Source organism: Kitasatospora sp. NPDC034035 (genome assembly GCF_055575755.1).
Window position 1 is genome coordinate 140,133 of sequence record NZ_JBVISA010000018.1, and the last position, 56,477, is coordinate 196,609.

General features: G+C 74.2%; 49 protein-coding genes and 3 pseudogenes (2 of these 52 cut by a window edge). 28 read left to right on the plus strand and 24 right to left on the minus strand.

The window, feature by feature from the left end; genetic code table 11:
* Window positions 1–416: the 5' portion of an alpha/beta fold hydrolase gene (locus ACZ52J_RS25045; RefSeq protein ID WP_465621858.1), read on the minus strand. 361 nt of this gene lie to the left of the window's left edge; 416 of the gene's 777 nt are visible here — the first part of the coding sequence; it begins with the start codon at window positions 414–416; its stop codon lies off the left edge, out of view.
* A gap of 61 nt (window positions 417–477) precedes the next feature.
* On the opposite strand from ACZ52J_RS25045, the gene ACZ52J_RS25050 reads away from it, so the two are divergent.
* Window positions 478–897, plus strand: coding sequence for a MarR family winged helix-turn-helix transcriptional regulator (locus ACZ52J_RS25050; RefSeq protein ID WP_465621860.1), 420 nt, complete (start codon window positions 478–480; stop codon window positions 895–897).
* A 142-nt stretch (window positions 898–1,039) separates the two neighbouring features.
* On the opposite strand, the pseudogene ACZ52J_RS25055 reads toward ACZ52J_RS25050, so the two are convergent.
* The 3 genes and pseudogenes from ACZ52J_RS25055 to ACZ52J_RS25065 form a co-directional block, all read right to left on the minus strand.
* Window positions 1,040–1,354: pseudogene (locus ACZ52J_RS25055) on the minus strand (transposase); the annotation flags it as partial.
* A 141-nt stretch (window positions 1,355–1,495) separates the two neighbouring features.
* Window positions 1,496–2,032 (minus strand): hypothetical protein, encoded by a 537-nt coding sequence (locus ACZ52J_RS25060; protein ID WP_465621862.1) that lies wholly within the window; start codon window positions 2,030–2,032, stop codon window positions 1,496–1,498.
* Window positions 2,033–2,671: 639 nt separating this feature from the next.
* On the minus strand, window positions 2,672–3,604 hold the full coding sequence (locus ACZ52J_RS25065; protein ID WP_465621864.1) for a LysR family transcriptional regulator: 933 nt from the start codon (window positions 3,602–3,604) through the stop codon (window positions 2,672–2,674).
* Between the two features lie 117 nt (window positions 3,605–3,721).
* Between ACZ52J_RS25065 and ACZ52J_RS25070 the strand changes: the two genes are divergently transcribed.
* From ACZ52J_RS25070 to ACZ52J_RS25080, 3 genes are read left to right on the plus strand one after another with little or no spacing between them, the layout of a single operon-like run.
* Window positions 3,722–4,567: an alpha/beta hydrolase gene (locus ACZ52J_RS25070; protein WP_465621866.1), complete on the plus strand. Its 846-nt coding sequence runs from the start codon at window positions 3,722–3,724 to the stop codon at window positions 4,565–4,567.
* Window positions 4,568–4,581: 14 nt separating this feature from the next.
* Window positions 4,582–4,905: a hypothetical protein gene (locus ACZ52J_RS25075; RefSeq protein ID WP_465621868.1), complete on the plus strand. Its 324-nt coding sequence runs from the start codon at window positions 4,582–4,584 to the stop codon at window positions 4,903–4,905.
* Complete coding sequence (locus ACZ52J_RS25080) at window positions 4,902–5,045, plus strand: hypothetical protein (RefSeq protein ID WP_465621869.1); 144 nt, start codon at window positions 4,902–4,904, stop codon at window positions 5,043–5,045. The genes ACZ52J_RS25075 and ACZ52J_RS25080 overlap by 4 nt, the downstream gene beginning before the upstream one ends.
* A gap of 158 nt (window positions 5,046–5,203) precedes the next feature.
* Here ACZ52J_RS25080 and ACZ52J_RS25085 read toward each other — a convergent pair whose 3' ends face one another.
* From ACZ52J_RS25085 to ACZ52J_RS25120, 8 genes and pseudogenes are all read right to left on the minus strand, one after another.
* Window positions 5,204–5,602 carry a hypothetical protein gene (locus ACZ52J_RS25085; protein ID WP_360500333.1) on the minus strand — a complete coding sequence of 133 codons (399 nt, stop codon included), beginning with the start codon at window positions 5,600–5,602 and terminating at the stop codon, window positions 5,204–5,206.
* A gap of 107 nt (window positions 5,603–5,709) precedes the next feature.
* On the minus strand, window positions 5,710–6,300 hold the full coding sequence (locus ACZ52J_RS25090) for a DUF6817 domain-containing protein (RefSeq protein WP_465621940.1): 591 nt from the start codon (window positions 6,298–6,300) through the stop codon (window positions 5,710–5,712).
* Window positions 6,301–6,378: 78 nt separating this feature from the next.
* Window positions 6,379–7,278, minus strand: a pseudogene (locus ACZ52J_RS25095) (ketopantoate reductase family protein); the annotation flags it as partial.
* 37 nt (window positions 7,279–7,315) lie between these two features.
* Window positions 7,316–8,149 carry a hypothetical protein gene (locus ACZ52J_RS25100; protein WP_465621870.1) on the minus strand — a complete coding sequence of 278 codons (834 nt, stop codon included), beginning with the start codon at window positions 8,147–8,149 and terminating at the stop codon, window positions 7,316–7,318.
* A complete protein-coding gene (locus ACZ52J_RS25105; RefSeq protein WP_465621872.1) occupies window positions 8,146–8,661 on the minus strand; it encodes a hypothetical protein in 516 nt (171 codons plus the stop codon). The genes ACZ52J_RS25100 and ACZ52J_RS25105 overlap by 4 nt, the downstream gene beginning before the upstream one ends.
* 369 nt (window positions 8,662–9,030) lie before the next feature.
* Window positions 9,031–9,561 carry a CbrC family protein gene (locus tag ACZ52J_RS25110; RefSeq protein ID WP_465621873.1) on the minus strand — a complete coding sequence of 177 codons (531 nt, stop codon included), beginning with the start codon at window positions 9,559–9,561 and terminating at the stop codon, window positions 9,031–9,033.
* 193 nt (window positions 9,562–9,754) lie between these two features.
* Window positions 9,755–10,915 carry a right-handed parallel beta-helix repeat-containing protein gene (locus ACZ52J_RS25115; RefSeq protein WP_465621875.1) on the minus strand — a complete coding sequence of 387 codons (1,161 nt, stop codon included), beginning with the start codon at window positions 10,913–10,915 and terminating at the stop codon, window positions 9,755–9,757.
* Between the two features lie 481 nt (window positions 10,916–11,396).
* Complete coding sequence (locus ACZ52J_RS25120; RefSeq protein ID WP_465621876.1) at window positions 11,397–11,798, minus strand: hypothetical protein; 402 nt, start codon at window positions 11,796–11,798, stop codon at window positions 11,397–11,399.
* Between the two features lie 254 nt (window positions 11,799–12,052).
* Here ACZ52J_RS25120 and ACZ52J_RS25125 point away from each other — a divergent pair, with 254 nt between their 5' ends.
* From ACZ52J_RS25125 to ACZ52J_RS25135, 3 genes are all read left to right on the plus strand, one after another.
* Window positions 12,053–12,817, plus strand: a complete 765-nt coding sequence (locus ACZ52J_RS25125; protein ID WP_465621942.1) for an ABC transporter ATP-binding protein — start codon at window positions 12,053–12,055, stop codon at window positions 12,815–12,817.
* A gap of 5 nt (window positions 12,818–12,822) precedes the next feature.
* Entirely contained in the window at window positions 12,823–14,214 is a 1,392-nt protein-coding gene (locus tag ACZ52J_RS25130) for an ABC transporter permease (RefSeq protein WP_465621878.1), read from the plus strand.
* A 231-nt stretch (window positions 14,215–14,445) separates the two neighbouring features.
* Complete coding sequence (locus ACZ52J_RS25135; RefSeq protein ID WP_465621880.1) at window positions 14,446–15,669, plus strand: sensor histidine kinase; 1,224 nt, start codon at window positions 14,446–14,448, stop codon at window positions 15,667–15,669.
* A 305-nt stretch (window positions 15,670–15,974) separates the two neighbouring features.
* On the opposite strand, the gene ACZ52J_RS25140 is transcribed toward ACZ52J_RS25135, so the two are convergent.
* The gene (locus ACZ52J_RS25140; RefSeq protein ID WP_465621881.1) at window positions 15,975–16,643 is read right to left on the minus strand and encodes a response regulator; all 669 of its coding nucleotides are present in this window, start codon (window positions 16,641–16,643) and stop codon (window positions 15,975–15,977) included.
* 210 nt (window positions 16,644–16,853) lie between these two features.
* On the opposite strand from ACZ52J_RS25140, the gene ACZ52J_RS25145 reads away from it, so the two are divergent.
* Both ACZ52J_RS25145 and ACZ52J_RS25150 read left to right on the plus strand, forming a co-directional pair.
* Window positions 16,854–17,279, plus strand: coding sequence for a MarR family winged helix-turn-helix transcriptional regulator (locus ACZ52J_RS25145; protein WP_465621944.1), 426 nt, complete (start codon window positions 16,854–16,856; stop codon window positions 17,277–17,279).
* On the plus strand, window positions 17,276–18,778 hold the full coding sequence (locus ACZ52J_RS25150) for an MFS transporter (protein WP_465621883.1): 1,503 nt from the start codon (window positions 17,276–17,278) through the stop codon (window positions 18,776–18,778). Before ACZ52J_RS25145 ends, ACZ52J_RS25150 begins: the two co-directional genes overlap by 4 nt.
* 13 nt (window positions 18,779–18,791) lie before the next feature.
* Here the strand turns inward: ACZ52J_RS25150 and ACZ52J_RS25155 are convergent, their stop codons facing one another.
* Both ACZ52J_RS25155 and ACZ52J_RS25160 read right to left on the minus strand, forming a co-directional pair.
* Window positions 18,792–19,322, minus strand: a complete 531-nt coding sequence (locus tag ACZ52J_RS25155; RefSeq protein WP_465621884.1) for a DUF5959 family protein — start codon at window positions 19,320–19,322, stop codon at window positions 18,792–18,794.
* A 317-nt stretch (window positions 19,323–19,639) separates the two neighbouring features.
* The gene (locus tag ACZ52J_RS25160) at window positions 19,640–20,638 is read right to left on the minus strand and encodes a ScbA/BarX family gamma-butyrolactone biosynthesis protein (RefSeq protein ID WP_465621886.1); all 999 of its coding nucleotides are present in this window, start codon (window positions 20,636–20,638) and stop codon (window positions 19,640–19,642) included.
* 458 nt (window positions 20,639–21,096) lie between these two features.
* Here ACZ52J_RS25160 and ACZ52J_RS25165 point away from each other — a divergent pair, with 458 nt between their 5' ends.
* Entirely contained in the window at window positions 21,097–21,828 is a 732-nt protein-coding gene (locus ACZ52J_RS25165; protein WP_465621888.1) for a ScbR family autoregulator-binding transcription factor, read from the plus strand.
* A gap of 359 nt (window positions 21,829–22,187) precedes the next feature.
* Entirely contained in the window at window positions 22,188–23,042 is an 855-nt protein-coding gene (locus ACZ52J_RS25170; protein ID WP_465621946.1) for an AfsR/SARP family transcriptional regulator, read from the plus strand.
* Window positions 23,043–23,170: 128 nt separating this feature from the next.
* On the opposite strand, the gene ACZ52J_RS25175 is transcribed toward ACZ52J_RS25170, so the two are convergent.
* Both ACZ52J_RS25175 and ACZ52J_RS25180 read right to left on the minus strand, forming a co-directional pair.
* Complete coding sequence (locus ACZ52J_RS25175) at window positions 23,171–23,650, minus strand: SgcJ/EcaC family oxidoreductase (protein ID WP_465621890.1); 480 nt, start codon at window positions 23,648–23,650, stop codon at window positions 23,171–23,173.
* Window positions 23,651–23,684: 34 nt separating this feature from the next.
* Window positions 23,685–24,410: a TioE family transcriptional regulator gene (locus ACZ52J_RS25180; protein ID WP_465621892.1), complete on the minus strand. Its 726-nt coding sequence runs from the start codon at window positions 24,408–24,410 to the stop codon at window positions 23,685–23,687.
* Window positions 24,411–24,521: 111 nt separating this feature from the next.
* On the opposite strand from ACZ52J_RS25180, the gene ACZ52J_RS25185 reads away from it, so the two are divergent.
* On the plus strand, window positions 24,522–25,775 hold the full coding sequence (locus ACZ52J_RS25185) for an erythromycin esterase family protein (RefSeq protein ID WP_465621894.1): 1,254 nt from the start codon (window positions 24,522–24,524) through the stop codon (window positions 25,773–25,775).
* Window positions 25,776–25,807: 32 nt separating this feature from the next.
* On the opposite strand, the pseudogene ACZ52J_RS25190 reads toward ACZ52J_RS25185, so the two are convergent.
* Window positions 25,808–26,827: pseudogene (locus ACZ52J_RS25190) on the minus strand (LysR family transcriptional regulator); the annotation flags it as partial.
* 71 nt (window positions 26,828–26,898) lie between these two features.
* Here ACZ52J_RS25190 and ACZ52J_RS25195 point away from each other — a divergent pair.
* The 15 genes from ACZ52J_RS25195 (at window position 26,899) to ACZ52J_RS25265 (ending at window position 49,348) form a co-directional block, all read left to right on the plus strand.
* Window positions 26,899–27,630: a maleylpyruvate isomerase family mycothiol-dependent enzyme gene (locus ACZ52J_RS25195; protein WP_465621896.1), complete on the plus strand. Its 732-nt coding sequence runs from the start codon at window positions 26,899–26,901 to the stop codon at window positions 27,628–27,630.
* A 54-nt stretch (window positions 27,631–27,684) separates the two neighbouring features.
* Window positions 27,685–28,815, plus strand: coding sequence for a PP2C family protein-serine/threonine phosphatase (locus ACZ52J_RS25200; RefSeq protein ID WP_465621897.1), 1,131 nt, complete (start codon window positions 27,685–27,687; stop codon window positions 28,813–28,815).
* Between the two features lie 496 nt (window positions 28,816–29,311).
* Window positions 29,312–30,685, plus strand: coding sequence for an MFS transporter (locus ACZ52J_RS25205; RefSeq protein WP_465621899.1), 1,374 nt, complete (start codon window positions 29,312–29,314; stop codon window positions 30,683–30,685).
* Window positions 30,686–30,733: 48 nt separating this feature from the next.
* Window positions 30,734–32,041 (plus strand): non-ribosomal peptide synthetase, encoded by a 1,308-nt coding sequence (locus ACZ52J_RS25210; protein WP_465621900.1) that lies wholly within the window; start codon window positions 30,734–30,736, stop codon window positions 32,039–32,041.
* A 355-nt stretch (window positions 32,042–32,396) separates the two neighbouring features.
* On the plus strand, window positions 32,397–35,531 hold the full coding sequence (locus ACZ52J_RS25215) for a non-ribosomal peptide synthetase (RefSeq protein ID WP_465621902.1): 3,135 nt from the start codon (window positions 32,397–32,399) through the stop codon (window positions 35,529–35,531).
* A 14-nt stretch (window positions 35,532–35,545) separates the two neighbouring features.
* On the plus strand, window positions 35,546–36,721 hold the full coding sequence (locus ACZ52J_RS25220) for an acyl-CoA dehydrogenase family protein (protein WP_360500388.1): 1,176 nt from the start codon (window positions 35,546–35,548) through the stop codon (window positions 36,719–36,721).
* 27 nt (window positions 36,722–36,748) lie between these two features.
* Window positions 36,749–38,584, plus strand: coding sequence for an amino acid adenylation domain-containing protein (locus ACZ52J_RS25225; RefSeq protein WP_465621904.1), 1,836 nt, complete (start codon window positions 36,749–36,751; stop codon window positions 38,582–38,584).
* A gap of 67 nt (window positions 38,585–38,651) precedes the next feature.
* A complete protein-coding gene (locus tag ACZ52J_RS25230) occupies window positions 38,652–40,508 on the plus strand; it encodes an amino acid adenylation domain-containing protein (RefSeq protein ID WP_465621906.1) in 1,857 nt (618 codons plus the stop codon).
* Window positions 40,505–43,381, plus strand: a complete 2,877-nt coding sequence (locus ACZ52J_RS25235) for a condensation domain-containing protein (RefSeq protein ID WP_465621908.1) — start codon at window positions 40,505–40,507, stop codon at window positions 43,379–43,381. The genes ACZ52J_RS25230 and ACZ52J_RS25235 overlap by 4 nt, the downstream gene beginning before the upstream one ends.
* Before the next feature lie 158 nt (window positions 43,382–43,539).
* A complete protein-coding gene (locus ACZ52J_RS25240) occupies window positions 43,540–44,136 on the plus strand; it encodes a TetR/AcrR family transcriptional regulator (RefSeq protein WP_465621910.1) in 597 nt (198 codons plus the stop codon).
* A gap of 428 nt (window positions 44,137–44,564) precedes the next feature.
* Window positions 44,565–45,479 (plus strand): DUF4129 domain-containing protein, encoded by a 915-nt coding sequence (locus ACZ52J_RS25245; RefSeq protein WP_465621912.1) that lies wholly within the window; start codon window positions 44,565–44,567, stop codon window positions 45,477–45,479.
* Window positions 45,476–46,051 carry a hypothetical protein gene (locus tag ACZ52J_RS25250; protein WP_465621914.1) on the plus strand — a complete coding sequence of 192 codons (576 nt, stop codon included), beginning with the start codon at window positions 45,476–45,478 and terminating at the stop codon, window positions 46,049–46,051. The genes ACZ52J_RS25245 and ACZ52J_RS25250 overlap by 4 nt, the downstream gene beginning before the upstream one ends.
* A 77-nt stretch (window positions 46,052–46,128) precedes the next feature.
* Window positions 46,129–47,166 carry an AAA family ATPase gene (locus tag ACZ52J_RS25255; protein WP_465621916.1) on the plus strand — a complete coding sequence of 346 codons (1,038 nt, stop codon included), beginning with the start codon at window positions 46,129–46,131 and terminating at the stop codon, window positions 47,164–47,166.
* Entirely contained in the window at window positions 47,163–48,599 is a 1,437-nt protein-coding gene (locus tag ACZ52J_RS25260; protein ID WP_465621918.1) for a DUF58 domain-containing protein, read from the plus strand. Before ACZ52J_RS25255 ends, ACZ52J_RS25260 begins: the two co-directional genes overlap by 4 nt.
* A complete protein-coding gene (locus tag ACZ52J_RS25265; protein ID WP_465621920.1) occupies window positions 48,596–49,348 on the plus strand; it encodes a hypothetical protein in 753 nt (250 codons plus the stop codon). Before ACZ52J_RS25260 ends, ACZ52J_RS25265 begins: the two co-directional genes overlap by 4 nt.
* 51 nt (window positions 49,349–49,399) lie before the next feature.
* On the opposite strand, the gene ACZ52J_RS25270 is transcribed toward ACZ52J_RS25265, so the two are convergent.
* The 3 genes from ACZ52J_RS25270 to ACZ52J_RS25280 all read right to left on the minus strand — a co-directional run bounded on the left by ACZ52J_RS25270 (window position 49,400) and on the right by ACZ52J_RS25280 (window position 51,474).
* Window positions 49,400–49,753, minus strand: coding sequence for a nuclear transport factor 2 family protein (locus tag ACZ52J_RS25270; RefSeq protein WP_465621922.1), 354 nt, complete (start codon window positions 49,751–49,753; stop codon window positions 49,400–49,402).
* Window positions 49,754–49,880: 127 nt separating this feature from the next.
* On the minus strand, window positions 49,881–50,417 hold the full coding sequence (locus ACZ52J_RS25275) for an AAA family ATPase (RefSeq protein WP_465621924.1): 537 nt from the start codon (window positions 50,415–50,417) through the stop codon (window positions 49,881–49,883).
* A gap of 133 nt (window positions 50,418–50,550) precedes the next feature.
* Window positions 50,551–51,474: an NADP-dependent oxidoreductase gene (locus ACZ52J_RS25280; protein ID WP_360500416.1), complete on the minus strand. Its 924-nt coding sequence runs from the start codon at window positions 51,472–51,474 to the stop codon at window positions 50,551–50,553.
* A 127-nt stretch (window positions 51,475–51,601) separates the two neighbouring features.
* Here ACZ52J_RS25280 and ACZ52J_RS25285 point away from each other — a divergent pair, with 127 nt between their 5' ends.
* Entirely contained in the window at window positions 51,602–52,750 is a 1,149-nt protein-coding gene (locus ACZ52J_RS25285; protein WP_465621926.1) for a GlxA family transcriptional regulator, read from the plus strand.
* 22 nt (window positions 52,751–52,772) lie between these two features.
* On the opposite strand, the gene ACZ52J_RS25290 is transcribed toward ACZ52J_RS25285, so the two are convergent.
* The 3 genes from ACZ52J_RS25290 to ACZ52J_RS25300 form a co-directional block, all read right to left on the minus strand.
* The gene (locus tag ACZ52J_RS25290; RefSeq protein ID WP_465621948.1) at window positions 52,773–54,014 is read right to left on the minus strand and encodes a vWA domain-containing protein; all 1,242 of its coding nucleotides are present in this window, start codon (window positions 54,012–54,014) and stop codon (window positions 52,773–52,775) included.
* A 26-nt stretch (window positions 54,015–54,040) separates the two neighbouring features.
* Entirely contained in the window at window positions 54,041–55,282 is a 1,242-nt protein-coding gene (locus tag ACZ52J_RS25295) for an AAA family ATPase (protein ID WP_465621928.1), read from the minus strand.
* A 134-nt stretch (window positions 55,283–55,416) separates the two neighbouring features.
* Window positions 55,417–56,477: the 3' portion of a hypothetical protein gene (locus ACZ52J_RS25300; protein WP_465621930.1), read on the minus strand. The gene runs 292 nt beyond the window's last position; only the last 1,061 of its 1,353 coding nucleotides appear in the window; its start codon lies beyond the right edge, outside the window — the gene reads right to left on this strand; it ends in the stop codon at window positions 55,417–55,419.

Here is a 56,477-nt window from a genome sequence, read left to right on the forward strand (position 1 = left end):
GAGAGCTCGGCGAGCCCGCGGGCGTCGAGGGCGAAGACGTCGGTGATCGGCTCCGCCTCGACGTCGACGCCGACGGCGTCGATCAGGACGAGGCCGGTGATGACTCCCGCGCTGTCGCGGACGGCCATCTCGGCGGCGATCCAGCCGCCGAGAGAGGAGCCGACGACGAGGACGTCCTTGAGGTGGTGGTCGTGGAGGTGATGCAGGTAGGCGAGGGCGAGGTCGTCGATGCCGGTGAGCCAGGCGGGGCGCTGTGTGCCGTCCCAGCCGGGGTGGACGGGGGTGATGGTGTGCGCGCTCCTGGAGAGGTGCTCGGCGAGGCCGGCGACCGTGGCGGGGCCTCCGCCGCCGTGGAGAAGGAGGACGGGCCGGCCGGCGCCCGTCTCGGACAGGGTGAGGGACAGGTCGGGGTGCATGGCTCCACAGTAACTAAATATCTTTATATAAGCTAGCTTGGTTGTGCCGTAGGATCACTCCATGCATGGTGAGCTGCAGGAACTCGGCAGAGCGGTCAAGCAGACCCAGTACCGACAGCATCGGGCGCTCGACAGTGCCCTCGCGGCCGTCGGCACGACGCTGGCGCAGTGGGACGCCCTGCGCGCGATCAGCCGTTCACCCGGGGCCTCGGCGCGTGCGCTGGCCGTCGCGACCTTCCAGAGCGAACAGGCCTTCGGGGCGCTCGTCGGCCGCCTGGCCGCCCAGGGCCTCGTGGAGCGCCGCCCCGGGCACGGCCGCCGCATCGAGCACCACCTCACGCCCGCCGGTGAGCAGGTTCTGACGGCCGGCCATACGGTCGCCGACGAGGTGCTCGCCGACTGCTTCGCCCCCCTGTCCGAGGTGGACCGAGCCGCCCTGCTCGACCTGCTGAGGCGGCTCGCCGCCGGAGCGGGCGGATAAAAGCGGGTGGTGAGGTTTGGTAGTTGGCGGATCTCGATCTGCCAACGAGTGGGGAAACGGTGCGTAGGCCGCGTGGGAGGCGTGCTGGAATCGCACGACCGCCGACTCGGAGATCCTGACGCGGAGGGGGCTGACGGGGACGGCAAGCGGGGATCGGCAGGGCGGCACGTGTGCGTCGCAGCCGGGTCGGCTCGAGCCGGCCCCGGTCCAGCGCGGCGTACATCGCGCCGTGCCCGCGCCGGTGCTCGGCCGCCAGCGACAGGCCCACAAGCGTCTTGACCGGCCCCTCCGTGCACAACAGCGCGTCGGTGAGCTCGAAGAGCACATCCGCTCGCTTGTACAGACTCTTGGAGAACTCGACCCGAAAGCGGCACAGAGTGCCCAACGCGTCCCCTACGGGCGCGTCGGCGGGAAGACTCATGGGCAGCGGCCGTTCTCGCACTTCGTGACTCGACATCTCGAAGCGTGGAGAACGGCCGCCTCCGCTGTCCCGGAAAGAACCGCAGATCAGCAGGTCGGGTGACCAGCGAGGTTCAACGACAAGCTCAGCTCAGACGCCTCGCGTAACCGACGCATCCTCGGAGCTCTGGTTCCAACTTCAGGGGCCGACCCGGTCGTAGCGCAGTGACGTGCGACCGGCGGCGTCGGAGTAGATCTGGGCAACGGACGCTGTCCCGACTGCGTCGCTTCGGATGCCCTGCAGCCGGATCGTGGTCGGCCTGTTCACGTGGATCAGCTCGCTGATCGGTGCGGTCGCGTTACCGCCGGCCTGGGCGTTGCCGGGGTTCAGGTCGATGACCTGGTAGACGAGCCGCTCGCTGTCCGCGACGGCGGTGTTCGATGTGGCATCCCACAGCCGAGCGGTGATGTACGTGTTGACCGGGGGAACGCCTGCGAGACGGCCACGGACGTTCGCGTCGAGCTCGTAGGTCCCGGCCCGGGGCAGGGTGACCTCCAGCGGGGCGTCGGTCCACACACCGGGCGGCAGGTTGACCACCGTGTTGAGGTGGGCGATTCCTCGGACCGCCGTGGGCGCCGCGGGGGCCGCGGTGACGGTGGTCTGGGTTGCGACGGTCGTGGCGCCCACGAGCACGGCGACGGTTACGGCGGTAAGTCCGGTGCGCAGCGATGACATGATGCCTCCGAGACGGATGCCAGCGGAATGTGCCATCGCCAATGTAGGGACGCTCGCAAGGCGGGTGTATCACCCGGCAGGGTGATGCCCGCTTGCAAGTCGACGGTCGCGAGCGGGCGTGCGCCGGGAGCTCCCGGAGCGCTCGGCCATCGCCGTCTCGCGAGGCATCGGGCCTGGTCGAGGTCGCGGGCCCGCGGTCGGCGACGGCCTCGGCGGTGGCGCGGGTGGTCAGCTTCCACAGCCGGCGGGCGGGCGCGCCGGGCCGTCCCGCCCGTTCGACGCCGGCGTTGCCGACGGCGGGCCGGTCCAGGACCACGGTGACCGGACAGGTGTCGGCGGTCGCGGTGCGCACCCGCTCGGTATGCCCCACGACGACAGCACCCAACTCCTGGCACTGCTGGACGCGGTCGCACCGATCCGGGGACTTCGCGGACGCCCTCGGCGCAAGCCCCGACGCCTGGATGCCCCGTCAGGTCTGCGCTCGGCCTCTTCGGTGACTGCGGCGAGCGGTGACAGGTACCGGGCCTGCGGGTCGACGCAACGTTCTGAGACTCGCTCGGGTACGCCGTGTGCCTCCCGCCGAAGCAGACCCGTGCCGGAAGGCCGGACACGCCCACGCGAAGGGATGACCGGCTCGAATCAAGTGTGGTGCCGGAGCCGGTCGTTGAGCGCGGCACCGACGTCGGGGCAGTTCTTCCGGATGATGTCGAGGAAGGCGCGCAGCACTGGGGAGTGATCGCGGCCCGCGAAGGACAGGACGAGATCGGGCAGGGGCGTGCGCGGGGTCACTTCACAGAACCGCACTCCCGGACGCGGGACCGCCCTCATGCGGGACGGCCCCAGGCCGACGCCCACGCCCGAGGCGGCGAGGCCGATGATCGTGTGCACGTCCCTCGCGACGGTCGCGCCGGCGAGAGCCGATGAGTCCGTGCCCAGCAGGGTGCGCAGTCCGGCGACTACGGCGGGCTCGTCCTCGCCGGCCGACACGATCAGTGGCTGTCGCTGCAACTGGTCGGCCGTTACCGATTGTTGACCCGCGTACGGGTGCACCGTACTTACCACAGCGATCACGTGGTCGCGTCCGATCGGGACGGACACGAGATGCTCGGCTCCGGCGCCCCGTGGCGGGCCGAGGGTGAGGGCCACGTCCAGCTCCCCGGCGACGAGAGCCGAGCTGCTGCGGCTGGTCGCCATCTCGTGCAGTTCCAGTCTCACGTCGGGCCGTTCACGGCCGAACCGGCTCAGGACGCCCGGCAGCGGGTCGAGCAGTGCCGAGGCGATGAAGCCGAGGCGCAGACGTCCCGTCTCGCCGCGCGCGGCCCGGCCCGCATCGACCGTGGCCGCCGCGATCTCGTCGAGCGCCCGGCGTGCCCGCGCGAGGAACGCCTCACCGGCGGCGGTCGGGAACACCCCCTGACGTGTGCGGTCGAACAGCCGGGCCCCGACCTCGCGCTCCAGGTCGGCGATCTGCTTGGACAACGGCGGCTGCGCGATGCCCAGCTCGCCGGCCGCCCGGCCGAAGTGTTCGTGCTCGGCGAGAGCAACCGCGTACCGCAGGTGTCGCGCTTCCATGGCTCGCCCTCCATCCCATCGATCCCATCGGCTGCCGACAAGACCTCAAAGATATTGCCATGCCACTTACCAGATCTATGACTGGATGGCGCGGTGGGTCCTGTCTGGAATGGAGCCATGAAGAACGTATCTCTGACCGGCACCGTCTTCGTTTTCGTGCACGGCGCCTGGCACAGCTCCGGACAGTGGGCAGCGACGCAGCGCGCGCTGGCCGGACTGGGCGCTGCGAGCGTGGCCGTCGACCTGCCGGGGCACGGCTTCGACGCACCCCTGCCAACCGGATACCTGCTGCCCGGCCAGCCGGGCCTGCTGACCGAGAAGTCACGGCTCGCCCCCCTGACGATGGACGACTGCGCCGAGGCAGTACTGAGCGTCCTGCGCCAGGTGCGTCACCATCGCACTGTCGTGCTCGTCGCGCACAGCGCGGGCGGCGGTCCCGCGTCCCTGGCCGCGGAGTGGGCACCCGAGCTGGTGGACCGGATCGTCTACCTGTCCGCGTTCGTCCCGGGCGGGCGGCCGCGGTTCTTCGACTACCTGGGCTCACCCGAGAACGCCCCCGCGCTGGGCCGGAACCTGAACCTCGGCGACCCCGAGGCCCTGGGCGCCGTACGGATCAATCCGCTCTCACCGGATCCCGCCTACCTCGACGAACTGCGGGAAACCCACTACCACGACACCCCGCTGGACCGCTTTGACCGGTGGCGGTCCGCGCTGAGCCCTGATCTGCCCCTGGCGATCCCGACGGATCCGGTCACCCTGACCGCGGCACGGTGGGGACGAATTCCACGAACTTTCCTGCGCTGCGCCGAGGACCGGGCGCTGGCACCGGCCGCGCAGGACCTGATGATCGCGGAAGCCGACCGGGCCTTCCCCGGTAACCCGTTCACTGTGCATACCCTGCCCGGCAGCCACAGCCCGTTCGCAGCCCGGCCGGGCGAGCTCGCCGCGGTCCTCGCCTCGTGAGCCGGTATCGGCCCGTGAAGGGTTTCCCGTTCCTGAGCGCGGGCCGGCTCGCGGCCGGTGCCGGCGGGCGGCTCGTACTGCCGGTCGTGCTGTGCGCGACATCCGTGCAGTTGCTCAACGTCACCATCGCGCAGATCGCCGCCCCGGCGATCCGGGCCGACCCGGGTGCCGTGCAGCTGATGCTGGCCGGGTACACCCTGACCTCCGCCTCCGCGGCCGGTTCTGTGTCCGGGCTGTTGCCCACGGCTCAGCAGCTGGGCGGGTCGATAGGGTGGATGCGGCGGGGCTCGTCTACCTCGCACCCGCCGGCCCGGGCGCCGCGTTTCGGCACGCCATGATCTACGAGGCCGCCGTCTTCACCGTCACCGCGCTGATCAGCCTTCGGATGCGCGATCGGAACCGACCGGCCGCGCCACTGGCAGATGCGGCTATCTCGCCGCACGACATCCCCTGGGCGGCGGCGAAAAGAGCCTGGTAGGCAGTGTGCAGGAACATGCGGGTCAGGGCGGCGCCGAGGCAGAAGTGCGGGCCGGTGGCGACCGGTGGCGGTGGGTGCTCCGTGGTGCTCCCGGCCCGGTCGGTGCCCGGGCCGGGAGCGGCAGATCCTGGTAGCGACCGCGGTGTGGCGGGGGCTGGTCAGGCTGTGGCGCAGGCCTTGGTCACGTCACCGGCGGCGCTGGTGATCGCGCCGAAGTCGGGCTGCTGGTTGTGGGAGACCTTGTCGAGGGCATCGTCGACAGCCTTGGAGAGCTTGTCGGTGGCGGTGTCGAGCTTGCCCCCACCGTCCTGATGGATCTTCTTGGTATCGTCGACGATCTTCTTCAAAGCGTTGGTGGTGTGCTTGCGGCGCTCCTCGTCGGTGATCTGGCCGACGTTGACCGCTGAGTCCGCGAGGTCCTGGACATCGCCGGTGAGGCTGATCGCACGCTTCCCACAGTCGATGGCCTGGTCGGCGTTCTTGCACGCGGTGAACAACGGGGCCGCGACGAGCACCGCGAGTGCGGTGGCGGCCAGGCGGTACGGCTTTCTTGTCATGTCAGAATCCCTCCCGCCTGCACAACGCCGTTTTGCCGTACGGCGGTTCCGGCAGCGTGGATGAAGGGTTGGCAAAGCCTTTGCCCGTTACCGAATATGGCAATCAGTCAGTTTGCCTGGTCCGGACCGGGCGTTCCCGGTCCGAGGAGGTCGGTGCAGGCCTGCCAGGCGGCGGGCGGCAGGAGGTCGCGGGTGCGGGCGAAGAGCCCGTACAGGGCTGGTCCGTAGCGGGCGGCCAGGTCCGCGTTGTGAGCCAGGACGTCGAGTTCGTTGGCGACCGTGATGGCGAGGAAGGCCCGCAGGTCCTCCTCCGGCGGGGTGTGGTCGGCCCCGGTGAACCGGTCGCGGAACACCACCGGTTCGTCGACCCCCAGGCGCGGGTAGACGGCCGCCCGGTCGCAGCTGGCGTAGAGGTGGACGAGTGCTTCGCCGCGGTGGCCGATGAGGTCGACCAGGGTGTCCCGTCGGTCGAGCCCCAGCAGGGCCTGGTCGAATCCGTCGGTTCCGTACGCGGCGTGGCAGAGCCCGGCGGCCCGGACGGCATGGTCGCAGCCCCAGTTCGCCAACAGGCCTGCCACTCGGAGGAGATGGGACAGCAGCGTGCCGCCCGGGTGGGGGATCCGGTCGGTGCCGTGGGCGCGGAGGAAGGTTTCGACGCGGTCCCACGCGAGCGCGCTTCGGTGGTCGGAAGGCGTCACCTCGCGCGTCCTACTCGTTTCCGCCAGATTCTGATCGTTGGGGCCCCGCGCGGGTCCGCGCCCCGGCGGCCGTCCCCGCCCGGCGGCCTCTGACAGCTCGCCGACCAGTCGGGCGAGGGTCGGGACGGCCACCCCGTGCGTGCCGGCGGCCCGCAGGACGGCGCTGCCGATGGCGCCGAGCTCGGTCGGGCGGCCGGCCTCCACGTCGCGCTGCATCGAGGACTTCATCGCCCCGGGGACCCGATCGACCGCCGCGAGCAGGGCCTGCGCGTCGGCGGGCGCGCCGACCGCCCGGGCGACGGCGGTGATCTCGTCCAGCGCGGCGAGGAGTTCGGGCCGGTGCTCGGTGCGCACGGTGCCGACGTCGCTCGCATGGCGGGTGGTGAGCAGCGCCAACGGGGCGAGGAAGGAGAACTTGCTCCACAGCATCGCCGTCTCGTCCTCGCACAGCGTCACGGCCAGGCCGGAGTGCCGCAGTCGATCGGCGAACTCCCCGACGGGGGAGTTGGGTTCGCTGGGAGCGGCGAGTTCGACGGCGGCGAACGGGCTGGTGTGCTCGATCCGACCGGGCGCGGTGCGGGTGGCCTCGACCCGGATCGTGCCGGCCACGACCCGGGCGGCCGGGTAGCGCCGGCGTAGGACCGCCATGTGGTCCAGGCCGTTGAGCAACGGCACCACGATCCCGGTGCCGAGCACCTCGGGCGGCAGCCGGTCGAGGGCGGCCGCCAGGGCCGTCTCCTTGACGGTCACGAAGACGGCGTCGACCGGTTCGCGCAGCTCGGTGGCGGCCTCGACCGCGGCGGTGAAGTCGCCGAACTGCCCGCTGTGGACGTGTAGTCCGTCCCGGCCGAGGATGGTGGCGGTCTCCTCGCCCGCCAGGCAGACGACGCGGTGCCCGTCGCGGGCGAGCAGTCCGCCGATCAGTCCGCCGACGCCGCCCGGTCCGAGGATCGCGACGGTCAGGGGGGTGGTGGTCATGCTGACTCCTGTGGGTGAGAAGCGGGTTGGGGGGCGGTTACGGGATGTCCCAGAAGAAGCGGCCCTCCAGACCGTCCGGGCTGAGGAAGCCGAAGCCGTCGCCGTAACCGAAGTCGAGGAAGTACGGATCGCCCTCGTCCGGGGCGTCCGAGAGGGCGAAGAAGTACCGCCAGGGCGCGGGGACCTCGGCTTGGCCGCTCGGAAAGGACGGGAGACCGCCGACGTGGTCGTGCACGTGACCGCCGTCCGGGAACCGGACCTCGGGGCCCTCGCCGCGCAAGTACCGCTGGAAGACGGCCCGTTCGTCCATCGACCGGTCGAGGTCCTCAGGCAGCGGCCGCAGATCGAGGTGGAACTCGACCGGTGTCTCGTCGCCGTCCGGGTCGCGGCGCCACAGCGTACGGCCGCGGGTGTCGGGCGGGCCGATGACGGCGAAGGGCGGGATCCGCCCGCCCGGCTGGACGAGCAGCAGGGCGTCGCCCGCCTCCGGGTCGATGCCACCCGTGATCTCCCCCTCCTCCAGGAAGAGGTAGGCGAGTCGCAGCTCCTCGCCGGGGACGGCGAACTGGCCGATGAACAACAGTGGTTCACCGGTCGTCGGCGAGAGCGGCCAGGCGGGTTCGGCCAGCCAGCAGGGCTCGCCGCCGAGCTTGGGGACGGGAGCGGTGATCGGCCGCTCGGGCTCCCGCAGGACGAACTGCAGGCGGGGGAGGAAAGCGGCGTCGTGCGGACCGGTTGCGGTGCCGGTGGGCTGCGGGGTCGGCGAGGGCGACGAGGATGCCGGGGTCGGCGAGGGCGACGAGGATGCCGGGGTCGGCGAGGGCGACGAGGATGCCGGGGTCGGCGAGGGCGACGAGATTCGTGGGGTCATGGGGTGGCCTCGGCGGCTTCGTAGAAGGAGACGACGTCGAAGCTGAACGGCCCTTCGTGGCGCGGCTTCCGCCCCGGCGCGGCCGACCGGCCCGGCGCGTGGTGGCGGTAGAGGTGGAGCGGGTAGTGGTGGAGGGTGCCGCGGGTGGGATCGGGCACCGGCAACCCCTCGGCGCGCAACGCCTCGACCAGTTCGTGGGCCGGCCAGCCGAGCAGGTCGATCCCCCGGTAGCCGACCGGGCAGGCGGGCCGGTCGTCGCTCGGGTTCCGGCCGACGGTCACGCTGCAGAGGCGGTCGCGGTCGTCCGAGCAGAGGGTGACGCCCACCCCGGGCAGCTGGAAGGCCAGCGCCCAACGGCAGCCGCAGACGAAGGTGTTCCGCACGCCGTCGGGCAGCAGCTCGCCGTGCGGGGCCAGCAACGTGCGCACCGCCGCCTCGGTGAGGCCGAAGCGCACCTCGGGCAGCGGCGCGGGCAGGCGGACGCCGTGGCCGGGCAGCAGGTCGATGGTCACCCGATCATGGTCTCTTGCGAGGCGGGCGGAGGGGAGGCCGGGGCGGAAAATGGTGAGCCCGCGCCGCGACCGCTGTGGCGACCGGTTCCAGCGGCAGGCGAACCTCGCGAAGAACGACCGGGCCCACGCGTCAGGGTCAGCCCACTCCCGGGTAGTAGCCCCGTGGGTGTTCCGACAGCTGGGAGAGGGTCAGTTGACCCCCGCCCCGGCAGATCGGGCACACCTGTTCCCTGTGGCATTTCGATGCAGCCGGTCCGTCCGTGGGGCTCGCTGGGTACCCACCCGCGGCCGCCGCATCCGGAGCGCCACCCGGGGCCCTCGCACTCGTAGCGGAGTACGTGAGCTTGCTCTTCAACCTCTCGCCCGGGCCTACGTGGCGTCCGCGTATGCAAGGTGGGTGCCGCAGACCCGGCAACGGAAGAGGTAAGCGGTTGGCTGGCCGTTCCTGGTCAAGGCCCTGAGGTACTGCTCGGCCTGCGCCGAGGACCAAGGCCCGTGGCTGAGTTCCTGCCGAAGCGCTGCCCACGCTTCGGGGTGGTCCACAAGTTCGGTGGCCCCGGCGCTCCCGAGGAAGGCAGCACCGTCGCCGCAATGGATCAGCCAGCGTTCCTGCTGCCACCCGCTGAATCCTGGCGTGCGTTGTGTGATCGCGAAGAGCCGGTCCAGCGGCACGTCGTCGACGACGTCTGTGAACTGGGCCTCGAAGCGTTCGGCTGCGCTGCCGTCCGCGATGCACCACGGACACAACCGACCCCGAAGGTTCTCCGCTGCGTAGACCGGGCCGGCGTAGATGTAGCCACGGACCCGACGGCAGCAGATGCACTCTGCGCCGGACTGGACGATGGCGCCGGTGGCCATCGGGTCGGGGTGATACGGGAATTCTGGAAGCGGCTCTGTCACGGCGAGCGACCGTATCACCGCAGCGACGGCTGCTCAGCTGGACGACGCCGCGTACACCCACCAGCTCTCCGAGGTGGCGAGCTTGTTCGGTTCGGCGGGTTTCTCCCACGGGCGGCGGAGGTCGGTGGCCGGGGGCCGGGCGAGACGGACGGGGGCCCGCCCCCTGAGGCCCCCGCTGCGGCTCGCCCCCCGTCTACACCCTGCCGCAGGGCACCGGCTCGTTGTACGGGCCCGACGCCGTCGTACGGTTGCCGCACACGGTGACCGTTGACGAGTAGTTCTGCACGACAGCTTCCGCGCCGATGAACGTGTTGTGGATCACCTCGCCGCTCGGCACGCCGACCAGTTCGACCCCGGCGGCGAAACCGCAGCCGCCGGCTTGGATGGTGGTGGTGTTCCCGGAGACATCGGCCCGGGAGACGTTTCCGAGCGCGATCGTGGTGCCGAACGATCTCAGGGAGTTCCCCGTGACCTGTGCCGGGCCGTATTCGTTGCTCGGTGGAGCGATGTAGACCGGGGGATAACAGGTGACGGGGTCACTGGTCTGGACATTGTCGCGGAGGATGAACGGACCGGGTTTCACCCCGTAGTCGCTCGCCGCAGCCAGCAGCCCGAGGTAGACATCGCGGTAGGTGTTCCGGACGAGCGTCACGTCCCCGGTCCACACCGCGCCCTCGATCTCCACGTCGGTCATCCAGTAGCCGACGTTGCTCACGTCGTTGTGCTCGATCACGTAGTTGTGGCAGTTGTCGCACGAGAACGCGTGCCGGCCGGTCGTGTGGACTGTTGAGTCGCGGACGGTGACATCGCGCGGCGCCACGGCTCCGTTGCCCTGGCCGTCCCACGTTCCACCGGAGAAGAGCTCCACGGCGTCGCCCCAGGTGTTCTCGATGTGCAGCCGTTCGAGCAGAACGCCGTCGGCACCCCCGATCTTGACTCCGGCGTCGTGCTCCCGCGCCGAGTTGTAGCAGGAGGGCTGGCCGACCACCGCGCAGTGCTCGGAGAAATTCGTACCCTGCAAAGTCAGATCCCGGACAACGAAGCCGCCCCCGCGGTCGAACCAGAGCCGCGCGCGGTTGGTGCTCACGGGCGCGTCGACGGTGGCCTTGATGGTCGCGCCGCCGCCCTCGATGGTGATGTTCCTCCGCTGGGTGAAGGTGATCGAGCCGTTGGTCAGGTAACAGCCGTTGCGGGCCAGGCGGATGGTCGCCCCGTCGGGAACCCCGCCCAGCCAGGTGTTGAACGCATCGGTGACGTCCTGCGAGCAGTCGGAGGCCACGGGTGGCGTGACCGGCGCTGCCCGGGCCGTGCCCGTCGCCGAGACACTGGCCAGCAGAGCGAGCAGGAAGGCCATAGCGGTGACACGTCTCTTCACTTTCGTCTCCCAGGATGATCGACAATCCGTAAGAGCATCATCACGCTACGCAACTGCTCGGGCGCGTCGAGGACGCCCGTTCGCACCGCCCGAACTCCCGGCGTTCCTCTCCTCCTCGCATCGCCGAGAGGGGACACCCCGGATCCCGGCAGTCCCTTGTCAGGTCAGGCTCACAAGCAGGAACCAACCGGGTGTGACGGGAGACGGCCTCGGTAGCGGTGACCCTCGCGGGACGTTCGCCGCGGAACACGGCCGAGTAGTGGTAGCGCAGCGGCTCGTGCCAGTCGGCGACCGACGGCTCGTCGAGGAACAGCAGGCTGAGGTCGGCGCCGAGGCTCAAAGCGGTGATCAGCTCGACCAGTTGCCCACGCAGGGACCGACCCGGCCGGTCCGGTTCGTCACGTACTTCCGACGTCCCACCCACGGTGACGATCCGCCGTTCTCCGGGGGCGCGCGGAGGTCAGGGGGATGCCACGTGGGCGGCGGCGAGGAGGGCGGGAAGGGTGCCCCGGAAGGGGTGCATCAGGGCGCCGACCTCGTGCCAGAAGCCGGGGGCGGGCGGGTACGAGGCCATATGGCGGGCCAGGTGGGCGCGGGCGGCGGTGTGGAAGGCGGCGAGACCGCCGCCCGGCTCCTGGGCGTCGGCGGAGAAGGAGGAGGTCTGGCCGGCGTGGCAGGCGACGGCGGCGGCCGGGCGGGTATGGGCCACCGCTTGTTCGGCGGTGATCAGGCCGTCGACGAGTTCGGCGAGCGCGAGCGCGGGCGCGCGGTGGGCGCGGGGCAGCAGCGCGACCAGACAGCCGACGCTGAAGCGCCGCGCCAGGGTCGCGATCTTCCTGGCGTGTTCGCTCTCGGCCGTCATGACGGGGCCGCTGACAGACGGGGTGGGGGCGCGGGGTTGTCGGGTGGCCGGGCGACGGCACGCGGCCGTAGCAGCCGCCGTGCGCGTCGTGGGTGACGACCGGTGGAATGTCGGGTCGCGTCGGTGGCCGTTCGAGTCGACTGGTCGAAGGAGTCGGCACCACCTGCGGGGTTCGGTTTTCCGAACCCCGGATTCGGGGGCCAGCACAATCGATCTCCCGGCCCCGGACGCCCACGATGGAGGGCATGAACGGGATGACGACAGCCGCAGCCCCGGCGGCGCATGACGGGGTGACGGGCGCGGCCCTGAGTGGGGACGGGCTGCACCGGGAGTACGGGCGCGGCACGGCGGCGGTCCGGGCGCTGCGCGGAGTGTCCGTGGCCTTCACGCCAGGGACCTTCACGGCGGTGATGGGGCCCTCGGGCTCGGGCAAGACGACCCTGCTGCACTGCCTGGCCGGGATGGACCGGCCGACCCGCGGCACCGTCCGGTGGGGCGACACGGAGGTGTCCGGGCTGCCCGAGCGGCGGTTGGCGGAGCTGCGCCGCACCCGGATCGGGTTCGTGTTCCAGGCCTTCAACCTGATGCCGGCGATGACCGTCGTCCAGAACGTCGAGCTGCCCGGGCGGCTGGCCGGACAGCCGCCGGAGCGGGCCCGGGTACGGGAGGCACTGGCCCGGGTCGGGCTCGCCGGGCGCGAACGACACCGGCCCGGCCAGTTGTCGGGCGGCCAGCAGCAGCGGGTGGCGATCGCCCGGGCGCTGGTCGCCCGGCCGGAGGTGCTGTTCGCCGACGAGCCGACGGGCGCGCTCGACCGGGCGACCGGGCACGACATCCTCGACCTGCTGCGCACGGGCGTCGACACCGACGGCCAGACCTGTGTGATGGTCACCCACGACCCGGTGGCCGCCGGTTATGCGGACCGGGTGCTGCTGCTCGCGGACGGGCTGCTGGTGGACGAACTGGTCAAGCCGACCGCCGCGCAGGTCGGCGAGCGGCTGAGCCGGTTGGGCGGGTGAGCGCGATGAGCAGTCCTGTCCTGGCCCTGTCCGGCGGGCAGATCCGGCGGCGGCCCGCGGCCTTCGCCGGGCTGGGGGCGGCACTGTTCCTGGCGATGGCGGCGGTGACGCTGTTCGGCTCGCTGGTCGCCGCGCAGGTGACGGCCCCGGCGGGGGTGGCACGGGCACCGGTGGCCGGGCCGGGAGTGATGGTGATCGCCGCGGCGTTCGGCGAGATCGCCGTCCTGGTCGCGCTGTTCGTCGTGGCCAACGCGCTCGGCTTCACCCTCCGTCAGCAGCACCGTGACCTGGCCCTGCTGCGCACCGTCGCGGCGACACCCCGCCAGGTGCGGCGGGTGATCCGTGCCCAGGTCCTGGGCACCGTCCTGCTGGCGGCCGTCCCGGGCTGCGCGGTGGGCCTCCTCGCCGCCCGCGCCTTCCTCACCGCCCTGCAGCGGCGCGGGATGGCCGCGCCCGGTCTGCACATACCCGGGTCACCGGTGCCGATGCTGGTCGCGCTCGGCGTGGCGCTGCTGGTCGGGATGGCGGCCACCGCCGTCGCGGCCCGGCGGATCACCCGGCCCGCGCCGGCCGTCGCCCTGACGGAGGGGACGGGCGGCCCGCGGGGGACGGGCGTGCTGCGGCTGCTCGCCGGGGCAGCCGTGCTGGCGGGCGGTGCGCTGCTGCTGAGGCTGGCCGCGACCAGGCCGCCCGGGGAGCTGGACAAGGCGGGGCAGGCCTCGCTGCTCGGTTCGCTGGTGCTGTTGGTCGCGGTCGCCCTGCTGGGGCCGTTGGCGGCGCGGGCGCTGGCCGCCGTGCTCGGCGTCCCGGTCCGGGCGCTCGTCCCGCGGGCCGGCTGGCTGGCCGATGCCAACCTGCGCGGCTACGCGGCCCGGCTCTCCTCGGCCGTGGTCCCGGTCGCGCTGCTGGTCGGGCTCTCCGGCACGATGCTGATCATGACCAGCACCGCCGAACGCGTGGCCCGGGCCACCGGCGCCGCGACCAGCGTCACCAAAGCGAGCGACGTCTGGCTGCGCCAGGCGGAACTCGGCCTGCTGGTCTGCTTCGCGGCGGTCTCCACGGTCAACACCCTGGTCGCGCTGACCGCCGACCGGCGCCGCGAGTTCGCGCTGCTGCGCCTGGTGGGGGCGACGCGACGGCAACTGCTGCGGATGCTCTCCGTGGAGGCGCTGCTGACCACGGCGGTCGGCGTGCTGCTGGGCGCGGCGGTCGCGGCCGCGGCCTCGGGGGCGTTCAGCTGGGCGGTGCGGGGATCGGTGGTGCCGGTGGTGCCGGGCGCGGGGTGCGCCTGGGTGGTGCTGGGCGCGGCGGTCCTGACGGTGCCCGGGATCGTGGGCACGGGGCTGTGGGCGATCGGGGGATCGGCGGTGGAGTCGGTGGGCGGGGAACGGGGGTGAGGTGACGGGTTCGGGCGTGGGGGTGGGTGTGGAGGGGGAAGTGGGGGTGCGGGCGTGGGCGGCGAGGCGAGCGGGTCGGCGGCCGTGCTGGGCGGTGGAGCCGGGGGAAGACAGGGTGATGCGGTGGTGCCTGCGGTACCTGGTGAATGCTGGGGGCCGATCGGCGGGTGAGTGGTGAGGTGGACGGCGGTGCGACGGAAGGCGATGCGGTGGACAGCGGTGACGCGGACGATGGCTGAGCGGCGGCGATTCCTGGCGGTGCGCGGTGACGAGGCGGCGTTCGCCGTCCTCGGACTGCCGCTCGGGGTGCTCGGCGGCGTCTACGCGGTCGCCGTCCTCTACGCCGGGGCACTGCTCTCGCTCACCGTGCTGGGCCTGCCCTTCGTGGTGGCCGCCCTGCTCGGGGCACGGCGGATCGGCCGGCTGCACCGGTGGCTGGTCCGGCGGCTGCTCGACGAAGCGGTGCCCGAGCCGCTGCCGCTGCCCCGCCCGTCCGGGGTGCTCGCCCGGGGCCGGGCGGTGCTGACCGACCCGGTCGCCTGGCGGGTGCTGCTCTACCTCTTCCTACGGCTGCCGGTGGGGGTGCTCGGCTTCCTGGCCGCGATCGGGCTGCCGCTCGGAAGCGTCTGGCTGATGGGCTTCCCGCTCTGGGTACGGCTGCTGGAGCCGGGCCCCAGGCCGGTCGGCTGGTGGGACGTGGGCGCGATACCGGCCGGCCTCGCGCTGCTGGCCGCCGTACCCGCCGTCCTGCGGGCGTTGAGCCGGGCCAACCGGGCGCTCGCCCGCATGCTGCTCGGGCCGGTCCGTTCGCAGCAGCGGGTGCGCGAGCTGGAGAGCGCCCGGGCCACCCTGCTGGCCGAGAACAGCGGCCGACTCCGGCGCCTCGAACGCGACCTGCACGACGGCACCCAGGCGCAACTGGTCGCGCTCGCCATCACTCTCTCACTGGCCGACGACGCCCTCGCCGACCCGGCCGAGCCCGACCTCGGGCGGCTGCGCACCCTGGTCGACCGGGCCCGCGGGCAGACCGACGACACCATCACCGGCCTGCGTCGACTGACCAGGGGCATCCACCCGGTGGCACTGGACGGCGGGCTCGCCGAGGCACTGCCCGGGCTCACCGCCGCCTCGCCGGTGCCGGTCACGGTCCGGCTGGACCTGCGGGAGCGGCCGGAGGAGGTGATAGAACGGGCCGTCTACTTCTGCGCGGCCGAACTGCTGACGAACATGGCCAAGCACAGCGACGCGCGGTCGGCGGAGCTGACCGCGAGCGCGGCCGACGGGACGGTCCGGCTGACCGTACGCGACGACGGGCGCGGCGGCGCCGCGATCGGCACGGGCACCGGACTGGCGGGCCTGGCCGAGCGACTCGCGGCGGTGGACGGGGTGCTGCGGGTGGACAGCCCGCCGGGCGGACCGACGGTGGTCAGCGCCGAGCTGCCCGGCAGGCTCTGACGGGGGCAGGGGCGGCCATGAGAGCGGCTCATGGCCGGGGCATGAGCACCGTTCATGAGTGCTTCGATGAGCGACGCTCATGCGCCTGGCCCATGAGTGACGCTCATGACCGCGCCTATGAGTAACGCTCATGAGGCCAGTCCATGAGCATCGCTCATGACCGCGCGATGAGCGACGCTCATGAGACTGCCCCATGAGTAACGCTCATGCGCTGGCTATGAGAGGGCTTCTTGAGGCCGGGCTCATGAGCGCTGCTCATGACCTGCCCCATGAGTAACGCTCATGAGCGGCCCGATAGGCCCGGCTCAGGATGTGCCGCTCTCCGCGAGGTAGGCGAGCACGGCCTTGACCCGCCGGTTGTCGGCGTCGGTCGCCGGCAGCTCGAACTTGGTGAACACCGCGGCCACGTGCTTCTCCACCGCCCGCTCCGACACCACGAGCTGCGTGGCGATCGAGCGGTTGGAGTGGCCCTGCGCCATCAGTTCCAGCACCTCCCGCTCGCGCGGGGTGAGCGCGTCCACCCGGCTGCGCCGCCGGCCGCGGATCAGCTCGTTGACGATCTCCGGGTCGAGCGCGGTGCCGCCTGCGGCGACCCGGTGCAAGGCGTCCACGAACTGGGAGGTGCGGGCCACCCGTTCCTTGAGCAGGTAGCCGATACCGGCGGCGCCGTCGGCCAGCAGCCGGGCCGCCCAGGTGGTTTCGACGTGCTGGGAGAAGACCAGGATCCCGACCTCGGGCATCGCGGCCCGGATCTCGACGGCCGCCCGGATTCCTTCGTCGGTGTGGGTCGGCGGCATCCGGATGTCCACCACGGCCACGTCGGGCCGGTGCTCGGTGACGGCGGCGACCAGTTCGGACGCCGTACCGGCGGTGGCGACCACCGCGCAGCCGCGCGCGGTGAGGAGTTCGACCATCCCGTCCCGGAGGATCACCGAGTCCTCGGCGAGGACGACGCGGAGCTGATTGTCGATCATGCCGCCATTATCCCGGGCATACGAGGGAGGTCGTCCCGCACCCGCAGAAATCTTCAGCCAAGACTGGACAGTCCAGACTGATGAAATTACCGTGGAACCGTGACCGAGAAGCGAACCGTCCGTACTGCCGCCGCCCTCGCCGACTCCGCTTGCCCCGCTGGCTCGGCTTCCCCCGCTGACTCCGCTTGCCCCGCTGACTCGGCTTCCCCCATCGACTCCGCGGCTCTGGCCGCCCGCGAGTTGCGCGCCGTTTTCAGTCGGCTGCGCCGCACGCTCCGGGAGGCCAGCGGGACCAGCGACCTCACCCCCTCCCAGTCCGCCGTGCTCAGCCGGCTGATCAACGACGGCCTGACCTCCGCGAGTGAGCTGGCCGTCGCCGAGCGGGTCCGGCCGCAGTCCATGGCCGCCACCCTTGCCGGGCTCGAACAACACGGCCTGATCGGGCGTCGGCCCGACCCCGAGGACGGGCGCCGCCAGCTGATCAGCCTCACCGAGACCGGTCTGGGCCGGATCGCGGACAGCCGTCAGGCACGCGAGGAGTGGCTGGCCAGGGCAATGGAGGAGCAGTACACCGAGGCCGAACGCGCCACCGTGCTGGCCGCCTTGACCCTGCTCGACCGGCTGAACCGTCGATGACCGGCCCGGCCGCCCGGTTGGCCCGCCTCCGGGCCAACCGTCGGCAGTCCGCTCCGGACGGCGGGTTCGATCGACGGCTGCTCGTACCGATGGTGCTCGGCTCGGTGCTCAACCCGATCAACTCCTCGATGACCGCGGTGGCCCTGGTGCCGGTGGGGGCTGCCTTCGGCGCGCCGCCCGCCGAGACCGCCTGGCTGGTTACCGGGCTCTACCTCGCCACCGCCGTCGGCCAGCCGGTGATCGGACGGCTGGTGGACACCTACGGCCCGCGCCGCCTCTATCTCGCCGGGACGGCACTGGTCGGCACGGCCGGCCTGCTCGGCGCGCTCGCCCCGTCGCTCGGGCTGCTGATCGTCGCGCGGGTGCTGCTCGGGCTGGGCACCTCGGCGGCGTACCCCGCCGCGATGCACCTCACCCGCGGTGAGGCCGAGCGGACCGGGCGGTCCAGCCCCACCGGGGTGCTGACCGTGCTCGCCGTCGCCAACCAGACCGTCGCCGTGGTCGGCCCGACCCTCGGTGGCCTGCTGATCGGCGCGGGCGGCTGGCGGACGGTCTTCGTCGTCAACGTGCCGCTCTCGCTTGCCTGTCTGGTCCTCGGTGCGGCCCGCCTGCCCGTTGCCGCCGCGCGCCGCGACCGGCAGTACCGGCCTGACCGAATCGGCCGAACCGACCGGGTCGACCGAATCTGCCAAGCCGACCGAATCGGCCGAACGGACCAGCCCGACCAGCCCGACCGCCTCGACCACGCCGGAATCGCGCTCTTCGCCGTCCTGCTCCTCTCGCTGATGCTGTTCCTGATGAAGCCGAGCCCGGCGCTCTGGTACCTGCCGGTGCTGGCCCTGCTGGCCGCCGCCGGCTTCGCCGTCCGCGAGACGCGGGCCCGCACCCCCTTCATCGACTTGCGGGCGCTCGCCCGTAACCGGCCGCTGATCGCCACGTATGTGCGCCAACTCCTCGGCTGCACCGCCATCTACGCCTTCCTTTACGGCTACACCCAGTGGCTGGAGGAGGGGCGCGGCCTGTCCGCCGCCGGCGCGGGGCTGATCCTGCTGCCGCTCTCGCTCACCGCCCTCGCGGTCTCCGGCCTCACCGGTCGCAGTTCGGCCGTTCGCGGCAAGCTCCTGATCGGCTCCGCGTGCCAGATCGCCGCTGGGGCGGCCCTGCTGTGGGTGCGCGCGGACAGCCCGGCCGTTCTGCTGAGCGCGGTCGGTGTGGTGGCGGGCATCCCGCAGGGCCTGATCGGGATCGGCACCCAGACCGCTCTCTACCACCAGGCCGATCCGGCCGCCATCGCCTCCGCGGCCGGGCTGCTGCGCACCTTCATGTACGTCGGCGCGATGGCCGCCTCCGCCGCGAACGCCGCCTTCTTCCGTCGCGGTGCCACTACGGAAGGGCTGCACGGCCTCGCGCTGTTCATGCTCGGCGGCGCGGCCCTGCTCTTCCTCCTGACCCTGCCCGACCGTTCCCTCGGACGGATCGCGAGCCGGATCCGGAAGTGACATTGACGATCCATCAGTTCTCGGTGCGCGGCGTTCCGCGCCAGGCGTGGACGCCGGGGGAGACCTCGACCACCTCGGGCGGATAGGCGGCCCGGACGAGTTCGAGCAGTGCGCGCTGCTCGTCCAGCCAGTCGGGGGCGGGGGAGAGGACGACCCGGAGTGTGACGCCCGAGTTCTCGGTGTCCGAGACGGTCAGCCAGAGCCCGCCGGGCCGCCCGGGTTCGATCCGCAGCTCCGGGCCGTGCTCCTCGTCCAGCCAGCGGACCGCGAACCCCTGGCCGAGCCGCTCCAAGGCCCTTTCCCATTCCTGCAGATGGCGATCGGTCACCAGGGTGACGAAGTGTCCGCGCACCGAGTCCGCGGTGACGGTGATCTCGCAGTCCAGCCAGTCGTGCCCGAGCAGGGAGCCCGGCGCGTGCCGCCCGAGCACCCGTACCCGGACGTTCCGGCCGCCGGTCCGCCCGTTGCATCCGGGGGCTTCGTCGGTGCCGGGACGGTCCGTCAGTCTGATCAACTCGTACTGGTGCGAAGCGACTTCACTCACTGCGTGCTCCCGGTGGCAGCGGATTCAAGGGCTGACATCCTCGCGCAGGTGTTCGCTCCGGTGCCAGACCGAGGGGTGGTGCGTTCCCGCCAGGTTCAGCCCTCGCAGCATTCAGCCTTCGCAGCATTCAGCCCTGGCAACGTTCAGTCCTGGCAACGTTCAGCCCTCGCAACGTTCAGCCGTCGCACCATTCTCCCTCGGTGGCGGTCCGCTCCCCTCGGAGAGGCCGACGGCCCGCCTGACCGTGAGGTCGGGCAGGCCGTTCGGGTGGTGCCGCCGTGCCGGGCTGCCCGGTCCGTACGGCGGTGGGCGTCGGGTCAGCGGTGGTCCGGGTGACCGGTGAGGACGGTGGTGAAGATCGGCTCGCCGTGCTGGTGGCCGGTGACGGTGGTGGTGAGGGCGTCCGGGTCCTCGCCGGGGGTGTGCCGGGCGGTGATGGTGGTGGGCGCGTCGTGCTCGGCGTACCGGTGGAAGGTGGTGGCGGCGGCGGTCGGGGTGACGGCGACCGGGCTGGTCAGCGCATTGGTCGCCTGGCGAGCCGCCTCGATCAGCACCATGCCGGGGATGTGGTCGTTGGCGTGGTCGAAGAGGATCGGGTGCCAGAAGTCGGGGGTGAGGTGCCAGGTGCCCGGTGCGTCGGCCGGGGTGAGGACGACATCGCACGGGCGGAGCCGGCCGACCCGAGCCGGCGGCAGCGGCTCTGCGGTCACGCCGGGCGCCGGCAGCGCGTCGACGTCGTGGCGTCCTCGGCGGAGCCGCTGGTAGGTCGAGTTCGAGACGGTGGTGAAGCGGGAGTGCCCGGTGGCGGCCAGGTGTGGACCGCGCCGGACGACCGTGCTGAGCGTGAAGTCGACGGTGTTGCGGGTGCGGCGCGGCTGGGCGACGAGCTTCGCCTCGATGGTGAGGTCGGTGGGCTTGGGGCCGATCAGCAGCCGGCGCGGCCGGGTGGCGTAGTCGAGGTTCCACATCATGAACTTGTGGTCGAGCGGGACATCGAACCGGGTGTGCGCGAGATAGAGCCCGACTTGGCGGATCGTTTCAGCAGCTTGGATCGGGTCGTGCCGGGTACCGTCCGGGGTGCTGAAGAAGGTGTGCGCCCGGGGCCATTGCGCGGAGACCGCGAAGGTGGTCTCGTCCAGCTGCTCGCTGCCGGTGAGGAACACCTCGGCGTGGCAGGCCCGGTGGACGTACTCCTTGGCGACGGTACTGGTCAGGCGGGATGCCGGGCCGGTTGCCGGGCCCGGGCCGGGGAGGGCCCCGGTGGCCTCGGCGGTGGTGAGGGCGTCGGCAGGCGTGCGGAAGGCAAGCAGAGTCATGGGGAGCGCTCCGAAAGGCCGTAACGGGCGGGGTGGGCTGCTCAGGGCTCGTAAGATACGTACCTACCGGTTTGCTTTTCAAGGAGCCAGAACGAAGGTTCGTCGGCGGCCGAGCGGGGCGTTCGGATACGCCCCAAAGGGGTCTGAGCCCTTCCGCAGCCTGTGCCGGATTGGTGAAGGCCGGTTGACCTGCGGTGATTTCATGACTCAGACTTGACGAGTTCATTATCACGAGGGGGGTTTCCGTGAGGGTGACGGCCACAAGTAGGAGCTGCTGCTCCGGTTCTAGGGCTCCAGCGAAGACTCGGGCACTTGGTCGACTCATACCGTCCGCGCGGGTTCCAGCGCCAAGAGGCGGGCCCCTATGTGACCTGGGACGCAGGGATCGCCGCAGGATTCGCGGGTAAGATACGGGGTGTTTGGTTTTATTTGCCGAGCGTTTCGGGTGGGTGGTTGCGGTGGTGCGGCAGGAACGGGCGGTCCGAACGCGTCGGCTGATCCTGGAGGCGGCGGCGTCGGTCTTCGACGAGTGCGGGTACGAGGGGGCGACGATCGGTGAGGTCGTCGCCCGCGCGGGAGTGACCCGCGGCGCGGTGTACTTCCACTTCGCGTCCAAGCGGGAGCTCGCCCAGGGGGTCGTGGAGGAGCAGTTCGGCCGGGACGAACTTCCCGAACGGCAGTGCAAGCTCCAGGAGTTCGTGGACCTCGGGATGGTCGTCGCCCATCTCATGCCCCGTGACCCGCTGTTGAGCGCGGGCGCGCGGCTCTCCCTCGGCCAGGACGTGTTCGGCGACTTCAGCGGCGGCGCCGCCCCCGGGTGGATCCAGCGGGCCGAGAGCGTGCTGATGATGGCCGGCGAGCGCGGCGAGCTGCTGCCGCAGGTGGTGCCCGCCGAGACGGCGTGGCTGGTGACCGGGGCCTGGACGGGGGTGCAGATCCAGTCCCAGAAGATGTCCGGCCGGGCCGACCTGGAACGCCGGATCGCCGTCCTGTACCAGCACTTGATGCCGAGCATCGCCGTGCCCGGGGTGCTCGCCACGCTCGACCTCGGGGCGGACCGGGGTGGTCGGGTGGTGGCCGAACTTGAGGCGGCCCGGGCCGCGGAGGCCGGCGAAGGCGGGGCCGGCGAGGACGAGGTCGCCGAGGCTGAGGTCGCCGAGGCGGGCGTGGGCGGGATCGGCTCGGTCTGACGCCGGCGGCCCCGCTTCCTCGCCGGTCGGCCGGCCGATGGGTCGGTCGGTCGGGCGATCAGTCGGACGATCGATCGGGCCGGTCCGACGCCGGCCGGTGTCGTCTGCCCTCCCCATTTCGGGCGGCCGGTCCTGACGCCGGCTGGTCCGCTGTCCTGCTCCCCAGGGGCGATTGCTCCGCCTAAAAACAAACAGCGCGTTCGGTTTTGTATTGACAAACCGTCCGTCCTGTTTTTGGATAGGTGTCGGGTGCTCAGCCGATCCCTCCGCGCAACCTCGCGGGGGCCTCGAGCAGCGGAGCACCCGCCCGGCCGGTGGCCGTCGGGGTCGCCGACCCGTCTGGATTTGGGGTGGACGTCGTGGAAATCCGGGTGCTGGGGTCCTTGGGGGTCCAACTGTGCGGGGTGTCGGTGGTGCCGACCGCCCCGAAGCCGCGGCAGGTACTCGCCCTGCTCGCCTTACGGGCCGACCAGGTCGTTCCGGCCGGCGTCCTCGCCGACGAACTGTGGTGTGGCCGGCCGCCGCGCAGTGCGCGGACCACCGTGCAGACCTACGTCCTCCAACTGCGCGACCTGATCGACCGCGCGCTAGCCCAGGGCGACGGTGGTCCGGGGGCGTCCTGCGCCAAGGACGTCCTGGTCACCTCGGCCGGCGGCTACATGCTGAACAGCGGAGGCGGCCTCGTCGACCTCCAGGAGTTCGACCGCCTCGCCGGGCACGGCTACCGCGCCATGGATGCCGGTGACTTCCCGCTCGCCGCCCGCCAGTTGGGCGAGGCGCTCGCGCTGTGGCGCGGACCGGCCTTCGCCGACGTCCCGGTCGGCGGTCAACTCGCCGTCGAGGCCAAGCGGTTGGAGGAGACCAGGCTCTGTGCGTTGGACCAGCGGATCGAGGCGGACCTGCGGTTGGGCCGCCACCGCGTCCTGCTCGCCGAACTCACCGTCCTGGTCGACCGCTACCGCACTCACGAGAGCCTGCACGGCCAGTACATGATCGCCCTGCACCGTTCCGGGCGCCGCGGCGAGGCCCTCGAGGCCTACCAGCGCCTGCGGAACACCCTGGTACGGGAGTTGGGCATGGAGCCGTCCACCGTGCTGCGCCGCCTCCAGCGCTCCATCCTGCTCGCCGGCCCCGAGCGGCCCGACCAGGACCAGCCGGCCGCGCCCGCCGACGGAGCCGCCGCCCGCCCCGCCCGCCTCAGCCGGGTCGGCTGACCCGGGCGGCCTGAGTCGCAGGTTCGCGGCAGGGCGAACGGCGGCAGGACGAACGGCGGCAGGACGAACGGCGGCGGGGAGAACAGCGGCAGGGCGAACGGCGGCGCGGTGGTCGGCCGTTGACCGAACTAGGCGGCCTTCACCTCGGTGTTCTGGCCGACCTGCAGCAGCCACCGTCCGTCGTCCTGCTTGGTCATGACGTAGAGCGGGGAGCCTTCGGAGCCACCGTCCGCCCGGCCCTCCGCCCCGCCCGCCGCCGGCTGGTAGACCTGTCGCACCTTGACGGCCGCCACGTCGGGGCGAAGGAAGCGGATGTGCGCCACCTCGTAGGTGACGTCGCCGCTCCAGTTCGCGGCGGGCAGGACGGCGCGGGTGAACTCGGCGATCGCGTCGAGGCCGAGGAGGACCTTGCCGTGGGCGGTGGTCCAGAGGGCCTCGGGGTGGAACAGTGCGAGGAAGCCCTCGGCGTCCTTGGCACGCTGGGTGCGTTCGACGGTGGCGACGATCCGCTCGATGGCCTCGACGTCCGCGGCGCGGGCGTCGGTGCTGGTGTCGGTGTCGGGGCTGAGAGTGTTGCTGACTGGGCTGTCTGCTGCCTGGGTGTTCATGCGGATCACTCTTGTCCCTCAAGTCCACTTGAGGTCAAGCCGCTTGGTGGAGTGGAGCCAGGGCGAGGTACTCGCCGAGACGGGCGGCGGCAGTGAGCATGGCGAGGCCCCTGGCGGTGAGGTGTCGCTGCCAGCCGTCGAGGGCCGCGGCCAGTTCGTCGGTGCCGCCCGCCGTGCGGATCTGCCGGACCACGGTGGCGATGTGGTCCAGCCGGTACCCGCCCCGCCGCAGCAGGTGGGCGAGTTCGGCGTCGCGGACGTCGGCCGGGCCGTAGACGCGGTGGCCGGTGGCGCGGTCGCGGGCCGGGGTGAGGATGTCGGCGGCCTCCCAGGCACGCACGGTCGCGGGAGTGACGCCGAGCCGGTGCGCGACGTCGCCGACGCTGAGGGGGCCGGACGGCATCGGACGCTCGGGCGCCGTTGACTGTGTGGCGGGTGCGGCCGTGAGGTGGCCGACGGCGTCCCGGACGGCGGCGAGGGTCTCCCGGTCGCGCAGCAGTCGGGCGTGGCCGCGGTCGAGGGCGGTCAGGGCCTCGTCGAGGCGGTCGGCGTGGAGGGTGGTCATGACCAGGCCGGCGGTCGCGTGCCCGTACGCCGGGACGAGGGCGAGGAAGGCGCGCAGGGCGGCCGCGTGCAGCTCGGTGTAGATCCGGTAGCCGGTGGGGGTGCGGGCGGCGGGCGGGAGGCAGCCGTCGCGTTCGTAGTTGCGGACCGCCTGGGTCGAGATGCCGTGCTCGCGGGCGAGGTCGGAGGGGCGCATGGTCGTCTTCCGTTCGAGCGCGTTTGAGGCTTCGCGTCCAGTTCTCGCTGCAGTCGACGGGCTGGCTGGGGCAAAGTCTCAACCGTTCTTTCAAGGATACGCTTGAGGTTCATGAGCCAGGACATTCACGACTTCGTCACCCCGTCGTGCGAGCTGCTGGGGCTCGGCGAGCCGACGCACCAGGAGCCTGCATTCGGCTGGGTCCGCAACGAACTGTTCGCCCGGCTGGTCGACCGGGGCTTCCGGTCGATCGCCCTCGAAACCGACCGGGTGGCCGCGCTCGCCGTGGACGACTACGTCCGGGAGGGCGTGGGCACGTTGGACGCGGCGCTGAGCGAGGGCTTCTCGCACGGCTTCGGGGAGCACGACGCCAACCGCCGACTCATCGCCTGGATGCGCGAGTTCAACCGGAACCGACCGCCGGGGGAGCAGCTGTCCTTCCACGGCTTCGACGCCCCGACCGAGACGTACAGCGCCCCCAGTCCGCGCCGCTACCTCGAGCACGCCCGCGACTACCTGCGACTCGACCTCGACATCGCCGGTCCGGCCGGGGAGGACGAGCGCTGGAGCCGAGCCGAGGCGGTGCTGGACCCGGCGCAGTCGCCCGGTGCCACCGCCGAGGCCGGGCGGCTGCGCTGCCTTGCCGACGACCTGCTGCTCCGACTCCACGCGCGGGCGCCGGAGTTGATCGGCGCGACCTCCCGGGCCGAATGGCTCAGGGCCAGGACGCGGCTGACCGCGGGCATCGGACTGCTGCGCTACCACGCGCAGTCGGCGGTCCGGGGCCTGACCCCGAGCGACCGGTTGAGCGGTCTGCTCGGGGTGCGGGACGCGCTCATGGCGCAGAACCTCCTCGACATCCGCGACCTCGAGGCGCAGCGCGGCCCGACCCTGGTCTTCTCGCACAACCAGCACCTGCAGCGGAACCCCAGCGCCTGGGCACTGGGGGAGCTGGACTGCGGATGGAACAGCGCGGGTCGCATCGTCGGCGCGCTGCTGGGCGAGCGGTACGCCTTCGTCGCCGGGAGCCTGGGGCGCAGCGAAGCGATCCGGCTGGGCGAGCCGGCGCCGGACACGTACGAGGCGTTCCTGCAACGGCCGGATGTGCTCTGGCAGTTGACGGAGGCGGTGCTGCCCGCGGGCCGGACCCGCACCGACACCACACCGCGGCAAGGCTACTTCCCGCTCAATCGGGAGGTGCTCGACGGCGCGGCCGCGCTCCTGCACATCGGCGACGGCGCGGCGGCAGCCGCAGCATCGGCGGCGCGGGACACACGGGCACGGGCGGCGCCGGACGGACCGGCGGCGTCGGGCACGCCCGCGGCGTCGGACGCGTCGGTGGCACCGGCGTCGCCGCGGGGCTGAGGAACCGCCGGGCCCGGGTAGGCCGTCCGCAGGTGGGACAGCAGGGCGGCGGTCGGCGGCTCGGTCGGCCGTCCGCTCGGCCAGGCCAGCGCGATCCGTACCAGCGGGACGGGATCGGCCAGCGGGCGGACCCGCAGCCCGGGTGCCGGGCCCGGGTTCGGCAGGATGGCCACGCCCAGCCCGTGCGCGGCGAGTTCGGCCAACTGTGGTGGCGCGGCGGCCTCGACGCCGACGGTCGGGCGCGCCCCGGCCTCGGCCAGGGCGCGCTCCAGCGCGGTGCGCATGCCGGTGCCGCGCGGGGTGCTCACCAGGGCGTGCCCGGCCAGCGCGGCGACCGGGAGCGCGTCGTCCCGGCTGGTGCGGTTCCGAGCGGTGGCATCGCGGATGCCTTCGCAGATGGGTTCGTCCCGGGCGGTTCCCTGCGGGGCGCCACCGAGCGGGGAGGCGCTGCTCAGGGCGGTGGCGAGCGGGTGGTGCTCGGGGCAGGCCGCGACCAGCGGGACCTCCAGCACGGTGTGCAGGTCGAGTCCGGCCAGTGTCGTCCAGCCGTCGTCGTCCTCGCGTCCGCTCGCGGCGGCGGGCAGGCCGATCACGGCGAGGTCCAGCCGCCCGTCGCGCAGCGCGGCGAGCATGCCCGCGGTGGTGTCCTCGGCCAGCGAGAAGTCGATGCAGGGGTGCTCCTGGCGGAACGCGGCGAGCGTGGTGGCGAGTCCGGGGAACGTGCCCAGCTCGGACGGCGGGGTGAACGCCGCTCCGGCGACCATGCCCAACCGGACGTGGCCGCGCCGTTGGCCGCCGAACTCCTGCGCCGTCCGCCGGGCCGCCGCGGCGGAGGCGAGTGCCGCCCGCGCGTGCGGCAGTACGGCCTCGCCGACCGGCGTGAGGCGCACGGTGCGACCCGAGCGGTCGAGCAGCCGGTGCCCGAGTTCGCGCTCCAACTGCCGGATCTGGGAACTGACCCCGGGCTGGGTCAGGTGCAGCAGCTGCGCGGCGCGGGTGAAGCTTCCGTGCTGGGCGACGGTGACGAAGTACCGGAGCTGCCGCAGTTCCATAACTGCTGATCATAGGCGGCAGAACTCCCTGCTCTTGGACGGGTGAACGGTTCCGGCCGCAGGCTGGACGCATGGAAACCGTGTCGAAGGACCAGGGCGCCGGGCAGCTCGACTGGATCCGCGAGCAGATCGCGGCCGAACGCCGCGAACTCGCCGAGGTGTTCGCCGCCCTCACCCCGGAGCAGTGGAACGCGCCCTCGCTGTGCGGGGGGTGGCGGGTCCGCGAGGTCGCCGCGCACATGAGCACCGGCTTCCGGCACTCGACGGCGCGTACGGCCGTGGAACTCGCCCGCTCCGGCGGAAACGTCCACCGCATGGCCGACCGGATCGCCCGCCGCGACGCCGCTGCGATGACCGAGCGCGAACTCGCCGCCGCGATGGCCGACCACGCCGGCCACCCGTGGCGCCCACCGGTCGGCGGCCGGATCGCGGCGCTCGCGCACGACGCCGTCCACGGCCTCGACATCACCCTGGCGCTCGGTCTGCCCGCCCGCCTGCCGGTGGCGCGCACCACGGCCCTGCTGGCCGGTGTCTCCCTGTGGACGCTGCGATTCTTCGGGGCGCGGGTGGACGGCGTCCGCCTGGTGGCGACGGACGCCGACTGGTCGTACGGGCGCGGTCCGCTCACCGTGGCGGGACGGGCGGAGCACCTGCTGGCGGTGGCGTACGGGCGCCGGGTGCCGGAAGGACTGCTCTCGGGGTCGGGCGCGGGGCGGTTCGGGTGGGGCGGGCAGGGCGAGGCCCGGGGCGGAGGTACTCCACCGGGGCCGGGCGGCCGTCATGCGAGTTCGGGGGGCCCGTGACTACGATCGGAAGAAGTCCTTCCGGATGGTGGTGAGACGGAAGCCAGGTCGCCGATGCCTCCGAGGTCCGTGCAGTGGCCGCCGTACGTGCGGGTCGCGCCGTGGTTGCTGATCGTCGGCGGGCTGGTGTGGAACTCGCTGGACCCGACCGACTACTGGGGCGATCCGCTGCTGGCGGCGGCCGCCGTGCTGGCGGGCTCGCTGCTGCGGCTGCGGGACACCGTCGCGGTCGGGATCGCCAATGTGCTCGGGATCCTGGTGCTGTCCACCCAGGACGCGTCGATCGGGACGGGGGACGGGTACCTGGAGCTGGCGAACACGGCCTTCGCCGCGCTGCTCGGGGTCGGGGTGAACCGCGTGGTGGCCCGGCACGGGCGGCGGCTGGAGCGGATGCGGTCGGTGGCGGAGGCGGCGCAGCGGGCGGTGCTGCCGGAGCCGCCGGCACGGGTGGGGGAGCTGTCGGTCGCGGCCAGTTACCACGCGGCCCAGGACGAGGCGCTGATCGGCGGGGACGCCTATGCGCTGCAGATCACCCCGTACGGTGTGCGCGCGCTGATCGCGGACGTGCGGGGCAAGGGGCTGCACGCGGTGGGGGCGGTCTCGGTGCTGCTCGGGGCCTTCCGGGAGGACTCGCACCGGGTGCCGGAACTGGCCGCGCTCGCGGACGCGCTGGAGGACTCGCTGCTCCGGGAGGCCGACCTGCTGAGCGAGGAACTGCGGCTGGAGGGGTTCATCACGGCGCTGCTGGTCGAGTTCCCGCCGGGGGAGGGGACGGTGCGCACGCTCGACTGCGGGCACCCCGGCCCCTATCTGCTGGGCGCCGACGCGCACACGCAGAGCCCCGGCCCGTACCCGCGAGGCGGTGAGCCGGCGGTGCGGCGGCTGGACACGGCCGACCCGGGGCTGCCGCTGGGGATGGGCGGGCTGGGGGTCGCGCGGCCCGCGCCGGAGAGCCGGCCGTTCCCGCCCGGGTGCACGCTGCTGCTGGTGACCGACGGGGTGACCGAGGCCCGGGACGCGGCGGGGGAGTTCTACGACCCGGTGCTCGGGCTGGCTCCGCTGGGTCCGTTCGCCGGGCCGGCCGAGGTGCTGGACGCTCTGGTGGCGGACGTCGAGCGGTGGACCGGCGGGCCGCGGGACGACGACATGGCGGTGCTGGCGATCACCCGCCGGGCGGGCGGATGACAGGCGTGCGGATGACAGGCGTGCGGATGGTGGGCGTGCGGGTGCCGGATGCCGGGTGGCGGGCCGGTGCTACGGCGCCCGGCCGAGTGTCGATACGAGGTACGAGGTACGAGGAGCGGCGGTGACGCCCGTACGGCGGTCTCCTGGACCAGTTCGACGGTTGCCGACGGTCACGCCGGTATCACGATGAGGTGTCGGTACGGCAGCACTCCATGGAATTCGGCCAAGTTGAGCGGCGCCGTCCGGTGGCCGGAAAGACGGTGTCCGCATAGCGGACGATGAAATGGACGGATGGCCCCGGCGGCGCCCCGGGCGCCCTTCGGCCTGTGCCGCCTTGGCAGAGGGGCGGTCCGGACGTCGAGGCCGGTCCATAAGGGGGCGTAGGAGGCGCGCAAGAGGCGGTCGGGGGAGTGGCGGGATCGGGCCGCGCTGTGGTTCGTCCGGAAACGGACCTGGCGCTTGCCCCGTGTCGAAGGGGTGGCCGAGAGTCGAACCAATGAACGAGAAGCCTCGCCCTCGCCAGGCCCGTCTGCTCGACCACCGCGATTTCCGGCTCCTGTTGACCGGAGCCGCGGCGGCCCAGACGGGCAGTCAGGTCACCCTGGTCGCGCTGCCATTGGTGGCGGTGATCGTGCTCGACGCCACCCCGCTCGAGGTCGGTCTGCTGACCGCCGCCGAGACCGCCGCCTTCCTGTTGGTCGGCCTGCCGGCCGGCGCCTGGCTGGACCGGATGCGCAAGCTGCCGGTGTTGATCCGCGCCGACCTCGTGCGCTGTCTGGCGGTGGGGTCGATCCCGCCGGCGGCGGCGCTCGGGGTGCTGACCATGCCGCAGCTCTACCTGGTGGCCCTGGTCACCGGGGTGGCCACGGTGTTCTTCGACGTTGCCCACCAGTCCTTCCTGCCCGCCGTCCTGCCGCGCGAGCAACTGGTCGGCGGGAACGGGGCGCTGGAGACGGTCCGCTCCTCGGCGCAGATCGCCGGGCCGGGCCTCGGCGGGGGGCTGGTCCAGCTGCTCGGGGCGCCGCTCGCCATCGTGGCCGACGCCTGCGGCTACCTGGCCTCCGCGCTGCTGCTCGCCCGGATCCGGGTCGAGGAGCCGCCGCCGGAGCCGACGCCCGGGCGCTCGCTGCGCGCCGAGGTCGGGGAGGGCGTCCGCTTCGTGCTCGGACACCCGCTGCTGCGGGCGATCGCCACCGCCACCGCCGTGTCCAACCTGTTCGCGGCCGTCCTGATGGCCGTACAGACGGTCTTCTGGGTACGGGTGCTCGACCTGGCGCCGGGCGCCATCGGCATGCTGCTGTCGACCTCCGCCGTCGGCGGGCTGGCGGGCGCGCTGTGTGCCGGCTACCTGGCGCGGCGGGTCGGACAGGCCCGGCTGATCTGGCTGTCCACGGTGGTGACGGCGCCGTTCGCGGTGCTGTGGCCGCTGTCCGGCGGCGGCGCGGGCGTGGTGCTGTTCGGCCTCGCCTCCGGGGTGGTGCTGTTCGGCGCGGTCGCCTACAACGTCGCCCAGGTCAGCTTCCGGCAGAGCGTCTGCCCGCCCGAGCTGCTCGGCCGGATGAACGCCACCATGCGCTTCCTGGTGTGGGGCACGTTGCCGATCGGCGCGCTGGGCGGCGGGATCGTCGCCGACGCGGCCGGGCCACGCGCCGCGCTCTGGCTCTGCGCGATCGGCTTCCTGCTCGTGCCGGTGCCGCTGCTGCTGTCGCCACTGCGGCGGATGCGCGACCTGCCGGGCGGGGACACACCGGGCGGCGGCACGCCGGACGCGGAGGAGGCCGCCACCGCCGAGCACACCGCCGGGAGAGCGATCACCGCCGAGCGGCCCACCACCGCCGAGGAGCCCGCCGCGAGCACCAGCACCCCCTGACCGACCCCAGACCTGCCGAGCCGCGACCGGAAACCGGAGACCGTTCCCGTGCACGCCAGCATCACCTCCGCCTACCTCGCCCGGTACCGCTCCGCCGCCGCCGACTCCCCGGCGGAGCTGCTCCCGCTCACCGGAGCCCAGCGGCGGTTCCTGATCAGCCGCCGACTCGCGCCGCACAGCCGCTCCGACGTCGTCCCGCTGTTCTTCGCCTACCCGCGCGGCACCCTCGACCAGGACCGGTTGGCCCGCGCCGCCGCCGCGGTCGCCGCCCGGCACCCGGCCCTGTGCGGCGCCTTCGCGACCGTGCGCGGCACGCCCGTCCTGCGGGTCGGCGGCCCCTCGGCCGAGGCCGCCCGGATCGCCGTCGCCCCCGGCCGAACGGCCCGCGAGGCGCTGCGCGAAGCCCTGCTGGACTGGCCCGCCGACGGGCCCGCCCTACGCCTGCTGGTCGCCCAGGAGCCGGAGGGCGACGAGGAGTTGCTCGCCCTCGCGCTGGACCACGCGGCCTGCGACGAGCAGTCGCTCGGAGTACTCACCGCCGAGCTGAGCGAAGCGTACGAGAAGGACGAGGCACACGAGCGGGGCGAGGCACCGGCGGCCGGGCCCGCACCGCAGGCCCTGGCCGACTACCGGCAGGCCGTCGAACTCCAGCTGGCCGCCGAGGACGCCGCCGGCGGGCCCGCCGCGCAGGCCCACTGGGGCCGCCGGCTCGGCGCGCTGACCGGGGCGGGCGGCGGCGCGGCCACGTCCACCGGGATGCTCACCGAGCGGCTGCCGGCCGCCGAGGGCGCCGCCCGCAGCGCCGTCTTCCCGGCCCTGCTGGACGCCGTCGGGGCCGCCGCGCACCGACTGCACCGGACGGACGGGGGGCCGCTCGCGCTCGGCTACCCGTGGGGCGGCCGACCGGTCGGCTCGCCCGCCGCGCTCGGCTGCTTCCTCAACACCCTGGTGCACCCGGCCGGTTCGAGCACCACGGACGACCTGGACACCCTCGCCGACGCCTGGTGGGACGACCTCGACCACGCCGGCACCCCGTTCGACGAGGTGGTGCGCGCGGCCCGTACCGCCGGGGCGCCGTGGACGGGAGCCCTGGACGCCATGCTCACCCTGGAGGACCTGCACCGCCGCCCGCCGTTGGTGCTCGGCGGCACGCCCGGCCGGGAGACCCACCTGGCCGGACGGCCGCTCGCCGCCCCGCTCGCGGTCTCCGCCTCGCACGGCGACGACCTGCTGGTCCGGCTCGCCTGGGACAGCGACCGCTTCCCCGAGGCCGACGCCCGCGCCGCCTTCGACGACCTGCTCGCCGTGCTGCGCCACCACCTGCACGCCCGGCCAGGCCCGGACTCCCACGCCTGACCTTCCGGGCCTGACCTCCCGCGCCTGACCTTCCGCGCCTGACCCTCGACGCCTGAACCCGCCTGCCCCGGAAGGGGTTTGCGACTCCCGAGCCCGCGCCCCGACCGACGGGCTGCCCGACCTCCCGCGCCCCATTCCGCGGGCCCGAACTCCCATGCCGGATCCGCCTCGCAGGATCCACCGCGCCTGGACGCGCGTGCCCGAACAGGCATGCCCGCGCAGGAGCCCGAAGCCCGGACCCCCGGGCCGCACCGTCATCCCGGTGCGGCCGGGTCCAGCGGCCGGAGCGGGACCACCCCACGCCCGCCGCCGGCCACCGCAGTGCCGACAAGCCCATCACACAAGGGAACCGCCCATGTTCGCACTCTCTCCGTCGCAGGAGATCGTCTGGCTGCACGAACAGATGCTGCCGGGAAGCCGCGCCTACAACTTCACCGCCGTCCTCGACCTCTGGGGCACCCTCGACCGGGACGCGCTGCACGCCGGTCTGGCCGCCGTCCTGGACCACCACCCCGGCCTGCGGCTGGAGTTGGTGCCCCGAGCGGAGGGGCTGCCCGGCCAGCGGGTCGCCGAGGGGTGTCAACCGGAGCTGCGCCACAGCGACTTCGCCACTGAGGACGACCCGGAGGCCGCCTTCCGGCGGCTGCTCGCCGCCGAGGCCGAAGAACCGGTCGACACCGAGCGGGCACCGGTGCTGCGCTGGCACCTGGTGCGGATCGCCGAAGGCCACCACCGGCTGATCCACGTCGAGCACCACCTCGTCCACGACGGCCACTCCTTCGCGATCCTGCTGCGCGACCTGTTCACCGTCTACCGCGCCCGGGTCCTCGGCGAGCCGTACGACCTGCCCACCGCCCCCTCGTACGAGGAGCACGCGCGGGCCGCCGTCGACGTCCCCCGCGACCGCGCACTCGACTTCTGGACCAGGGAGTTGGCCGACGCGCCGCGCGAGGTCACCCTGCCCGGGCTGGCCCGGCCGGGCGTCGAGCGCCGCCACCGGGGCGGCCAGTTGCGCCAGGCGATCGGCGCCGACCTCGCCGAGCGGCTGCGTGAGCGCAGCAAGGCGGACGGCCACACCCCGTTCAGCACCCTGCTCGCCCTGTTCGCCGAACTGCTGCGCCGGCACAGCGGGCACCGCGAGGTCGTGGTCGGCACCGCCGTCGGCAACCGCCCGGAGGGCTTCGAGGGCACCGTCGGCATGTTCGTGAACACCGTGCCGCTGCGCCTGCGGCTCGACCCCGCCGCCCCCGGCACCGAGGCCGTGGACGAGGTGACCGACGTCCTGATGCGCGCCCTGCCGTACCAGGACCTGCCGGTGCAGGAGCTGACCCGCCGCCTGGGCCTGCACACCGGCGGTGCCGACAACCCGCTGTTCAACGTGATGTTCAGCGCGCACGACGCGGCGCTCCCCGACGTCCAGGCGCCCGGCCTGGAGGTCTCGCTGTACGAGGGCTTCAACACCGGCACCACCCGCTTCGACCTCGACCTGGTGCTGCTGCCGGACGACCGCCGGGTGGTCGGCGAGAAGCACGGCGCCGCCGGGATGACCCTGGTCTGGGACTACGACGCGGACCTGTTCCGCGAGTCCGAGGCCGTGCTGCTGTCCGAGCGGCTGCTGGAGCTGCTGCGCTGCTACCTCGACCGCCCGCAGGCGCCGATCGCCGAGCTGTCCCCCGCGCACGAGGCCGCGCCGACCACCGTGGCGCCGGTCGCCACACCTGCCGACACGTCCACCGCTACGCCCGCCGACGCACTGGCCGTGCTCGACCCGGCCGCCGCCCACGACCCGACCGCACTCGCCCTGCTGACCGGCACCGAGCGGATCAGCTACGGCGAACTCGACCGTCGAGTCACCGAGTTGGCCGAGCGGCTGCGCGCCGCCGGGGTCGCACCCGGCCAGCCGGTGGCCGCCGTCCTGCCGCGCGGCGCGGACAGCGTGGTCGCCCTGCTCGCCTGCCTGCGCCACGGCGCCGTCTACGCGCCGCTGTCCACCGAGGACCCGGCCGCCCGGCTCGGCCTGCTGCTGGAGCGGCTCAGCCCGGCGCTCGTCCTGGCCACCCGGCAGAGCGCCCTCGCGCTGCCCGCCGAGGGTGTCACCCCGGCGCTGCTGGACGGCCCGGCCTTCCCGAAGGCCGAGCCCGCCGACGTCCTGGACGGCGCCGCCTACCTGATCCACACCTCCGGCTCCACCGGCGTGCCCAAGCCCGTCCAGGTCGGCCGCGAGGCGCTCGCCGGCTACCTGGCCGCGATCGTCGACCGCTACGAACTCACCTCCGCCGACCGGGTGCTGCTGTTCGCCCGGCCGTCCTTCGACGTGGCGCTGGAGGAGGTGCTGCCCGCCCTCGCCGCCGGCGCCGCCCTGGTCGTGCCGCAGCGCGAGGTGCCCACCGGGCCCGAGCTGGTGGCCGTCCTGGCCGCCCGCGGCGTCACCGTCGCCAACCTGCCGACCAGCTACCTGCTCGCCGTCCGCTCGGACCTGTCCGAGGCGCTGCGCGACGGCCGCTGGACGCCACGGCTGCTCGTCCTCGGCGGCGAGCGCCTGCCCGCCCGGGCGCTCGCCGACCTGACCGAGGCCACCACCGTGCTGAACGCCTACGGCGTCACCGAGGCCACCGTCACCTCCACCGTGTACCAGGTGACCGCCGCCGACGTCGCCGAGGACGGCGAGATCCCGCTCGGCACCGAGCTGGACGGCGTCCGGATGCACGTCCTGGACGACACGCTGCGCCCGCTCCCGGCCGGCTGCGTCGGCGAACTCGTCGTCGGCGGAGCGATGGTGGCCGACGGCTACCCCGGCCTGCCGGAGCCGACCGCCGCCCGCTTCGTCACCGTCCCCGCGCTCGACGGCGCCCGCGTCTACCGCACCGGCGACCGCGGCTACCGCGACCTGGACGGCCGGCTCCGCTTCCTCGGCCGCGCCGACAACCAGGTCAAGCTCCGCGGCCACCGGATCGAGCTGGAGGAGATCGAGGCCGCCGCCTCCGCCGAACTCGGCGGCCGCTCCTGCGCGGTGGTGCTGCACACCGACCCGCAGACCGGCCCCCGCCTGGTCGGCTTCCTGGAGGGCGCCGACCGCCCCGACCAGGCAGCCCTGCACGAGGCGCTCGCCCGCCGGCTGCCCGGCGGCCTCGTCCCGGCGAGCTGGACCGCCGTCGCCGCGATGCCCACCCTGCCCGGCGGCAAGCCCGACCGCGCCGCCCTCACCCTGCTGGCCAACCAGGCCGCCGAGGCGGGCCCCGAAGAGCAGGCCGCGCCGAGCGCGTTCGCCGACCCCGGCCAGGAGCTGATCGCCGCCGCCTGGCGCGAGGTGCTCGGCCACGACCGCTTCGGCGCGGACTCCCACTTCTTCGAGGTCGGCGGCCACTCGCTGCTCGCCGCCCAGCTCGCCGCCTACCTGGAACCGCACCTCGGCAGCCGCCCGCCGCTGCGCACCCTGTTCCGCCACGCCGTGCTGGCCGACCAGGCCCGCGCCCTCACCGGCCAGAAGTGAAAGGCAGAGCCCAAGTGACCGCCCCCTCCGCCGTCCTGGAAGCCGGACACCGCGAACTCGTCGAAGCCTTCGAGAGCTTCGTCCGCCGCGAACTCGTCCCGCTCGCCGCCGAGTTGCCCGAGACCGCCGACCAGGTGCCGGGTGATCTGCGCACCTACGTCCGCAAGCGCTCGGCCGCGCTCGGCTTCTACGCGGGCGACTACCCCGAGGAGCTCGGCGGCTCCGACATGCCCTTCACCGCCGTCGTCCTGCTGCACCACGCCGCCGGGCGCAGCGGCTGCGTCCTCGCGCCGTACGCGCTGGCCGGCTCCGACGGCCCCAGCCCGCTGCTGCGCAACGGCACCCCCGAGCAGGTCGAGCGCCACCTGATCCCGCTGGTACGCGGCGAGCAGACCCGCTGCCTCGCCCTTACCGAGCCGCACGCCGGCTCCGACGCCTTCCGCCTCACCACCACCGCCCTGCGCGAGGGCGACCGGTGGGTGCTGAACGGGCGCAAGACCTTCGTCAGCAACGCCGAACACGCCGGGATCGCGCTGGTCGTCGCCGCCACCGACCTCGGTGACGGCGCCGGCCCCACGACCGGGGCCACCGCCTTCGTGCTGCCGATGGACCAGCCCGGGCTGCGTATCGGCCAGCGCTACGAGGGCATGTCCGGCGAGCCGCTGTTCGAGCTGCTGCTCGACGGGGTCACCGTCGGCCCGGAGGCCGTGATCGGCGGCGAGGAGGGCGTCGGCGCAGCCACCGCCCTCGCCATCGACAGCCTCTCCCGCGGCCGCCTGGTGGTCGCCGCGATGTGCAACGGCATCGCCGAGTACGCGCTGCGCGTCGGCGTCGAGTACGCCAAGGAGCGGCGTGCCTTCGGCCGGGTGATCGGCGAGTACCAGCACGTCCAGGAGCACCTGGTGTCCACCCGCGCCGAGGTCGAGGCCTCCAAGCTGCTCACCCTCGCCTGCGCCCGGCTGGTCGACGAGGGCACCGAGTCGCCCGAGAACGCCGCGCTCGCCAAGCTCACCGCCTCGGAGACCGCCGTGCGCGCGGTGGACCGCTCGCTCCAGGTGCACGGCGCCACCGGCTGGGTGCGCGGCCACCCGCTGGAGTTCCTGTACCGCTACGTGCGGATGACCACGATCATCGAGGGGACCTCCGAGGTCCAGAAGGTCATCATTGCCCGTTCCATGGGCCTGAACTGACGGATCGTCATGAAAATGGAGACCACGATGGAATCCCTGAGCATCGGGTACGGCCGTCCGCACCAGGACGGCGCGGTCCTCGACCTGTTCACCACCTGGGCGCACCGCACCCCGGACGCCCCCGCCCTGATCGACGGCGAGCGGACCTACAGCTACGCCGAGCTCGACCGCCTCGCCGAGAGAACCGCCGACGCCCTGCGTGGGACGGTCGGCCCCGGCGACCTGCTCGGCGTCTGCCTCGGCCACTCGGTCTCGCTGGTGGCCGTCACCCTGGCCGCCGCCAAGCTCGGCGCCGTCCACCTGCCGCTCGGCCCGCGCCCCGGCGAGCGCCGGCTGCGGGCCGTCGCCGAACAGCTGCGCCCGGCCTGCCTGGTCGGCGAGCCGGACCTGCTGCCGCCCGGCGGCGAGCGGCTGCCGCTGGACCTGCCCACCGAGGGCGTGGTGGCCGCCCTGACCCCCGGCGAGCAGGTGCGCATCCCGGCCGGCACCCACTACGCGGTGCTCACCTCCGGCTCCACCGGTACCCCGAAGGCCGTCGCCGTCACCGAGCCCGCGCTCGGCGCGCTGCTGCAGTGGTACCGCGAGCTGACCGGCCTCGGCCCCGGCGAGCGGCACAGCCTGCTGATCGGGGTCGCCTTCGACCCGCACCTGATGGAGCTGTGGGCCGGCCTCACCTCCGGCGCCGCCCTGGTCGTCGCCCCCGAGGCCGTCCGCTGGGACTCCGGCGCGCTCACCGACTGGTGGTGCGAGGCGGGCATCACCGCGGCCGTGCTGCCCACCCCGCTGGCCGAGCCCGTCCTGGCCCGCCGCTGGCCCGCCGGGTCGGCGCTGCGCCACCTCACCGTCGGCGGCGACCGGCTGCGCCGCGCCCCCGGGCCCGACGTCACCGCGGCCGTCCACAACGCCTACGGCCCCGCCGAGGCCACCGTCACCACCACCGTGCACAGCATGGCCCCCGGCGGCGACCACGGCGCCGGCGCCCCGCCGATCGGGCGGCCGATCGCGGGCGCCGTCGTGGTGGTCACCGACGAGGACGGCCGGCCGGTGCCGCGCGGCGTCCCCGGCGAGCTGCGGATCGGCGGCCGCTGCCTGGCCGCCGGGTACCTCGACCCCGAGCTGACCGCCCGCCGCTTCGTCGGCGCGCCCGAGGGCGTGGAGGGCACCGACCGGGTCTACCGCACCGGCGACCGGGTCGTCATGCGCCCCGATGGGGTGCTGGAGTTCCACGGCCGTCTGGACGACCAGGTCAAGGTCAGCGGCGTGCGGATCGAACCCGCCGAGGTCGAGGCCGCGTTCGAGCGCGACCCGCAGGTGCGCCGGGCGGTGGTCGCCGCCGAGCAGGCGCCGGCCGGCGGCGTCCGGCTGATCGCCTTCGTCCAGCCCGAGGACGGGGCCGGGACCGGCGCCGGGACCGGTCCCGAGGACGGTGTCGCGGGCGGTGCGGCGGACCGCATCGACCCGGCGCGGCTGCTCGACGCCGTCCGGCCCTGGCTGCCCGAGCAGGCGGTGCCCTCGGCCGTGCGGCTGGTGGACCGCTACCCGTTGGACGCCAACGGCAAGGTGGACCGCCACGCGCTGCTGGCCGCCGAGCCGCCGGAGCCCATCGGCGAGGACGGCGACACTCCCGTCGAGCGCACCGTGCTGAAGCTCTGCCGCGAGCTGATCGGCCGCGCCGACCTTGGCCCCGCCGACAACTTCCTCGCGTCGGGCGGCAATTCGCTCGCCGCCGCACGACTGCTGGAGGCGCTGGAAAGCGAGTACGGGATCCGGCTGCGCGCGCCCCTGGTGCTGCGCCAGCCGGACCTGCGGGCCGTCGCCCGACTGGTCGAGGAGCGGGTGGCCGCCCTGACCGCGACCACCTGACCCTCCCGCACCTCCTTAACAGGGCGCCCCGGCCGAACCGCCGGGGCGCCCGGAAGGGAACCACACCATGACCATCGCGACCCTGCCCGCGTTGATCGCCCAGCAGGCCGAACGGCAGCCCGACGCGCTCGCCGTGACCGACGGCTCCACCATCCTCACCTACCGCGAACTCGTCGACGCCGCAGGCCGGTTGGCCGCCGTGCTGACCTCCCGGGGGATCGGCCCCGGCAGCGCCGTCGGCCTGCTCTGCGCCCGCTCCACCCGCCTGGTCGTCGCCCAGCTCGCGATCTGGCGGACCGGCGGCCACGTCCTCCCGATCGACCCCGCCTACCCGCGCCCGCGCATCGCCGAGATGACCTCCGACGCCGAGGTCCGGCTCGTGCTCGGCGACAAGGCGCTGCTCGCCGAGGCCGGGTTCGCCGAGGAGCAGACCCTCGTCCTGACCGAGCACGGAACCGACATCGGCACCGATGCCGAGGCCGACGCCGATACCGACACTGATGTCGAGACCGGCACCGGCTGCGCGGCGGCGCCGGACGCCGCCGACCCGGCCGCACCCGCGCTGGTCTTCTACACCTCCGGCTCCACCGGACAGGCCAAGGGCGTGCTCGTCCCGCACGGCGCCATCGCCGACCTGGTCACCGCCCCGGACGCCATCGCGGTCGGCCCCCGCGACCGGGTGCTGTTCCACTCCGCCGTCACCTTCGACGCCTCCACCTTCGAGCTGTGGGCCCCGCTGGCCCGCGGTGCCGCCGTCGCCGTCTCCCCGGCCGACCGGCCCACCGCCGAGGAACTCGGCCGCGACGTCGAGCGGTTCGGCGTCACCACGCTGCTGCTCACCAGCGCGCTCTTCCACCACCTGGCCGCCCGCCAGTCACGGATCTTCGGGGTGCTGCGCACCGTGGGCGTCGGCGGCGAGGTGCTGTCGCCCGAGCACGCGGGCGCGGTGCTGCGCGCCTTCCCGTGGCTCGAACTGGTCAACGTCTACGGACCGACCGAGGCCACCACCTTCACCACCCTGCACTGGGTGACCCCGGCCGACTGCGCCGGCCCCATCCCGATCGGCCGCCCCTTCGGCGGCGCCCGCGTCCTGGTCCTGGACGAGCAGCTCGCGCCGGTGCCGCCCGGCACGGTCGGCGAGCTGTGGATCGCCGGCGACCGCCTCGCCCAGGGCTACCTCAACCGGCCCGAGCTGACCGCCGAGCGCTTCCGCGAGCTGCCGGACCTCGGCCGCGCCTACCGCAGCGGCGACCTGGTCCGCCAACGGCCGGACGGCACCCTGGAGTTCCACGGTCGCACGGACGAGCAGGTCAAGCTGCGCGGCTTCCGGATCGAACCGGGCGAGGTCGAGCACGCGCTGCTGCAGCTCCCCGAGGTCGCGGAGGCGGCGGTCGTGGTCCGCCGGGCCGGGCAGGCCGACGCGGCCCTCACCGCCTGCCTCGTCCTCGCCGAGGGCGCAAGCCAGGCCGTCGAGCCGCTGCGCGCCCGGCTCTCCGAACGGCTGCCCGCCCACCTGGTGCCCACCGCCTGGACCGTACTCGGCGCGCTGCCGCTGACCGGCTCCGGGAAGGTGGACCGGCGGGCGCTGGCCGCCGACGACCCGGTCGAGCGGCGCCCCTCCGGCGGCGGCACGCTCACCCCGATCGAGCAGGTCGTCGCCGAGGCCTGGAGCCGCGCCCTGGAGCGCCCGATCACCGACCCGGCCGCCGACTTCCTCGCCGAGGGCGGGCACTCGCTGCTCGCCATGTGGGTCGTCGACGACCTGCGCGAGGACCTCGGGGTCGAGCTCTCGCTCGCCGACTTCCTCGACCACCCGACCGTCGCCGGGCAGGCGCAGCTGCTCGAACGGGCGCTGCGGGCCACCGACGGCCCGGCCGGCGCTGACGAGGACGGCTCGGACGAGGCGCCGGGAGAGGGCCGGTGACCGCCGTGGACCAGGCCGACCTGCTGCGCCGCGCCCGCAGCCGTCGCAGCGCCGCCGCCCCGTCGCAGCGCCCCGCCGTGGCCGACGGCCCGGCCCCGCTCTCGCACGCCCAGCAGCGGATGTGGCTGATGGACCACCTCGGCCAGGGCGGCGCCCTCTACAACGTGCCGATCGCGGCCCGGCTGCGCGGCCCCCTCGACCGGGTCGCCCTCGCCGCCGCGATCACCGGGCTCACCGAGCGGCACGCCGTCCTGCGCACCCGCTACCCGCGCCGGGGCGGACAGCCGTACCAGCAGACCGACCCGGTCGCCCCGGTGCCGCTGCCGGTCGTGGACGTGAAGACCGACGCCGCGGCCTCCGAGCAGCTCGTAGCCGAGGCCGCCCGCCCGTTCGACCTCGCCACCGGCCCGGTCCTGCGCGCCCTCCTGCTGCGGCACGGGCCGGAGGACCACACGATGCTGCTGACGATCCATCACATCGCGGTCGACGGCGGATCGTTGCCGGTCCTGGCTGCCGATGTCGCTGCGCTCTACACGGCTGCACGCGACGGCGTGGCGCCGCAACTCCCGCCGCCCGGGCCGTCGTACGCCGAGTACGCCCGCCAGGAACGTGCCCGGGACGCCGAGCTCACGGCCGCCGCCGACACCCTCGCCGCCCGGCTGGCCGGCGCCCGGCCGCCGACGCTGCTGCGGCCCGTCCCGTCCGGCGCCCGCGAGCGCCGGGCCGCGCTGCACGCCGCTCCGCTGGACCCCGCCGTCGTGGACGGCCTGCGCGCCCTCGGTGCCCGGCACGGGGCCACGCTGTTCACCGTCGTCCTGGCCGCCGCGTTCGCCACCCTGCGGACGGCCTCCGGGCAGGGCGACCTCGTCCTCGGGTGCGCCAGCGGTCACCGGGCCCGGCCCGACCTGCGGCACACCGTCGGCCTCGCGGTCAACACCCTTGCCGTGCGGGTCGATCCGGCCGGCGACCCGTCGTTCGCGGAACTGCTGGCCGCGGTGCGCGGCGAGCTGCTCGACGCCCAGCAGCACCACGACGTGCCGTTCGACCTCGTGGTCGAGCGACTCGGCGCGGCGGCCCGCGGCGCGGACGGCACCCCGCTGCTCTCGGTGACCTGCGACCTCGTCCAGCCCGTCGCGCCGCTGGCGCTGCCCGGTCTCGACGCCGAGAACGTGGAACTCGACCTGGGGCTCGCCAAGTTCGGTCTGGCGCTGCTCGTGGAGGACGGCCCGGCGCCGCGCTGCCTGGTGCAGCACGACCGGGACGCCCTGGACGAGGCCACCGCAGGGCAGTTGCTGGACGCCTTCGCCGCCGTGCTCGCGGCCGTGGCCGGGGAGGCGGACCCGCTCCTGTCCGAGCTGCCCGGCCGCCTCCTGGCCGCCGCCGAACACCCGGTGGTGGAAGGCCTGTCGGCCGATCCGGGGGTGGTCGACGCGGCCGTGGTCGAGAACGCCGACGGCCCGCCGCTCGCCTACGCGGTGGTCCGCGGGCCCGGCGCCCCGAACGGTGCCCAGCTGCGGGCCGCCCTGCGCGGACGCCTGCCGGCCGCCGAACTCCCGCTCGCGGTCACGCTGGTGGACCGGATCCCCCGGCACCCCGACGGCACCGTCGACCACGGCCTGCTGCCCGGGGCCACACCGCTCCGGGACGGCCGGCTCCAGGACGGCTCACATCGGGACGGCTCGCTCCGGGACGGTCCGAGCCAGGGCGACCCGCTTCGGGACGGCCCGGTGGACACCGTCCGGGAGGTCTTCGGCGAACTGCTCGGCGCCACCCCGCCCGCCGACGGCGACTTCTTCGCCCTCGGCGGCCACTCCCTGGTCGCCGTCCAGCTCGCCGAACGCCTGCGCACCCGCACCGGGCTGCCGCTCACCGGCCTCGACATCCTGGAACAGCGCACCCCGCGCGCCCTCGCCGCCGTGCTCGCCACCCGCGAGGACGAGCGCCGCGCCGCCCTCGCCCGCACCGGCGCCCGCCCGCGCACCCGCTCCCGCACCGGCACCGTCCTGCTCACCGGCGCCACCGGCGGGGTCGGCGCGGCGGTCCTGCAGGAGCTGATGGCCCAGGGCAGGCCGGTCCGGGCCCTGGTCCGCTCCGAGTCCGCACACCTGCCCGCCCTGAACGGCGCCGAGGTGGCGGAGGGCGACCTCGCCGACCCGGACAGCCTGCGGCGCGCCGTCGAAGGCGTGGACGCCGTCATCCACTCCGCCTGCACCTTCACCGACCACGCCACCGACCTCGCCGCGATGCGCGCCCTGGTGGACGGCTGGCGGGGCGGCCCGTTCGTCTTCGTCAGCAGCATCGACGCGTACGGCCGGCCGTCGGGCACCGAGGTCCCCGAGGGCGCCCCGAGCGGCACGGCGGTCACCCCGTACGGGCAGGCCAAACTGGACTGCGAGCGGATCCTGTTCGAAGCCGCCGCCGCCACCGGCCGCGGCCCGGCCACCGCCGTACGGGCCCCGATCGTCTGGGGCCCGCACCACCGCCTGCGCGACCAGCTCCGCTGGGGCTCCACCGGCACCCTCTACCAGGCCGCCCTGGCCGGCCGGCCGATCAGCCTGCCGGCGGCCGACGACCGGTACGGAGCGTCCTGGGTCCACGCCGCGGCCCTGGCCCGCGCGCTCGCCGCCTGCGCGGTCCCGGACCACCCGGCGGCCGGGCGGGTCGTCAACGCGGTGAGCGGACACGTCTCCTGGGCGGAGTTCACCGCGGAGCTGGTCCGGCTGCTCGGCTCCGACAGCCCGCTCGCCGTCGGTCCCGACGCCGACGAGGAACTGCGCCGCCCCTGGCGCTACCGGGCCGACACGCTGGCCGGCCCGCTCACACCCGAGCCGGGCGAGGACTGGCGCAGCGTCCTGGCAGCCATGGTCGGCTGAGCCGGGTCGCCCCGGGCGGAGGGGCCCGTCGTTCACCGGACCCCCTCCGCCCGGCAGCCTCGCCCGGACGATACGGGTGGCTTCCTTCCCCAGCTGTGCAGGACCTTCCGTGGCTGTGCACGCCGCAGGGTGCCTTACGATGCAAACGGGAATCCACCATGTGCAGAGAGGGGCGAGAGGTGACGGACGGCGACTCACACCGCCCGTTGCGCGCCGACGCACAACGCAACCGGGACAAGATCCTCACGGCCGCGGTGCGTGTGTACGCCGACGAAGGGCTCGACGCCCGCCTGGAACACATCGCGAAAGCCGCAGGCGTCGGCAGCGCGACCCTCTACCGCAACTTCCCCACCCGGGAAGCCCTGATCGAGGCCGTCTACCGCAACGAAGTCGCCCAGTTGTGCAACGCCGTCCCCGGCCTGCTCGCCGCCAGACCGCCCTACCAGGCCCTGCACGCCTGGACACGGCTCTTCCTCGACTACATCGCCGCCAAATCCGGCATGGCCGACGCGCTGCGCGCCATCGCCGCCGCGGGGAACAACCCGCACGGCGACAGCCGGGACATGATCCGACAGGCCCTCACCGAACTGATGGACGCCTGCGTGGCCGCCGGCGCGATCCGCACCGACATCAGCCCCGCCGACCTGGGGGCCGCCCTCGAAGGCATCGCCCTCACCTCCGCCAGACCCGAACAGCGCGAACAGGCCGAACGCCTGCTGGACCTCACCCTGGACGGCCTGACGACACGTCCGTGAGACGCCGTCGACCCGAGCCCCCGCCCGCCCGGCCGCCGGCGGATGGACGTCACGGTGGCCGGGCTCTGAGCGGTGGTGGGACAGGCCCGGACGGCGGACCCCAGGAGGGGGGAGGGGTGCCGTCCGGGCCGCTCATTGCCCACCCGGCTCTCTTCTCACCCCGATCCGGCAAGCCAAACCCCCGGGTTCGGCGCGCCTCCGACTGTCACAGCGGGCCGGGGCGCCGGGCGTGATCGGGTCCGAGTCGAGTGACGGGGAGTCCGGCATGCCCCTTGGCGGTTCGGGGCCGCCCGGGGCGGCAGGTGACACACCGACGGTCGGTGTGCGACTCTGCACCTCGCGCGCCGTCGGGCGCGGGGAACCGGGGGGTTCGGATGAGTGGTGGGTCGCCGTCGCGTACGCGCGGGCGGTTCGGACGGCCGGCGGGCGTGCTGCTGGTCGTCGTCGGGCTGCTGATCGCCGCGGCGGAGCTGCGGCCCGAGGGCGGGCCCCTGGGCACGGCGGCGACCGGGCCGGTGACCGGCCTCGGGTTCGTGGTGCTGATCGGGCTCGGCTGGGCCGGGCTGGTCGGCAGGTTCGCGGTGCGCTTCCGCGAGGAGGTCCGCCACCTCGACGGGCCGACACCCCGGGCCGAGCGCCTGCGGGAGGCGGCCGTGGTCCTGCTGCCACTGGCCGCCGCCGTGGTGCCGGTCCTGCTGCTGGTCCTGCGCAGCCGGGCCGCCTCCGGGCCGTCCGAACTGCCGCACCCGCCGCGGCAGATGCCCACTCTGACCCCCGATGCCGTCCCCTCGGCCCCGCCGCTACCGCTCGTGTCGGCCGGCGGCGCAGGGCTCGGGGTGCTGTTCACGGCCCTGGCCGTCCTGGCGGGAGCAGCCGTGGTCGTCCTCGGCGTCGCCGTCGCGTTCCGGCTTCGCCGACTGCGGGGCCGCCGCCGGGAGACGCCCGAGGTGCTGCCCGTTGCGGCCGCCCCCGCCGGGCCCGAGGCCGCTCTCGCCGAGGCCGTCGACTCCGGCCGCAGGGCCCTCACGGGAGCGGACGCCCGAGCGGCGGTGATCGCCTGCTACGCGGCGATGGAGGGCTCGCTGGCCGTCTCCGGTCTGCCCCGACACGCGTGGGAGAGCCCGACCGAACTGCTGCGCCGAGCCCTGTCCGACGAGCGGATCGACGCCACCGGGGTGCGGGAGCTCACCGCGCTGTTCCGCGAGGCCCGGTACTCGACGCACCCGATGGACGACAGCCAGGTGCGCCGCGCCCGTACGGCCCTGGACACCATCGCAGCCCGGCTTGCGAGCGCCGAACCCGCGGCGCCCGCGGACGCCCACACCGTAGGGGAGCACAGATGAGCAGCGCCGCGCCCCGGCGCGACGGGTCCGTCGACCGGTCCGTGGACGGTGCCGTGGCCGGGGCCGTGCACGGGACGGACCGCGAGTTCGCCCGGCCGGGCTCGGTGCGCCACAGCCTGATCGAGCTGGCCGCGCCCGCAGTCCTCGCCGAGATCCTGTTCGCCCTGGTCGGCGGCGGGCCCGGGGCGGGGGCCGGCGCGGTGCTGCTGACCGTGACCGGTCTGCTCGTCGCCCGCCGGGTGGCCGGAGCCGGAGCCGGGACCCGCTCCCCGCGTAGCCGGCCGCGACAGATGGAGGCGTACGAGCCCGGCCTCGGCGACTGGCGCTGGACGGTCCGTCAGGGCCTCGATCCCCAGGGCGACGCCGCGCCGCTGCGCTTCCGGCTCCGACGGCTGTACACGGTACGGCTCGCGGAGGTCCACGGCCTGGACCTGTCGGCCGACCGCGACCGGGTGGCCGAACTCCTCGGGCCCCGGCTGTGGCCGTGGATCGACCCGTTGGCGCCCGCCCCGGCCGAGGCCTTCCCGGCGGCGGTTCTGCGCGAGCTCGTCGACCGGCTCGACTCCCTGTGACCCCTCGCGCTGTGACCCGGCGTTCCGGGGCATGCCAGGTCTCCCACCACCGTCCGAATCGTTTCTGCAGGAGCGTCATGACCGACCTTTCCACCAGCCTCCACGGCCCCGCGCACCCCGCCGTCGCCCCCGCAACCCCACCGCCGCTGACCCCGCAGCAGGCCGGCGAGCGGGCCCGCGCGGTGCTCCGGGAGATCGAACGGGCCGTGGTCGGCAAGCCCGCGGCCCTGCGCCTGGTCATGCTCGGCGCCCTCGCCGGCGGGCACGTCCTGATCGAGGACCTGCCCGGACTCGGGAAGACCCTGCTGGCCCGCTCGTTCGCGACCACCCTCGGCCTGGACTTCCGCCGGATCCAGTTCACCCCCGACCTGCTGCCCTCGGACGTCACCGGTGCGCCCTTCTACGAGCGCAACACGGGCGAGATGGTGTTCCGGCCCGGCCCGCTGTTCACCCAGCTGCTGCTGGCCGACGAGATCAACCGGACCCCACCCAAGACCCAGGCAGCCCTCCTGGAAGCGATGGCCGAGGGCCAGGTCTCCGTCGACGGCACCACCCGCCGCCTCCCGGACCCCTTCCTCGTCATCGCCACCGCCAACCCGATCGAGTACGAGGGCACGTACGCGCTGCCCGAGGCCCAGCTCGACCGCTTCCTGCTACGCGTGCGCATGGGCTACCTCCCCACCGCAACGGAGGCCGCGATGCTGCGCGCCAGAATCGACCGGGCGACCCCCGAGCCGGTTCTTGAGACCGTGGCCGGTCCGGCGGAACTGCTCGCCCTGCGGGCCGCGGTGGAACGCGTCGAGGTCGACGACGACCTGGTCGAGTACGTCATCGCCCTCGTCGACGCCACCCGCAACGACCAGCAGATCCAGGTGGGCGCCTCGCCCCGAGGAGGCCTGGCGCTGATCCAACTCGCCCGCGCCCACGCCATGCTGGAGGGCCGTGACTACCTGACCCCCGAGGACGTCAAGGCGCTCGCCGGGCCGGCCCTGGCCCACCGCATCACGCTCAGGCCGGAACTGTGGGTACGCCAGATCGAGGCGGACGACGTGCTGGCGCGGCTGGTCGCCTCCGTCCCGGCACCCCAGACGCTGCCCCGCGCGGAGACACGGTGAACCGCGCACCGAACACCGGCCCGGCCGAGCGTGCCACAGGGCAGACCCCGGCCACAGGGCAGACCCCGGTGACCGAGCAGACCCCGGCCACCGACGGCACGGACCGGCTCGCCCGCCGCGCCCGGGCATTCGCGGTCGCCCGCAGCACCCGTGCCACCGCCGCCGGGCTGCCCGACAATCCACCGTCACCGCACTGGCGGCCCGCCGACCAGACCCTGCGCCTGCTCACGGTGGCCACCGTCGCGGCCGTCGCCGCCCTGGTCACCGGCCACGCCTGGCTGCTCGCCCCGGCGGCCTTCCCGGCCGTCCTGCTCGCGCTGGCGGCCCCCGGCCGCAGCCGCCCCACCCGGCTTTCCGCCGAGAGCACCACCCGGCCGCGGCGCTGCTTCGAAGGCGAGCCCGTCACCGTACACGTCACCGTGCACCACGACGGCCGGATCGGCCCGCCCGAGCCCGTCGTGACGCTCGGCCCCGGCCTCGCCCTGGACGCGCTGACCGTCACCCCGACCGGCGTCGACCTCGTCCTGCGCGCCGACACCTGGGGCCGCCGACACCTGGGCGTCGTCGACCTCGACGTGCCCGACGCCCGCGGCCTGACCCGTCGCACCATCCGCACCGACCTCGGCACCGTCGATGTCTTCCCCGTCCCCGAGGCCGCCCGCCTCACCCCGATCCCGGTTCGCCTGCCCGAACGCATCGGCGAGCACACCACCGCCCACGAGGGCACCGGCATCGAGGTCATCGGCGTCCGCCCGCACGTCCCCGGCGAACGGCAGCGACGGATCCACTGGCCGTCCACGACCCGCCGCGACGCCGTCCAGATCAACCAGTTCGCCGCCGAACGCGCCGCCGACGCGGTCGTCCTGCTGGACACGCTCGCCGACTACATCGACGCCGCCACCGGGCTGCGCAGCCTGGACGAAACCGTGCGCGCCGCAACCGGCCTGACCCGCGCCTACCTGCGCCGGCACGACCGGATCGGCCTCGTCGCGGTCGGCGGGCGCCTGCGCCTGCTCACCGCCGCCACCGGGGACCGGCAGCTCTACCGCATCGTGGAGAGTGTGCTGGAGGTCCGCCAGGACCGCCCCCCGCGCGGCCCCCTCCCGCCCCTGCCGCTCGCGGCCCTGCCCGGCCACGCCCTCGTCTACGCCTTCACCCCGCTCGCCGACCAGCGTGTCCTCGACGTCCTCGGCCGGGTCCGCGAACGCGGCAACCCGCTCGTCGTGATGGAGATCCCGGCCGGGGAGCCGGCGGCCCGCCCCGACGACGAGACCGACGCCCTCGCGCTGCGCCTGTGGCGCGCGGAACGCGAGGCGATGCGCGCCACCCTGCGCGGCCGCGGCATCCCGGTGGTCCGCCACACACCCGGCCAGACCCTGGACCTCGCCCTCGCGCCCCTGCTGCGCCGCCGGATCGTGGGAGCCGCCCGATGACCGGCCCGGCAAGTACGAATACAAGGACGAGTACGACGAGCGCGGGGGCGTCCCGTCCGAAGCCCGGCCCGACGCGTGCCACGAAGCCGAGGCCACCGGTCCGCACGGTTGCCGAGCCGGCCCGCCCCGCCCGAACGGCCCGCCACACCGGCTGGGCCGCGCGCCTGGAACGCGCCGCCCTGCGCGGCACCGGCACCGCCCTCGCCCTCGCCGCGGCGGGCACCGGAACCGGTACGCTCACCGACCTGGCCGGGCCGGTCTGCCTCCTGCCGGTCGCCGCCGGCGCCCTCTGGGCCGCCGTCCCCGCACCGGAGAGCCCGGCCCCGACGAGCTGGCCCGCGCGTCTGTCCGCCACCCGCACCACCCTCCTCGCCGCCGGATCCGTCCTGCTCGCCGCCCTCGGCGAGCCGACGTGGTGGCGGGCGCTCGCAGTGACCGTGCTGCTCGCCGGCCACCTGCTGCTGCTCGACGCGCTCGGCCCCCGGCGCCCGGGCATCCGCCCCGCCGGCGCAGCCGCCGCTCTCACCGCCTCGTTGCTGGTCCTGCCGCCGGCCTTCGCCCCCACCGGAGCGGGCGAGTGGTCCCGCCCCCTCGCCGTGCTGGGCCTGGCCACGGCCGCCGTCGGCGTGGGCCTGGCCCTGCGCCAGCCGGCGCCGCCCCCGACTCCGGCGGACCACCAGCCGGGCGGCGGTGGCCCGGTCCGTCCCCGCGAGCCCGCCGGCCGGCGCCGCCCCGGGCGTCGGCACTGATCGGAGGGCGAGGGCCGGCCGCTGTAGGAGCGGGTGTCCTCGGTCACCCGCCTACGCTTTGCCGCCGAAGAAGACCTGCACCTCCCGGATCAGGCCGTCCCGTACCGTGATCGCCTCGACGTTGCGGTACCGGCCGCCCGTGGCGAGCTCGTACTCGTAGTAGGCGAAGACGAGTTCCTCGTCGGCGGGTGTGATGCGCAGGAGCCGCTGCTCCTGGAAACGGTCCGCGGTGGGGAAGCACCGCCGGAAGAACGCGGCCTTGTCGATGCGGTCGTCCTGCGGGCTGGTGAACGTGAAGTCCTCGGCGTACAGGGGCAGGGCCGCGTCCCGGTCCTGCGACCGGTAGCAGCGGAAGGCCGCCTCGACGACGCTTGCGGGGCTGCCGTGTGCCGGGTTGTCGTTCATTCGATCTCCATGGCTCGACGGATCGTCCTCGAAACCAGGCTGCCGCACCCGGGCCCCCGCTCGGCTTCCGGCATGCCGGGCCGCGCCTCGGGCGGCCCGGCAGCCGACGTCCGGGGCGAGCCCACGCTCAGAGGCGGGGTGCCCAGCCGGGTGGGGTGAGGCCGGTGTCGGTGAGGATCCGTTCGACGCCGGCCTCCAGGGTGCTGTGCCGGCTGATGACGTGCTCGATGCCGTGGGGGAGGAGGTCGTGGGGCCGGTACCAGACGGCCATGTCCTCGGGGGAGAACTCGGCGGCCTGCGGGCGGGTGGCGTGCCGGCGTACGGTCTCGGCGAAGTCGACGTCGAGGTAGTAGAGGTGGCTGCGCCCTTGGTGGTCGGCGGCGAGCCGGGTCAGCATCCGTCCGTAGCGTTCGGCGTCGAGGATGCCTTCGACGACGACGTGGAAGCCGTGGTCGAGGGCGTGCCGCGCTACCACGTCGATCAGCCCGATGTTGGCGCCGCCGGGCACGTCCCGCTCGCGCAGCACGGTGCGGCGCAGCACGTCCTGGGCGACGACGGCGATGCCCCGCCCGTAGGCGGCGCGCAGCCGTGCGGCGATGCTGGACTTCCCGGCGCCGCTCGGGCCGCGCACCACGATCAACACGGTCTCCGCGCTGCCTGTCATGCCGGGACCGTGCCCGCGGCGCGACCTCGCCACACCGCCGAGGTCGCCCGCGGCCCCTTCGCGTGCTCGCCCCCGGTTTCGTACCCGACGGCCCGGTTTCCGGCAGAGGGCGGCCCGGCAGCCGACGTCCGGGTCAGGCGACCGTCAGGACGATCTTGCCGGTGGTGCGGCCCTGCTCGCCGAGTTCGTGCGCCTTCGCGGCCTGCGACAGCGGCAGGACGGTCTCCACGACGGGCCGCAGTGCGCCCCGCTCCACCAGGGCGGCGATCTCGCGCAGGCCCAGGTGGTCCGGCTCGACGAGGACCCACAGGGCCCGCACTCCGTCCGGGGCGGCGGGCACGTCGTCCGGCCCGGGCAGGGTGATCAGCCGGCCGCCGGGCCGGAGCACCTTCAGCGAGCGCTCCGCCGTTTCGCCGCCGAGCCCGTCCAGCACCACGTCGATGTCGGACACGGCGTCCTCGAACCGCACGGCCCGGTAGTCGACCACCTCGTCCGCGCCCAGTTCCCGTACCAGGTCGTGCTTGCCGGCGCTGGCGGTGCCGATGACGTACGCGCCGCGGGCCTTGGCGATCTGCACCGCGAAGTGGCCGACCCCGCCGGCCGCCGCGTGCACCAGCACCCGCTCCCCGGGGCGTACGTCCGCCGTGTCCACCAGGGCCTGCCAGGCGGTCAGCGCGGCCAGGGGCAGTGCCGCGGCCTCCACGTGGGTCAGCGACGCCGGCTTGGGGGCGAGGTGGCGGGCCGGGGCCACCACGTACTCGGCGTAACCGCCCGCCTGGCGCGGGAACAGCGGCATCCCGAAGACCTCGTCGCCGGGGCGGAACACGCCGACGCCCGGCCCGACGGCCTCGACCGTGCCGGACACGTCCCAGCCGACCGCGGGTACGTCGCCCCATGCGATGAGGGCGCCGCCGGCCCGGGTCTTCCAGTCCACCGGGTTCACGCCGGCCGCGTGCACGCGCACCAGGACCTCGTTCAGTCCCGGCTCGGGGCGCTCGATCTCGCGCTCGACCAGGTTCTCGGGCCCGCCCCACTGCTCCACGACCACCGCTCGCATGCTGACCTGCCTCGTTCTTCGTTGCGTTTCGTACGCCGCCGGGATTGCCCGGCGACGCAGTCCACGATCCGGCATGCCGGTCCGGTGCGGTGTTGGCCGTCCGGCCACTATGTGACAGGATCTGGCCATGGGTGCGGCGCAGACGAACCAGCTGGCGCAGGCGAACCAGGCGGTGCGGGCGAATCCCACCGCGGGGAGTGCGGACGACCGGGAGCGGACGGCGGGGGCGCCGCCCCGGCTGCACCGGATCGCCGTGCTCGCCCTGCCCGGCGTCCCGCCGTTCGAGCTCGGGATCCCCTCCCGGGTCTTCGGCAGCGCGGTGGATGCCGAGGGCCGCCCGCTCTACGACATCGTGGTGTGCACCGCCGACGGCGCCCCGGTCCTCAGCGACGCCGGATTCATCGTGCAACCGGCCGCCGGCCCCGAGGCGCTGGTCGCGGCGGACACCGTGATCATCCCGCCCACGCACGCCATGCCCGAGCTGGGCCGCGGCGGCCCGCTGCCCCCCGAGGTCGGCGCGGCCATCGCCGGCATCCGGCCCGGTACCCGGCTGGTGTCGATCTGCTCCGGCTCCTACGTGCTCGCCGCGGCCGGGCTGCTCGACGGCCGGCCGGCCACCACGCACTGGAACCTGGCCCCGGAGTTCCGCCAGGCGTACCCGGCGGTCAAGGTCGACGAGGAGGTCCTCTTCGTCGACGACGGCGATGTGCTCACCTCCGCGGGCGTGGCGGCCGGCGTCGACCTGTGCCTGCACGTGATCCGCCGCGACCACGGCGCCGCGGTCGCCAACCGGACCGCCCGGATGTGCGTCGTGCCGCCCTGGCGGGACGGCGGACAGGCCCAGTACATCGACCGTCCCGTCCCCGAACCCACCGTCGCCAGCACCACCGCCACCCGCGCCTGGGCCCTCGAACACCTCGGCGAGCCGCTGCCCCTCACCCGGCTCGCCGAGCACGCCCGGATGAGCCTGCGCTCCTTCACCCGGCGCTTCCGCGACGAGGCCGGTATGACCCCGGTGCAGTGGCTCACCGCACAACGCCTCGACATGGCCAAGCAGTTGCTGGAGTCCACTGACCTGCCGATCGACCTGGTCGCCCACCGGGCCGGCTTCGGCTCCGCGAACTCCCTGCGCGCGCACATGAGGACGGCCTTCGGGGTGTCCCCTGCCGCCTACCGCCGCACCTTCAGCCCCCACGAGCCCTCCGCCGTGCCCGCCGCCGGCCCCGTCGCTGCCGCCCCCGCCTCCGTCGCTGCTGCCCCTGTCGCTGCCGGCTGATCCCGTGGGCTCCCGGCCACCCTCACCCGATGGTGACCACCCGGGCCCACTCCGGCGGGGTGTCCGGGCGGTAGTCCGGGTCGTTCTCGTCGTAGTGGCCGGAGCGGGGGAAGATGCCGACGACGGTGCGACAGGGCGGGGCGGTGGACGGCCAGGGGGTCTGGCCGTCGGTCAGGACCACGATGACGTCCGGCCGAGGGGTGGAGCGCAGGGCGGCGTGGAAACCGGTGCGCAGGTCCGTGCCGCCGCCGCCGAGGAGCGGGATCCCCGCCGTCCGGCACAGGGAGTGGACGGCCCGGGCGGCCGCGTCGCAGGGGACCACGCGGACCTGGTCCCGGCGCCCGCCGACCGCGCGGGCGATCGCCGCGACTTCCAGCAGCGCACTGCCCAGCTCGTCGTCCGAGACCGACCCGGAAGTGTCGATGATCACCGCGACCCGGGGCGGCCGCCGCCGCAGGCTCGGCAGGAGCACGCCCGGCACCCCGGCCGAGCGGCGGGCGGGGCGGCCGTAGCTGTAGTCCTCGCCCGCGCCGGGCCCGGAGACCGCCGAGCGCATCGCCGCGCCCAGCAGTTGCCGCCACGGCTGCGGCGGGTGGAAGGCCTCCTCGGCCCAGCGCCGCCAGCCCGCCGGGGCGCTTCCGGGGCGGCCCCGGATCCCCTCGGCGACCCGGAAGCGGACGGCGTCGCGTTCCTGCTCGGTCAGCCCGTGGGCGCCGTCGGGGCCCAGTTCCCAGGGCCGGTCGGTGCCGTCGGCGCCGCTGCCGCAGTCCAGCCAGGCCGCGTCCAGGTCGCGCGGGTGGAACCGGTAGCTGCGCAGGTACTCCTCCATCAGCAGCCCCTCCGGCAGCAGCAGCCGGCCGGGCAGGAGCGCGCCGGCCGGCCGGACCAGCCCGTCGCCGTACACGTCGTCGTTGATCTCGCAGTCGGCGGCGATGTTGGTCCGCAGCTGCGCGGCCGGGCCCTCCAGGCCGAGTTCGCGGGCGATCCGGTCGCCGCGCCCGTGGTGGTCGCGCAGCAGGTGCGAGACCTCGTGGACCCAGACGCCGGCGAGTTCCTCCACCGGAGTGCGGTCGACGAAGACCGGCGAGGCGTAGCAGCGCCAGTACCGGTCCACGGCCATGGTCGGCACCTGCCGCGACTCCACCAGGTGCAACGCGAACAGCGCGGACGCCAGGTACGGCCGGGCCCGGGCGGCCTGCAGCCGGGCGGCGTACAGCTTTTCGGTGGCCGGCTTTCCGGAGGCCGGCTTGTTGGTGGCCGCCATTTCGGTGGCCGGCGGGAGAGCGGTGCTCATCGGCCCGCCCTCGCCGCCACCCGGTCGGCCACCCGGGCAGCGGCGCGGTCGGCCCGGCGGGAGAGGGCGAGTGCCGGGGCGAGCCGCTCGATCGACTCCGGCACGTCCCAGTCCTCCCGGCGCAGCGAGGCCAGCGTGGTGGCCGGGACGACCAGCAGGTCCGGGGCGCCGGTGTCCAGCGCGCGGACCAGCAGCGCCCAGGCCGCGTCCCAGCGTTGACGGTCCGGCCGGTTGCGTACCGCCGCGACCACCCCGTCCAGCACCGCCTGGCGCAGGTCCCCGCGGTCGGGCAGTTCCGCGCCCGCCGGGTCGGCGAGCAGGTCCTCGGGATCGGGCAGGTCCATCCGGTCCATGCTCGCCATCAGCTCCAGCCCCGGGCCGTCACCGACGGTGCCGCGCACCAGCAGCGACAGCACCTCGCGGGAGGAGCCGGCGGCGGTCGCGAAGGCGATCAGCCGCAGCGTCATGTCCCAGCTGCGCGGGGACGGCCAGGCGCCGCCACGCCGGGTCTCGGTGGTGGGAATGCGGTGCACCAGTTCCGGGCGGGCGGTCAGCAGCCCGCACACCGCGCGCCGGGCGAGGGCGACGGCCTCCGGCAGCGCCTGCGGGTCGAGGCGGGGCAGGGTGGCCACCGGCCAGACGCCGCCGAGGCCGCGCACCACCACCTCGTGATCGTGCACCCACTGCAGGTGGACGAAGCGGTTGGCCAGCGGCGGGCTCAGCTCCCAGCCGTCGGCCGCCGAAGCGCGCGGGTTGGCGGCGGCCACGATCCTTACGCCGGGCGGCAGTCGGAGCGTGCCGATGCGACGCTCCAGGACCACGCGGAGCAGCGCCGCCTGGACGGCGGGCGGCGCGGTGGACAACTCGTCCAGGAACAGCAGTCCGCGCCCGGCCCGCACCAGCCGCACCGCCCAGTCCGGCGGGGCCATCGGCACGCCCTGCTGCGCCGGGTCGTCGCCGACGATGGGCAGCCCGGAGAAGTCGGAGGGCTCGTGGACGCTGGCGATCACCGTGGTCAGCGGCAGCTCCAGCGTCTCGGCGAGCTGGTTGAGCGCGGCGGTCTTGCCGATGCCGGGCTCGCCCCAGAGCAGGACGGGCAGGTCGGCGGCGACGGCCAGGGTGAGGGCCTCCAGCTGGGTATCGGCGCGGGGTTCGGTGGTGGTGTCGCCGAGGAGGTCGAGCAGTCGGCGGGCGACGTCGAGGCGGGTGGCTTCGGGCGCGGGCGTGGGCAGAGTCATGGGCACGGGGATGGGCATGGGCATGGGTGATCACCTCAAGAAGTGTGGTACGGAAGGGTTTTCGGCGTGCGGCGTGCGGCGTGCGGCGTGCGGCGTTTGGGGGCCGCGTCCGGCGTCCGGCGCCGGGGCGGGCGTCAGCGCGAGGTGGCGAGGCGCGGGCGGTTCGTGCGCGGGCGCGGGACTGTGTGCGTGCGGTGCGTGGGCGGGCCCGGGCGGAAGGGGAACTCGCAGGGTCCTGCGGTGGTCAGGCCCGCCCGGTAGAGGCCGTACGCGATCCGCCGCTGCGCGGCCGCCTCCAACTCGTCCCGCAGCGGGCCGTCGCGCAGCACCGCCTCCGGGCCGAGCAGGCCTTCGACGACGGCGAGCGCCCCGGCGGTGTCGCCGTGGTCCAACCGCTCGCGGACACCGGCCAGTTCGTGCGGACGGCGGTGCGCCAGGTCGACCGCGCGCAGGCAGGGCAGCGGGGTGCCGGACAGGGCGGCCAGCAGCTCCTCCCGGCGCAGCTCGGCCGGATCGTGGTCGAGCGGGGCGAGCGCCCCGTCGACCAGACCGATCCGGTGCTGCTCCCCCCGACAGTCCACCAGCCGTTGGGGCGACGGTGGTGCCGCCGGCTGGTCCGTCCGGGGCCGGTGCCCGGGCGCCAACGCGGCGGCCACCAACGGGTGCAGCCGGTCCGGCTCGATCGCCCCACTGCCGAGCAGGTCGACGTCGGGCGGCACCCAGGTCGCGGCGTCGGGCAGCAGGGGCAGCCCCGAGACGTCCCCGGTGGCGTCCGTCACGCACCCGTCCGGCCCGAGGAGCAGCCGCCGACGTCGGAGCCGCACGACGACGGGCCCGTCGGGGCGTCCGTCGGCACGCAGCAGCAGTGCGGCCTCGGCGGCCCACCGGTCGACGGCGCGGCGTTGCACCAGGTCGTCAACATCCGTATCAGATAGGGTGGTTGGCGCACCGGTGTCGAAGCGTACGGCCAGTTCCCCGCTGCGCCCGGCGTCCCAGAGGTGCCGGTGCAGGTCGTAGCGGAACCGGCGGCTGGGATGGGGATGCGGGTGCGGCGACCGTCCGTCACCGCCGCCGGACCCGTCCCAGAGCGCGAGGGCGATCCGCTGGCCGTACTCCGCCCAGGCGGGCGGCGTGCGGACCACCAGGGACACCGGTCGCTCGCCCGGGTACCGGGCCAGGGGCATGGTGAGGCCGG

Bases quoted from the DNA above. Each gene is read 5' to 3' on its own strand.
- ACZ52J_RS25195 (WP_465621896.1), top strand. From the start codon at position 26,899: ATGGAAACCGTGTCGAAGGACCAGGGCGCCGGGCAGCTCGACTGGATC.
- ACZ52J_RS25255 (WP_465621916.1), top strand. From the start codon at position 46,129: ATGACCGACCTTTCCACCAGCCTCCACGGCCCCGCGCACCCCGCCGTC.
- ACZ52J_RS25060 (WP_465621862.1), bottom strand. From the start codon at position 2,032: ATGTCATCGCTGCGCACCGGACTTACCGCCGTAACCGTCGCCGTGCTC.
- ACZ52J_RS25285 (WP_465621926.1), top strand. From the start codon at position 51,602: ATGGGTGCGGCGCAGACGAACCAGCTGGCGCAGGCGAACCAGGCGGTG.
- ACZ52J_RS25115 (WP_465621875.1), bottom strand. From the start codon at position 10,915: ATGGCCTTCCTGCTCGCTCTGCTGGCCAGTGTCTCGGCGACGGGCACG.
- ACZ52J_RS25160 (WP_465621886.1), bottom strand. From the start codon at position 20,638: ATGACTCTGCTTGCCTTCCGCACGCCTGCCGACGCCCTCACCACCGCC.
- ACZ52J_RS25070 (WP_465621866.1), top strand. From the start codon at position 3,722: ATGAAGAACGTATCTCTGACCGGCACCGTCTTCGTTTTCGTGCACGGC.
- ACZ52J_RS25125 (WP_465621942.1), top strand. From the start codon at position 12,053: ATGACGACAGCCGCAGCCCCGGCGGCGCATGACGGGGTGACGGGCGCG.
- ACZ52J_RS25200 (WP_465621897.1), top strand. From the start codon at position 27,685: ATGCCTCCGAGGTCCGTGCAGTGGCCGCCGTACGTGCGGGTCGCGCCG.
- ACZ52J_RS25175 (WP_465621890.1), bottom strand. From the start codon at position 23,650: ATGAACACCCAGGCAGCAGACAGCCCAGTCAGCAACACTCTCAGCCCC.
- ACZ52J_RS25120 (WP_465621876.1), bottom strand. From the start codon at position 11,798: ATGACGGCCGAGAGCGAACACGCCAGGAAGATCGCGACCCTGGCGCGG.
- ACZ52J_RS25250 (WP_465621914.1), top strand. From the start codon at position 45,476: ATGAGCAGCGCCGCGCCCCGGCGCGACGGGTCCGTCGACCGGTCCGTG.
- ACZ52J_RS25270 (WP_465621922.1), bottom strand. From the start codon at position 49,753: ATGAACGACAACCCGGCACACGGCAGCCCCGCAAGCGTCGTCGAGGCG.
- ACZ52J_RS25295 (WP_465621928.1), bottom strand. From the start codon at position 55,282: ATGACTCTGCCCACGCCCGCGCCCGAAGCCACCCGCCTCGACGTCGCC.
- ACZ52J_RS25280 (WP_360500416.1), bottom strand. From the start codon at position 51,474: ATGCGAGCGGTGGTCGTGGAGCAGTGGGGCGGGCCCGAGAACCTGGTC.
- ACZ52J_RS25100 (WP_465621870.1), bottom strand. From the start codon at position 8,149: ATGACCCCACGAATCTCGTCGCCCTCGCCGACCCCGGCATCCTCGTCG.
- ACZ52J_RS25185 (WP_465621894.1), top strand. From the start codon at position 24,522: ATGAGCCAGGACATTCACGACTTCGTCACCCCGTCGTGCGAGCTGCTG.
- ACZ52J_RS25065 (WP_465621864.1), bottom strand. From the start codon at position 3,604: ATGGAAGCGCGACACCTGCGGTACGCGGTTGCTCTCGCCGAGCACGAA.
- ACZ52J_RS25275 (WP_465621924.1), bottom strand. From the start codon at position 50,417: ATGACAGGCAGCGCGGAGACCGTGTTGATCGTGGTGCGCGGCCCGAGC.
- ACZ52J_RS25240 (WP_465621910.1), top strand. From the start codon at position 43,540: ATGTGCAGAGAGGGGCGAGAGGTGACGGACGGCGACTCACACCGCCCG.
- ACZ52J_RS25140 (WP_465621881.1), bottom strand. From the start codon at position 16,643: ATGATCGACAATCAGCTCCGCGTCGTCCTCGCCGAGGACTCGGTGATC.
- ACZ52J_RS25230 (WP_465621906.1), top strand. From the start codon at position 38,652: ATGACCATCGCGACCCTGCCCGCGTTGATCGCCCAGCAGGCCGAACGG.
- ACZ52J_RS25080 (WP_465621869.1), top strand. From the start codon at position 4,902: ATGATCTACGAGGCCGCCGTCTTCACCGTCACCGCGCTGATCAGCCTT.
- ACZ52J_RS25050 (WP_465621860.1), top strand. From the start codon at position 478: ATGCATGGTGAGCTGCAGGAACTCGGCAGAGCGGTCAAGCAGACCCAG.
- ACZ52J_RS25265 (WP_465621920.1), top strand. From the start codon at position 48,596: ATGACCGGCCCGGCAAGTACGAATACAAGGACGAGTACGACGAGCGCG.
- ACZ52J_RS25135 (WP_465621880.1), top strand. From the start codon at position 14,446: ATGGCTGAGCGGCGGCGATTCCTGGCGGTGCGCGGTGACGAGGCGGCG.
- ACZ52J_RS25180 (WP_465621892.1), bottom strand. From the start codon at position 24,410: ATGCGCCCCTCCGACCTCGCCCGCGAGCACGGCATCTCGACCCAGGCG.
- ACZ52J_RS25150 (WP_465621883.1), top strand. From the start codon at position 17,276: ATGACCGGCCCGGCCGCCCGGTTGGCCCGCCTCCGGGCCAACCGTCGG.
- ACZ52J_RS25130 (WP_465621878.1), top strand. From the start codon at position 12,823: ATGAGCAGTCCTGTCCTGGCCCTGTCCGGCGGGCAGATCCGGCGGCGG.
- ACZ52J_RS25205 (WP_465621899.1), top strand. From the start codon at position 29,312: ATGAACGAGAAGCCTCGCCCTCGCCAGGCCCGTCTGCTCGACCACCGC.
- ACZ52J_RS25225 (WP_465621904.1), top strand. From the start codon at position 36,749: ATGGAATCCCTGAGCATCGGGTACGGCCGTCCGCACCAGGACGGCGCG.
- ACZ52J_RS25290 (WP_465621948.1), bottom strand. From the start codon at position 54,014: ATGGCGGCCACCAACAAGCCGGCCTCCGGAAAGCCGGCCACCGAAAAG.
- ACZ52J_RS25085 (WP_360500333.1), bottom strand. From the start codon at position 5,602: ATGACAAGAAAGCCGTACCGCCTGGCCGCCACCGCACTCGCGGTGCTC.
- ACZ52J_RS25215 (WP_465621902.1), top strand. From the start codon at position 32,397: ATGTTCGCACTCTCTCCGTCGCAGGAGATCGTCTGGCTGCACGAACAG.